The organism is Kitasatospora arboriphila (assembly GCF_039528095.1).
GTDB classification, from domain to species: domain Bacteria; phylum Actinomycetota; class Actinomycetes; order Streptomycetales; family Streptomycetaceae; genus Kitasatospora; species Kitasatospora arboriphila.
This window is the reverse complement of sequence record NZ_BAAALD010000006.1, coordinates 15,233-70,429: the sequence shown is the minus strand read 5'-3', so window position 1 is coordinate 70,429 and position 55,197 is coordinate 15,233. Positions and strand designations below refer to the sequence as shown.

Here is a 55,197-nt window from a genome sequence, read left to right as displayed (position 1 = left end):
TGGCAGGCGGCCCACCAGGCCGACCTGGCCGGGTTGGTGCTGCGGCGGGCCGCAGAGATCCTCGAACGGGTCGACCTCCGGCCGGCGGCCCTCCGTGCGGACCTCGCCGAGGGGCCGGCGGGTCCGCAGCGGCTCTACTCCGCCGCCGAGCTGGTCGCCCGTGCCGCGGACCTGCTCAGTGAGTCGGCCGCGCTCGTACACGCCAACGAGCGCCGCTGGCGCGCCTTCGGTGCCCGGGTGGCGGAGCTGCGGGACGAAGCCTGACGCCTCAGCTGCGGCCGAAGAGCCTGGCCAGGAATCCGCGGCCGCTCCCGGCGGCCCTGTCGCAGGTGCATCGGTCCGCCTTGGGGACGCCGGCCAGGACCTGCTCGACGTGCATCCCGCACCCTGCGTAGGTGGCCTTGCCGCAGGTGCGGCACGTCGTCCGTCGGCACATGGTGGAACTCCCGGTCTCGCGTCACTGGTCCTTGCCGTCCCGATGATACCCCCTGGGGTATGAAAGCCGTGAGCGGTCCGCCCGCCGTGCCGTCGAGGACGACCGCCCGCCCGTGGGCCGCGGCCGGCGGCCCGTGCCCCGGAGCCCGTGCGGACCGTGGCGTTCAGATGCCGGGGACGACGGCCACCGGGCAGGGTGCGCGGTGGACGGCGGCGTGTGCGACGGGCCCGATCCGGGGCGTCGGGCCGCTGCGGTGTCCGCCCCTGCCGACCACGACGAGCCGGGCCCGTTCGGTGCCCGTCGCCAGTGCGCGGGCCGGGCCGTCCGGGACGCACCGCTCCACCACCCGGACCCCGGCGTGCTTCTCGCGCCACGGCAGCAGTGCTGCGGTCAGCGCATCGCGGTCCGGGGGTCTGCCGGCGCCCGCGTGCAGGGCGAGCAACGGCGCGCAGTGGCGTTCCGCCGCGGCGAAGGCGAACTCCAGGACGGTCTCGTGTCCGGGCCGCAGACTCACGCCCGCCACGACCGCGCCCGTCAGTGCGGCCGCTTCCCGCGGGGCGGGCGCGCTCGCGGGCGCGCGGACCAGGACCACCGGCACGTCGGAGCGGGAGACCGCCTGGAGGGCCACCGAGCCGAGCAGCAGACCGCGTACGGCGCCCAGCCCGCGGGATCCGACCACCAGGAGTGCGGCCTCGTGTGCGGCGGGCAGCAGTTCGGCGGGGGACTCGCCGGGCACCAGCCGGGTCAGGACCAGGACATCCGGGTACTGCTCCCGCAACTCGCTCTCCATGTGCTGCAGCAGACGTTCTCCCGCGAGCGCCTGCTCGCCCTCCCGGGCGGTCTGCCGAGCGGTCATCGGCGGCAGGACCCACACGTGGAACAGCCGCAGCGGCACCTCCCGTACCTGGGCCTCCCGGGCCGCCCAGTGCGCGGCGGACCTGCTTCCGGGTGAGCCGTCGAGTCCGACGGCGATCTCCTCGTGCACGGTTCACTCCTGTCCACGGCCGCAGGGCCGCTCACGGCCGGGCGGCGGAGTGCGGGCCGGGCGCGGCTCGAACGGCGGGCGGCGCGGTGGTGGCACCGGTGTCGTCGATGCGGTGGCCCAGTTCCTGTCGGACGGCGACGACCCCGTCGAGGGAGCGGCACATGCCCTCGACGACGGGGACGAGGCTCTTGCGTCCGACGGCGCCCCGCAGGGTGACCACACCGTCGTCGACGGTGACGTGCACGGCGTCCGCGGGGAGTCGGAGGGCGTCCAGCAGCACCTCCCGCTCGATCTCCTCCCGGATGTCGTCGTCCTGCCTGAGGAAGGGGCTGAGCAGGTCGCTGCGGGAGACGATGCCGGTGAGCCGGCCCGAGGTGTCGACCACGGGGAGCCGCTTGAGCTTCCTGCGGTGCATCAGCCGGGCTGCTTCGACCAGGCTCCATCCGGAGCGCGCGGTGACCACCGGGCTCGTCATCAAGGACTCGGCCGTCCCTCCGTCCGTCCGGTGCGGGGCGTGTGACGGGAACCGGCGGGAACGCGACGCGTCCTCGTCCGGCAGGGCCGCCTCCTCGCGGATCAGGTCGGCCTCGGACACGATGCCGACCGGGCGGTAGCCGGCGTCGACCACGGGCACCGCGGTGATGGCGTGGCGGTGGAACAGTCCCACGATCACCTTGAACGCGGTCTCGGGACGGACCGCGACGACGTCGTGGGTCATGACGTCCTCGACGGTGCGGAGTTGCACGGTGTGCTCCTCTCCGGACGGACCGGCACTCCGGCCCGGCACGCTCGGCCACGGTGCGGCACCTCCAGTCTCGGTCCCCGTGGCGGTTTCCGCCGGGGCCGGGTGGCCCTGTCCTCAACGGAGAACGGGCCAGCCGCGACGGTCGGGCATCACCGCAGGTCGCCGACCGGCGGCACCGCCCGGCAGGCGGCCCGTACGGAGCCGGCCACCAGCCCCACCAGGGCGGGAAGAGCAGCCCGGACGGCGTCGGTGAGGCCGAGCCCGGGGGTGAAGTCCGCGCCTTCGACGGCGTGGACGACCAGTGCACGCGGCAGCCGGTCGAGGGCGGCGGCCAGGGCCACCGTCTCCGCGAGGCCCAGCCCGTGGGTGCTGGCCGTCGCGGCCGCCAGCGAGGCTGCCCGTCCGCCCCGGAGGGTGTGCAGGCGGCCGGGGCGGCCGGCGGGGGAGCGCACCGCCTCGGCGAGGACCACCGTGTCGGCCGGACCCCACAGGTCCAGCAGTCGGCCCGGGTCCCCGTCGCTCAGGGCGAGCACGGCGGCCGGTGCACCGCGCGCCCGCAGCGACTCGATCACGGCCGGCCCGGCGCCGTCGTCGCGGCGGAAGGGATTGCCGACCCCGATCACCACCACCCGGCCGGTCATTCCCGCTCCACACTGAGGTCGAGGAAGTGCGTGGCGCAGGAGATGCACGGGTCGTGGTTGCGGACGGCCCGCTCGCACAGCGCCGCCAGCTCCCCGTCCCCGACGGCGGCCGGGGACCGCGCCAGCCGGGCCCCGACCTGGCGGCGGAGGTCCTCCTCGATCGCCGCCTGGTTCTGTGCGGTGGGCGGCACGATCCGGGCCCGGGTGACGGTTCCGTCGGGGCCGAGCGCGTAGCGGTGGTACAGCAGGCCGCGCGGCGCCTCGGTAGCGGCGCAGCCGACGGCCTCCCGTGCAGGCACCTCCACGTACGGCCGCTCCGGCGGCCGGTACCCCTCGATGATCAGCAGGGCCTCCTCCAGGGCGTGCACCACCTCGACGGCCCGCACGACGATGCTGCGGTACGGGTTGCGGCAGGGATCTCCCGCGGTCGGATCACCGAGTCCCGCGCCGCGCGCCGCCTCCGCGGCCGCCGGGTGGAGCCAGCGGCCGTTGAGCGCGTAGCGGGCGAGCGAGCCGGTGAGGTACGGGCGGCCGTCCAGCCGCGACTGCAGCGCCGTCGAGTACGGCACCTGCTCCTCGACCACACGGCGCTCGAACTCCTCGACGGGAAGGCTCCGCGGCCCGCCCGGGCTCCCCGCCGGCGGCAGGACGGCGGGACCGCCGGAATCGATCGCGTAGCCGCCCGGGTCGTGCAGCGCCAGGAACTCGCCGTCGAAGGAGGCCTCCGGGAAGTCGAAGCCGGCGACCCAGCCCACGGCCTCCAGCGCCTCGTCCCGCGCCCGGCGCAACTGCTCGGCCAGTGGGTCGAGTTCCGCCCGTGACGGGGTCCGATGGAAGCCGCCGACCCTGACGTTGACCGGGTGGATCGGGCGCCCGCCGAGCACCTCCACCACCGCGTTGCCCGCCTGCTTGATCCGCAGCCCCCGCTCGACGGCCGTCCGGTGTCCGCGGGCGACCTCGACGCCGTCGGCGCAGCCCAGGAAGTCGGGCGCGTGCAGCAGGTGGACGTGCAGGGACTGGCTCTCGACCCACTCGCCGTAGTACAGCAGCCGGCGCAACTGCGCGAGCGGTCCGTCGACGGTGATTCCACAGGCCGCCTCGACCGCCTGACATGCCGTCATCTGGTAGGCGACCGGGCAGATCCCGCAGATCCGGGCGGTGAGGTCCGGGGGCTCGGTGTGTCCCCGGCCGACGAGGAAGGCCTCGAAGAAGCGGGGCGGCTCGTAGAGCCGCAGCTCGGCGGTGACGACCTCCTCTCCCTTCAGGCGCAGCCGGACGGCGCCCTCGCCCTCCACCCTGGCCAGGGCATCCAACCGCAGGACCCGCGACGACCCGTGGCTCACTGCGGCTCCTCGGTGCCGAGCCCCTCGGCGATCTCCGGCACCGGACCGTACTCGGGCGCCGCGGCGTTGAAGGTGCGGAAGACGCGGACGACGTCCAGCTCGGACATGCCGTCCCGGCCGAGTTGGCGGATCATCGACTCCAGATTGGGGTCGGCCACCGGGCCGAAGCAGCCGTAGCAGCCGCGCCCGTACGTGGGGCAGATCGCCCCGCACCCGGCGTGGGTGACCGGGCCGAGGCAGGGCGTGCCGTGGGCCACGGTGACACAGGTGGTGCCGCGGATCTTGCACTCGTAGCAGACGCTGTGCGCCGGGACGTTGGGTCTGCGGCCGACCAGGTACGCGGTGATCACCTCCAGCAGTTGGAGCCGGTTGATCGGGCAGCCGCGCAGTTCGAAGTCGACCGGGACGTGCGCCGAGATCGGTGTGGAGGTGCCGAGGGTCGCGACGAACTCGGGGCGGGCGTAGACGGCGGAGCGGAACTCGGCGACGTCCGCGAAGTTCCGCAGCGCCTGCACACCGCCGGCCGTCGCGCAGGCGCCGATGGTCACCAGGCGGCGGGAGATGCCGCGGATGTGCCGGATGCGCCGGGCGTCCTCGTCCGTGGTGATCGAGCCCTCGACCAGCGACAGGTCGTACGGCCCTGCACCTTCGAGGCCGGCCGGGCCCCGGGAGCCCGTACCCTCCGCGCTGCTCATCTCCAGGAAGTGGGAGATGCTCACCCGTCCGGCGAGCGGCAGCAGTTCGTCCTCGCAGTCGAGGAGGGTCAGCTGGCAGCCGTCGCAGGAGGCGAACTTCCACACCGCCAGGGTCGGCCGGTCGGCATCGTCCATGTCTACAGCTCCCTTACCGCGAGCAGTTGTCGGGAGACCGCGCAGTCGACCACCGGGCCGTCGCGGCAGAGCAGCAGCGGTCCGAGCTGGCAGTGGCCGCAGTGTCCCGTTCCGCAGCGCATGTTGCGCTCCAGCGAGATCTGGATGCGCTCGGGCGGCATGCCGCGTGCGAGCAGCGCATCCGCGGTGCGTCGCATCATCACCTCCGGCCCGCAGACGAGGGCGGTTGCGGTGCCCGCCCCGACGGCCACCCGGTCGAGCAGGGCGGTCACCACCCCGACGCTGCCCCGCCACTGCGGAGTCGGCCGGTCCACCGTCACCTCCACCCGGCACCGGTCGCTCCAGTGGGCGAGTTCGCCGGGGAAGAGGAGGTCCGCCGGGGTGCGTGTCCCCACCAGGACGGTGAGGCGCCCGGCCCTGCCCAGGAGCCGGTGCACGGCCGGCCGCAGCGGCGCCAGTCCGAGGCCGCCGGCGACCACCAGGACATCGGAGCCGTCCGCCCCGTCGAGGTTCCAGCAGGTGCCGAACGGGCCGCGCAGGCCGAGGGTGCCGCCGGGAGCGGATCGGCAGATCGCCGCCGACACGGCGCCGACCGCGCGGACGGTGAAGGTGACCGTCGCGTCGCCGACGGCGCTGACGGAGATCGGTACCTCGCCGACGCCGAAGGCGTACACCATCGCGAACTGCCCGGGGGAGAAGGCCGGCAGGGACGCGCCGTCCGCGGCGAGGGTGAGCGAGACGCAGTCCGAGGTCTCCGGCCGGGACGAGAGCACCCGGTACGGGACGGGTACGGTGCTCACGGCGGACCGCCTCCGTCCGGTGCGTAGAGGTCCACCAGGCGCAGTCGGGCGGCCTGGAGCCGTTCCGCGATCACGGCGGCGCAGTGCAGGGTGACTCGGAGACCGAACTCCGGGTCGGCCCCGCAGAGCGCCCGCACCCGCTCTGCGGGGAACTCCCAGGCACGGACCGGGCCGAGCGAGCGGGCACCGAGGTGCCAGCGGTACGGCGGGAAGAGCCAGGACCAGCCGAGCAGTTGGCCGGCGCCGACCGTCTCGACCACCGGCGGCCGGCGCCCGGGCACGTACAGATCGAGGGCGACCTCGCCGGAGCGGAGCAGCCAGAACCGGTCGGCCGCCCCGCCCTCGTCGAACAGGCGCCTGTCCGCGGGGAATTCGCGGTCGTCCGCGAGTCCGAGCAGGCGGGCCCGGTGCAGGTCGGACAGGCCGTCCAGCAGTGGCTGCGGTTGAGTCACGACCGCCCGTCCCCGTCTCCGTCCGAGCCGGCCCGCAGCCCGGCCCAGTCGTGCAGGGCCGCCGCCTCCTCGGTGATGTCGATGGCGACCGGGCACCAGACGATGCACCGCCCGCATCCGACGCAGCCGGAGGAGCCGAACTGGTCCCACCACGTTCCGAGCTTGTGGGTGAGCCACTGCCGGTAGCGGCTCGGCGCGGACGCGCGCACCGGGCCGCCGTGCAGGTACGAGTGGTCGAGGTCGAAGCAGGAGTCCCACACCCGCCACCGCTCGGCGTGGTCGCCGGTCAGATCGGTGACGTCCTCGGTCGTGGTGCAGAAGCAGGTCGGGCAGACCATCGTGCAGTTCCCGCACGTCAGACAGCGCTCGGCGACCTCGTCCCAGCGTGGGGCGTCCAGCGTGCCGGCCATCAGCCGGTGCAGGTCCACCTCCGGCATGCTGCGGCCCATCCGTCCTGCCGCGGAGGAGACCCCCTCACGTGCGGCGCCGACGGTCCGTGCGTCGGCGGGCCGCAGCGGCAGCTCGGCGAGGACCTCGGCGCCCTCCGGGCTCCCGCTGCGGATCCAGAACCGGTGGCCCGCGGAGTCCGCCACCTCGGTCAGGACGAGGTCGTGGCCGGGGCCGGCCGCCGGGCCGGTGCCCATGGACACGCAGAAGCAGGTGCCGCCCGGCTCGGTGCATTCGACCGCGATCAGGAACGCCCCCGTCCGCCGCCCCTCGTAGACCGCATCGCGGTGCCGGCCGCCGAGCAGCACGCGGTCCTGGACGGCGATGGCCCGCAGGTCGCAGGGGCGCACCCCGAGGAACGCGAAGCGGTGCGGCACCGGCTCGTCCGACTCCACCGCCAGTCCGCCCGCCGACCGGTCGGCCCGCCACTGGCGGACCCTCGCCGGGTGCAGGTAGGACTTCCAGGACTGCGGGCCCGCCGCGTTGGCGAAGGCCGCCCGGTCGGAGCGCTCGCGCAGCCGGTACGACCCGGCCTCCAACTCGACGCCCCAGCCGTACGGCAGCTGATCGGCGGAGGCCAGCTCGTCGAGGACGATCGCCCCGTCCCGCACGGTCGGGCCCACCACCGTGAAGCCCCGGGCCAGCAGCACGTCCACCAGGGCCGCCAGGCCGTCGATGCCGATGACACCGCCTTCGCCCGCCGGACCAGGGGCACCGCTGCGCGCCGTCATGTCGTGTGCCCTCCTCAGCCGCCGTCCGCTTCCATCTGTCGCACAGATCGGTGCCCCACAAGCGGGAGGCCGCCGCCGGACACCACGGGATACGCCCGGATGGCCGCATCCCGCGTCCCTCCACGGACCCGATTCAGCTGCGAGGGCGTGGCCCGTCCCGTCGACCCACCGAGGCGTGGCGCTGCACCGCAGGAGGTCAGACGAGCCGTGCTTCGGGGATCCGGTCGCGGACCGGCGATCCGGTGACGGCGCGGTTGGTGTGGTGCCGCTTCGCGTGCTGGGTGGACGCGTGCCACCGGCCGGCCGTCGGAGCACCGGCCAGCGCGAGGGCGAGGCCCGCGCCGAGCGCGGTGAGCAGCAGCGACCAGCGGACCGCGGCTCCGCGGACGCGGGGTCGGCCGTGCCGGGCGGCCCGCAGCCGCAGGTCGGCGCCGATCAGCCCGGGCAGGCGCCACACGTGGGCCAGGACGTGGACGGTGGTTGCCGCCGCCCAGCAGACGAAGGCGGCCTTGTGGAGGAAGAGGACGGGCAGCGCTCCGGTGTCGCGGCCCAGGAGGGCGAGGGCACCCCCGGTGGCCAGGACGGCGAGCGTGGTGGCGACCACGACCGGGCCGAGCAGTCGTAGCAGCGGATGGGGCGGCCCCTGCCGACGGTAGGCGGGACTGCCGGTGTAGTAGCGCACGATGCGGTAGCCGGTGCTGCCGAGCTTGAGCACGACCGGGCCGACCAGCACCATGCCTATGAAGAAGTGCCAGGTGAGGAGCCGGTCCAGGAACAGGATGGTCACGCCCTGGGCCGCCAGGAGCAGCAGCAGGAGGGCTCCGGTGGCGGCGATCAGTCGCCGGTTCCCCTCCGGCCCGCCGAGCCGACCCGCCGGGATCGGCGCGGCACTGTCGGCCGGGGCCGCGTCGCTGCCTGTCGAGAGCATGTGATGGTTCCGCCTTCCGCTGGTGCAGGACCGCGCAGGGGTGCGCGGGACGGCGGCCCGCCCGGTGCGAGGCCGCGAGCAGTGTGCCCGAGCGGGCACTAAGAAGTGGTTCAGGTCACGTACGGCCGGGACGGGTGCGTTCGATCCGCAGGGCGAGGACGGGGCAGGCCGCGACCGCGCGCCGGGCTTCGGACAGCAACTCGTCGGGGACGTCGGGCCGGACGAGGATCGGGTAGCCCCACTCGTCGAGGACGACCAGTTCGGGCAGCAGCTCCGCACAGAGGCCACGGCCGTCGCAGGCGATGCGGTCCACGGTGAGTCGGCGGTGCCCGCTCACCGCCATCCCTCGCTCTCCGGGTCCGCCGCAGCGGGCACCGTGAGGACGGAGCGTCGCCCGGCGGCGCCGCACGGCCCGCCCCGCACGTGCCGGCGCACGTCGTCGGCGAACACCTCCAGGGCGGTCGCGGCGAGCCGCGAAGCGCCGTCGGGGTGGCGGCAGGCACCGCGCCCGGCCAGCAGCCCGGTGCGGCGGCTCAGCCGGTCGAGCAGCCCGGGGTCGGTGTGCCCGGCAGCGAGCCGCGCGAAGTCCTCCGCGACCGCGGGCAGCCCGAACCGGCAGGGACCGCACTGCCCCGCGCTCTGGACGGCGAGGTGGTGGAGCACCCCGGCGGTCTCGGCGAGGCCGCACGCGTCGCGGGGGAGCGCGACCAGCACCCCCGCGCCCGGCCCGGCACCGAGCCCTGCGAGGCCGGCCCTGCTGAACGGCACGCCCACGGCGGAGAACGGCAGCCAGCTGCCGAAGTACCCGCCGACGAGGACCGCGCCGAGCGGCTCCGACGCACCGCCGGCGGCTTCGACGACGGACCCGACCGGGGTGCCGAGGGGGATCTCCCGGACGCCGGGGGCGCGGACCGACCCGGAGACCGTGACCAGGGTCGTCCCGGGTGCGTCCGGGCTGCCCGCGCTGCGGAACCACCGGGGTCCGTACCGGGCGACGAGGGCGAGGTGGGCCAGGGTCTCCACGTTGTCGACGAGCGTGGGGCGCCCGCCCACACCCTTCTCGAACGGCCTCGGCGGGGCGGCCGTGGGACGGGCGTCACCGCCGTTCAGCCAGTGCACCAGCGAGGTCTCCTCACCGGAGACGTAATGGTGGGGCAGGGCGTGCACCCGGACGGGCAGCCGGTCGAGACCCGCCCGGCCGCGTTCGTCGACGGCCGCGGTCAGCCGTGCGAGCTGCCACGGCCGCGTGCGGGCCAGACAGAGGTGGACGGCGGATGCTCCCACGGCCGCCGCGGCCAGGACGGCGCCGTCGAGGACGAGGTGCGGGGCGAGGTCGAGCAGAGCGGCGTCCTTGCCGCTGGCCGGCTCGCCCTCCATGCCGTTGGCGACGACCACGGCCCGGCCGCGCCGCGCGGCGACAGAGCGGAGCTTGCGGCCGGTGGGGAAGGCGGCGCCGCCGCGCCCGGTCAGTCCGGCCTCCTCGACGGCCCGGATCAGCCGGTCCGCGGCCCGGCGTCCGGACGCGGTGGGCGGCGGGCCGTACCGCTCCAGGTGCTCGGTCAGTCCGGCCGGGCCGCCCGTGCTGTACCAACCGTGCAGCAGCCGGGCGTCGGCCGGTCCTTCGGGGATGCCCGCGGGCTGCGGCGCTGCCACGGCGCGGGTCTGCGGGATCACTCGTCCTCCCCTCCGTTGTCGCCGTCGTCGCCGGCGGTCTGCCGGTCGGTGGCGACGGTGCCAGGGCGTACGGTGGTGCCGCCGTGGTGCGCCCATCCGGTCCGCGCCGGCCCGGCCACCAGCAGCGCCGCCACGAGGGCGGGGACGGCTGCCGCCGCCAGGGCGGCCCACAGCCGGCCGGCCCGGTGACCGGGGCCGGCCCGGAGCAGGCGCCACCACACCGCCGCCACCACGGCAGCCAGGCAGCCGGCGGCGAGGCCGAGTTGCAGGGTCAGTCGGGTGTCCGTCCCGGTCCCCGCCCCGTGGAGGAGCGCCAGAGGCCAGAGCGCGTAGGCGAGCCAGTGCACCGCCTTCCAGCTCCGGCGGCCGATCCGCAGCCGTAGCGCGCTGGTCACCAGGACGGCGAGCAGCAGGTCGACGGCCAGGGCGCCGAGGCCCAGCCAGAACGGGCGGTAGGAGGAGGCGAACGGTACGACCGCGTCCAGCCACCTCAGGCGGACGAACGGGTCGGCGATCGCGGTGGCGATGTGGAGGCCGAGGAACACCGTGGTGAGGAGCGAGAGGTTGCGGTGCAGCGCCCCGATCTCGAACCGGGCGATCCGCTTCGGCGCGTACCGGCCGCCTGCGGCGATCCCCAGGACGAGGGTGGCCGTGAGCAGGAGCAGGGCGACGGTGCCGCCGGCCCGGGTCGCGTACCAGAGCGGGCTCGGTGCGGTGGTCGCGAGCTGGACGGTGCCGGTCATCGGGGAACTCCCGCCGGGCTGTGGGGTCCCGGCCCGGCACCGGCACTGAGGCCGGGGCCGCTGCCGGGCGCAGGGACGGGGGCCGGGTCCGCCGGCCAGCCGCCGACGACCACGACGGAGCCGTCGGTCCGCACCAGGCGGGCCGGCAGACCGAGGCGGTGCAGCCACCCGAGGGCGTGCGCGCTCCGCACGATCGCCGCGGTGGCGGCGGTGTTGGCGTCCACGCAGGTCGCCGCGGCGACGCTGACCGTCCGCCAGAGCGGGGCCGGGACGTCCCCGGTGGCCGGGTCCACGATGTGGTGAAGAACCCGGCCGCCCCGCCGCCAGCTCCGCACGGTGGTGCCGGAGGTGGCCAGGCCGCCGCCCGTGACGGACACCACCGGACCCGCCCCGTCCGCCGGGGCCGCGTGGTCGTCGGCGACCGCGACCCGCCCCCCCCCCGCCGGGGCGGGGCCGGCCGCTGCCAGATCACCGCCGAGGCAGACCAGGACGCCGCAACCCGCCGTGCGTGCCGCCCGTGCGGCCGCGCGGTCCGCGGCCAGTGCCTTCGCCGTCGCTCCGAGGTCGAGCGCGGTGCCCGGCGGCATGTACAGCCGGCGCGTTCGGGGGTCCCAGCCGACGGTGCGCCAGCCGGACGGCCGGACGGCGGTCACCGGACCCACGTCGTCGGGGCTGACGGAGGCGAAGGTGCGGTCGTAGCCGAGTGCCGCCACGGAGGGGCCGACCGTGGGGTCGACCGCGCCGTCGGTGGCCCTGGCCGCCCGCAGTGCCGCGTCGATCGCCTCGGCGAACAGCGGTCCGGCGGTGACCGCTCCGTCGGCGCCATTGGCCCGGGAGAGCTCGGAGTCGGGCCGGAACCTGCTGCACGCGAGGTCGATCGCCGCGAGCTCCTCCTCCAGCACCCGGAGGGCGACGGCCGTGGCGGAGGGTTCGGCGACCAGCAGCACCGCCGTCGTTCCGAGGGCCGGGAACGTCGTGGTGGTGTGCCGCACGATCGGGGTGGTCATGACGCACCGGTGGTGGCGGACGGCGCCCGGCTGTGCGGGGCGACCGGGGCCGGGGCCCGGGAGGGAGGCTGCAGGGCCGACCGGGGGTTCGTCGTCCCGGTCGTGCCCGGCGTCCCGGAGTCGGGTGACGTCGCGGGCGCGGCGGTGGCACCCGGCAGCAGGGCGCGGTACTCCGCGCCGGCACCCGCCGTGCCCGCGGCGGCCGTGGTCAGCAGGGCTGCGGTGACCGCGCCGACGCGGCGCAGCCCCCGCTCGCGCCGGCGGGCGGCGAGGCTGTCCTGCGGGTCGGAGTCCGGCATGGTGCACCTCCGGTGGTGGCGTCCCGGCATCCCTCGTGATGGGGTGCGGACGGTGGGGTCGCCTCCGGACCGTCCGTCTCCAGCGTCCGACACGGGCGGTCGGGATACCGTTCAGAAATCCTTCGCATCCCGTAAAGGCGGGCGGACACCTGATCTCACGGCGGTCGGGAACGGGCAGGGTGGACCGCCTGCCGACGGCGGGCTCAGCCCGTCCGCTGCGGGGGACGGCCCGGTTCCGGCCCCTGCCCGCGCGGGACGGCGGGGAGTTCCAGCACCACGGTCAGACCGCCGCCCGCGGTCTCCTCCAGGCGGGCCGTGCCACCGTTGGCGGTCGCCAGCCGGTGCACGATGGCCAGGCCGAGGCCGGTGCCGCGCGCCTCCGGATTGCCGAAGCGCCGGAATGCGGTCGCCCGCGCCTCGGGACTCATCCCCGGCCCGTCGTCGACGACCCGCAGTTCCGTGCCGGGCCCGAAGGAGGCCGCCGCGGACGCGGCCTCCACCCGGATGCGGCCGCCTCCGGGCACCGCCTCCAGGGCGTTGGCCAGCAGGTTGTCGAGCAGCTGCTCCAGGTCGCCGGCGCCGAGGTACACGACGGGCCGGCCGGGGCTGTGCGAGGCCAGTTCCACCTGCCGTTCGGCGGCCACCGGCTCCCAGGCGGTGATCCGCTCCGCGACGACCTCGTCCACGCGCACGGGGACGGGCCTGGGTACGGCGTTCTCGGCGCGGGCGGCCGCCAGCAGGCCGTCCACCAGGCGCGACAGGCGGGCGATCTCCTCCTGGGCGCCGGCGAGCTCGACCGCGTCCTCGCCCTCGGCGTCCGCGGCCAGCAGGTCCAGCCGCAGCCGCAGTGCCGTCAGCGGGGTCCGCAGCTGGTGGGACACGTCGGCGGTCACCGCCCGGTGTCCGTGCACCAGGGCCTCGGTGCGTGCCGCCATGGTGTTGAAGGTGGCGGCGAGCCGGCGCACCTCCTCGGGCCCGGAGTCCGCCGGGGCCCGGACGTCCAGCGCGCCCTCGCCCAGGTGCCGGGCTGCGGCGTCGACCGCCTGGAGCGGACGCCCCACCCAGCGGGCCAGCCGCACCGACACCAGGGTCCCGAGGACGAGCCCGACGACGCCGATGAGTGCGAGCCAGGCCCAGACCACGGCGGTCCGGTCGTCCAGCGGATCGGCGGACCGTACGAGGACGGCCGTGCCGACCGCGTCCGCGCTGTCACCGACCGGCGTGGCCACCGTCAGGGCGTCGCCGGACCGGTGGGCGACCGTGCGCTGGTCGGCGAGGGTCGCGGCCACCAGGCCGCGGGCGGTCCGGGAGGTCGCGGCGGCGCACGAGGTGCGGGCGATCACCCTGCCCGCGGCGTCGTAGACGGCCGCGCAGCCGCCCTCGTCCTGCGTCTCGTCGAGCAGCTCGCGCAGGTCGGTGTCCGGCTTGTGGTCGGAGAGGTTCTCCTCGGCGGCGGAGGCGAGCGTCCGTGCCGCGGCTTCGGCCGCGCCGCGGAAGGAGGTCTCCTCACGCTGCGTCAGCAGCACCCCCAGCGGGACGACCGCGAGCACCAGGAGGACGGTCACCAGGGCCAGGACGGTCAGTGCGATCCGGCGGGTCATCGCCGCTCAGCCCGGTTCGCCGAGGCGGAAGCCCCGGCCGTAGACCGTCTCGACCAGGCCGGGCACACCGAGCTTGCGGCGCAGTGCGGCCATGTGGACGTCCAGCACCTTGGTGGGCCCGTACCAGTGCTCGTCCCAGGCGCGTTCCAGGATCTCCTGGCGGGAGACCACCCGGCCCGGGTCGACGGCCAGGCACTCCAGGATGTCGAACTCCTTCGGAGTCAGGGCGACCTCCGTCCCGCCCACGCTCACCTTGCGCGTCCGCCGGTCGACGATGAGCACGCCGTGGCGCAGCAGGTCCGGTTCGGCGGGGCGCGTGCGGCGGAGCACCGCGCGGATCCGGGCCAGCAGCTCGGCCAGGCCGAACGGCTTGACGAGGTAGTCGTCCGCGCCCTCGTCCAGGGCCGAGACCCGGTCGCCCTCCTCACCCCGCGCGGTCACCACGATGATCGCCGCGCCGCCGTGCTGCCGCAGCCGGCGGCACACCTCGACGCCGTCCAGGTCGGGCAGCCCCAGATCGAGCAGGACCACGTCCGGGGGCGGGACGGCGGTGAGGGCCGCGCGGCCCGTCCCGACGCTCTGCGCCACGTACCCGGCCCGCTGCAGACCCCTGACCAGGGACCGGGCGATCCCCGCATCGTCCTCGACCACGAGCACCCGTACCGCCGCAGTGTCCGTACCCGTGTCGTGCATGGCTCCAGCGTAGGGGGCGCGCACGGGGCCGCCGCCTCGCCGTGCGTCCGGCGACGGGCGCGACCGCGCCCTGCTGCCCGCACGGAGCCCGGGACCCGACGACTGCCGCACCGAGGCCCGGGCGGCGGGATTCAGAGGAAGTTCAGAGGTTCCCAGATCTGGCCAGGGACATGACATGTCATCAGTCTTGATGCGTGGGCGTCACATCCGTTCCGAGTGTGCGGCCGGTGCCGGCCGTCGTTGCGCGCCCGACCCATTTCGGCCGCCTGCCCGATCTCCTCGTCCCCACCCAAGGAGTCCCTGTGTCCGCAGACCTCTCGCTGCTCGTCGAGCGCGCCCGACCCACCGTGCTGGGGCTGTTCCGCTCCGTGGTCTCCCTCCTCTTCGCGTGCCACGGCGCCGCGACCCTGTTCGGCGTCCTCGGCGGCGCGCACGGCAGGGCGCCGCAGGTCGGGCAGTGGCCCGGCTGGTGGGCGGCCGTCATCCAGCTGGCTGCGGGCGCCCTCGTCCTGCTGGGGCTGGCCGTCCGCCCGGCCGCGCTGCTCTGTTCCGGTTCGATGGCCTACGCCTACTTCGGCGTCCACCAGGAGCACGCCCTGTGGCCGATCCAGAACGGCGGCGAGCCCGCGGTGATGTTCTGCTGGGCCTTCCTGCTGATCGCGGTCACCGGACCTGGCGGTCTGGCGCTCGGACCGGTGGTCCGGCGCCGAACCGGTGGTGCGGCCGTGGCCTCGGCCTGATCTCCACGGCCGGCCGGGAACGGCTCCGCGCAGCCGTTCCCGGCCCGGCCGGCGAAGCGCCCGACGGGAGTGGATGCGTGGCCACTGCACTCGGCGCTCCGGTTGCCGGCGTCGCGGCCTTTGCCGACTGCCGTCCCCGACGTCGCCCGGTGGTCCGGCTCGCCCGCGCCGAGGCCGGCGCTGTTCCACCGGTCCGGAGGGGTCAGCGGGCGTCGGGTTGCTCCTGCAGCTCCAGGAAGGTGCCGTGCCAGGTGTGGTACCAGACCTGTCCGGTGGCGGTGTTGACGGAGAGCATGCCGGTGATCCGTCCGGAGCCGTCGAGTGTGTGGAGGGTGTAGTAGCCCGGGAAGGTGTCCGGCTCGGCGGCGTGTTCGCCGGCGCGGTGGCCGGCAAGCCACTGATCGGCGATTGCGACGGCCCGGTCCGGGCCGACCGTCACGGTGCGGGCCGGCGAGGGCATCATGCCGTAGGCGGTGTTCCACATCATGGCCGGCCCGTACTCGAGACGGACGGTGCCGCTGCCCGGGTCGACGAGGACCTCGGTGGCACGCTGGCCGCCCTTGTCCAGGAGCTCGGCGTAGTACCCGTTGCTGAAGCGCATCACTTCGCCGACGTGCAGCTGCCGTGGTGCGGCGAACCGTTCGGCGGCCCGGTCGGCGTCGGCGAACGAGCGTACGGGGCCGCCCGTGGACGCGGGACCGGTCATCATGCCCGGGCCGGCCCGCCACGGGGAGGCGCCGGTGCCACCGGTGACCCACATCAGGGAGGCGATGAGCGCGGCCACGGCGACGACGAACACTGAGAGTGGCAACCACCGTCCGCGCAGTACGGTCATCACCGCTCCGGTGGTCCGCCGGCGAGGTGTTCGCGCGCCTCGCGGTAGGCGGTGGTGTCGATCTCACCCGAGGCGTACCGCCGGTCGAGAACCTCGCGCGGCGTCGCGTGCCCCGGCACGGGGCCGGGCGGGGCGCTCTCGCCCTGCCTTTCGGCCGGCCGGTGGGCGAGATGGACGGCCGCCCAGCCGATCAGCCCGGCCAGGCCGATCCACAGCAGCGGCAGGAACATCATCCACGCCCAGCCTCCACCGTCCCCGTGCATCACCGTGACCACCTCCTCGGCATCCCCTCTTCTCCAGCCTGTCCGAACAGGGCAGTGGACGGCCTGGGCCGTCCGGCCCCGGATCGTGAGCCGAACGGCACGCTCACCGCGCCGTCGCGGCCGGCCGCCCCCGCGGTCGGGGCGCCGGGCGCGGCATGGCCGAGTGGCTTTGGGCCCGGTCGCCGGTCGGGTGGTGAGGGGCGGCGGCACGTCGACAGGCACCGCCCTGGCCAGGAGGTGGTCGGCGCTCTGGGCCGTCCCCGGCTGGTCGGCTGCTCTCGCCGTGTGGGGCCCGGGGGCTCACACGCCGGACACCTGGGCGAGCTGGCCGACGGCCGCGGTGACGGCCATCGCGAGTCCGCCGCCGATGACGACGCGCAGGGTCGGGCGGAGGACGGCCGTGCCGGCGGCGAGGGCGGCGAGCACGCCCGCCAGGGCGAGGCCGCAAAGGGTGACGGCGACGATCAGCCACAGGCGTGCGCCGGCCGATCCTGCGAGCAGGCCGAGGAAGGGGACGAGTCCGCCGGCGAGGAAGCTGGCGGCGGAGGCGAGCGCGGCCTGGACCGGACGGGCGGCGGTGTGTTCGCTCTGGCCGAGCTCGTCGCGCAGATGGGCCTGGAGCGGGTCGGCCTCGTGCAGGGCCTCGGCGACCTGCCGGGCGAGGTCGCGCGGGACGCCGCGGCCTTCGTAGATGGCGGTGAGTTCGTCGAGTTCCGCCTCCGGTGCTTCGGCGAGTTCGCGGGCCTCCTTGGCCCGGTCGGCGGTCTCGACGTCGACCTGGGAGCTGACGGAGACGTACTCGCCGACGGCCATCGACATCGCACCGGCGGAGAGGCCCGCCAGGCCGCCGGTGACGACGGTGGAGGTGCTCGCCCCACTGGCGGCGAGGCCGACCATCAGACTGGCGACGGAGACCAGACCGTCGTTGGCGCCGAGCACGGCGGCCCGCAGCCACCCGGCCCGGCCGGCGGCGTGGCTCTCCCGGTGCGGACCGAGCCTGTCGAAGAAGGTCATCCGTGCGGTGTCCCTGGGCGAGGGGGTACCTGGGCGTTCGAGTCGTCCTGGTCAGTATCGGCAGGCGGTGGGCGGTTGTCGCGCCCGGAGGACCGCTTGGTGACCGCCGGGGCCCGTGTCACCCGGCCGTGCGCCCTCGCGGGGCCGCGGCGCCGGGTCGTGCCTCGCCGAGACCCCGGACGACCTGCGCGCCAACCGGCGACCCGTGAGGGACGTGTCCCCGATGCCTCGTCAGCTCCTCCCGTTCCAGCGGAATCCGGCCGCTTGCGGTCGGAGGCCGGTCGTGATGCCTTCTACGCCGCCGTGCCCCACCGCGACGTCGAGGAGATGGGATCGATCAACGCTGTGACAGGTCGGGCGTTCCCCCGCATGGCTCTTCGACCTGGGTGACATGCCCGGACGCCGCAGGCGCCGCACGCACCCGCGCCGCTTCGCCGCCGAGTGCGGCTTCGCCGTGGTCGCGGGCGACGTGCCCGGCCGCGGCGACCGGCCCGTGGACGAGGAGCCCGACCGGATCGAGGACTGCGGGCCGCCGCGTCGGCGAAGGCCCCCGATCCGAGCGCTCGCAGCAGCCGGTACGACCCGGCCTCCGACTCGACGCCCCGGCCGTACGGCAGCTGGTCGGCCGAGGCCGGCCGACCGGCGCAGGATGCAGGCGCAGCGCCGCGGCCGCCGCCGTCTCATGGCCTCCCGCAACGGCCGCAGGGCCGGCCCCGCGAGGACGGTCCGCGGGCCGACTCCTCCGGTTCCTCCGGTCGAATCGCTCACCCGGGCGATCCACCCGGCCTGCGCCGCGCGCCGTCCTCTGTTTCCGCAGGGGCACCGGCCGGTCCCTCACCGGCGGGCGAGGCGGCGTTCGCCGCCGGCCCCGGGCCGGTAGTCGAGCCGGTAGTGGGCGAAGACGGCCGGTTCCTGGTCGGCGGTCAGGACGCCGTCGGTGTCGATCGACGGCGCGTCCTTCACCAGGGCCTTCGGATGGGCGACCTTCAGGTAGCCGGGTCCGGCGGTGGCGCCGTCGAGCGGTACGAAGACGAGCCGGTGGCGGGTCGGCAGACCGACGGTGACCGTGGCGAAGGACGGTTCGTCGGTCGCCGTGTCGACGTAGACCGACTCCAGGACACCGATCTTCTTGGCGTCCTGGTCGACGACGTCGTGCTGGCGCCACTCGCGGACGTCTGCGAGCTGGATCATCGGTGGCCTCCGGTCCGTCGAGTCCCGCGCTCCGCCGCGGGGCGGCCCCGCGACGGGTAGCGTCTGCCCGCCCCGACGCTCGGCAACCACTGCCCGTCGGGGGCCTCAGGACGCCGTCGCGGCCCGGTCGGACTCGCTGCGCAGCACGCAGAACTCGTTGCCCTCGGGATCGGCGAGGACCGCCCAGCCGGAGCCGTCGGGATCGCGGCGGTCGGCGACGAGGGTGGCGCCGAGGCCCAGCAGCCGTTCGACCTCCTGGTCGCGCGAGGTCTCCGGGCGCAGGCAGAGGTGGAGCCGGTTCTTGACCGTCTTGGCCTCGGGCACCTGGTTGAAGTACAGGACCGGGCCCTCGGCGAGCATGACCTGGACCTCCGGATCGCCCGGCCGGTCGTCGGGATGCAGCGGACGGCCGGTCACCCTGCTCCAGAACCGGGCCAGCCCGTAGGCATCCGCACAGTCGACCGCCACGTTCTGCACCACCGAGACCATGCCGGCGAGCCTCGCCGATTTCCGTGCCGCGCGCCAGCGGGTTTCCTACCGGGTGGGCCGTCCCTCCTACCGGGTGGGCCGCCGGCCGCTCCGGCGGAAGCGCGCGCCCCCGAGGGCCACCGCGACGAGGAGGACGACGATGCCGATGAACAGGAGGTACAGCAGACCGTGCGCGGCCACGCCGATGAGGCCGAGCACGATCGCGAGGAGCACCAGGAACAGGATCCAGGCCATGGGAGTCCGCCTCCGCCCGAGGAGATGGCCGTGCCCGGAGCCGCCGACGGCGGGCACGTCACCCGGTGGGCGGCCCCGGCTGCGGACCCCGCTGCCGCGGGCCCGCGCGGAGCGCATGCCCAGTCGGCGGCGGTCGATGCACCGCCGTACGGCGACCGTACGGACCACGGGCCGCAGCGGGCGGGTTCAGGCCCCCGGGTCCGAAGCCCCCTCGACGGGGGAACCCGGCCCGTACTGCGCGGCCAGGGCCCGGACCGTCCCGGCGATGCGGTCGCGCAGTTCCACCGGTGCGAGGACCACCACGTCGGCGCCCAGCCGCAGGAGCTCTCCGTGGGCGTGGTCGACCGACTCGATGGGGATGCGGGCCTCCGTCCAGCCGTCGCCCGCCCGCGGCACCCCGAGCCGGCGGGCACCCTCCGGGGTGAGCCGGACCAGCGCCTCGCCGGTGTGCAGCCGGTCCCGGAAGTCCGCCAGGTAGGCCGCCCAGTACCCGCCCAGGTCGAACCCGTCCGGCACCGCGAACTCCTCCTCCACCCCGCCGAGTCCGACGATCCGGTCGACGCGGTAGGTGCGGATCCCGGTCGGCCCGCCCGCGACCAGGTACCAACGGCCCGCCTTGAGCACGAGCCCGTACGGTTCGACCCGCCGCTCGATCTCCTCCGGTGCCCGCCAGCGCCGGTACCGCAGGACCACCGCCCGCCGCGCCCACACCGCGGCGGCGACGACCGCGAGGTGCGGGGTGTCGTCCGGATCGCCGTACCAGCCCGGGGCGTCGAGCAGGAAGCGCTCCTGGATCCGCCCGGCGTGCTCGCGCACCTCCGCCGGAAGGGCGGCGTGCAGCTTCAGCCGGGCGCCGGCGAGCGCCTCGCCCAGGCCGAGGTCGGCGGCGGCGCCGGGGAGCGCGGCGAGGAAGGCGGCCTGCGCCTCGTCAGCCGTCAACCCGGTGAGCCGGGTCCGGTACCCGTCGACCAGCCGGTAGCCGCCCTCGTGCCCGGCCTCGCCGTACAGCGGGATCCCGGCGGCGGCGAGCGCCTGGACGTCCCGGTAGACGGTGCGGACGGACACCTCCAGCTCCTCGGCGAGTTGCTCGGCCGTCAGCCGTCCCCGGTTCTGGAGCAGCAGGAGCAGGGAGACCAGCCGACTCGCACGCATGCCGGTCAGTATCCCCTGACAGCAGATGTCAGGGGAGTGCCCCTAGCCTGCGGCGCATGAGCATCGTCGAGCTGCGCCAGTACACCCTGCATCCGGGCGCCCGGGAGACCCTGATCGAGCTGTTCGAGCGCGAGTTCGTGACCGGCCAGCTGGCGGCCGGCATCACCGTCGGCGGCCGGTTCCGCGACCTCGACGACCCGGACCGCTTCGTCTGGCTGCGGGCCTTCCCCGACATGGACCGTCGGCGCCGCGCGCTGGAGGCCTTCTACGGCGGCCCGGTCTGGCGGGAGCACCGCGACGCGGCCAACGCCACCATGGTCGACAGCGACGACGTCCTCCTCCTGAACGGCCGCGGCTACACCCCCGAACCGGCCGCCCGCACGGTGCTCGCCACCGTCTGCCACCCCGCCGACCCGGCCGCCTTCGACGCCTACGCCGCCCGGCACCTCGGCCCGGCCCATGCGCTGCACCGCACCGAACACGCCGAGAACGACTTCCCCCGCCTGCCCGTCCGGACCGGCGAGGACGTCCGGGTCTGGTTCGGCCCGGCCGACCCGCCGCCCCGGCCGGCCCGGCGGGGGGGGGGGGGCGGGGGCCGCCGGGTCGGCTGAACCGGAAGAACGCGGTGTGGTCGGTGCCGTCGGCGAGCCCGGGGGTGAACACCCGGCACGAGCCGGCGAAGGACCGCTCGGTCTGCCACGGACGTCCTCGCCCCCGGCCGGCCGACGGCGCAGCACGTCGACCGCACCACCGGCGCGCCGCTCGCCCCGGCCGCCGCGGCCGCCCCGACCGGCACCGGACGGCGCCGCCCCGGGTGCGGGCGGCGGCCCGTCACCGCCTTCTCGGAGCGCGGCCCCGCCGGTGCGTCCCTGCGGCGAGGGGCCGGCTCACCACCCGTGGAGGGCGTCGCGCAGGGTGTCGCCGGCGAGTCTCAGGGCGACGTTGTTGGCGGCGGTGTCGCGCAGGCTGTCGAGCATCATGAAGTCGTGCACCATGCCCAGCACGCGGACCGCGGTGACCTGGACCCCGGCGGCACGCAGCTTCGCGGCGTAGGCCTCCCCCTCGTCGCGGAGCACGTCGGCCTCGTCGGTGATGATCAGGGTCGGCGGCATCGCCCGGAGCTGTTCCGCGGAGGCGCGCAGCGGTGAGGCGTGCGGGTCGGCGCGCTCGGCGGGGTCGGTGGTGTACTGGTCCCAGAACCACTGCATGCCTTCGCGGGTGAGGAAGTAGCCCTCGGCGAACTGCAGGTAGGAGGGGGTGTCGAAGGCGGCGTCGGTGACCGGGTAGAGCAGCACCTGGCAGGCGAGGCGCAGCCCGCCGCGTTCGGCGTTCATCATCGCGAAGACGGTCGACATGTTGCCGCCGACCGAGTCGCCGCAGACCGCCACGGTGCCGGGGTCGAGGCTCCTGGCCGGGCCGTGGTCCTTGAGCCACTGGCCGACGGCGTAGTTCTGCTCGATCTGGGTCGGGTACTTGGCCTCGGGCGCGCGGGTGTAGACGGGGAAGACGACGGCGGCGTTCGCGCGGACGGCGAGTTCGCGCACGAGGCGGTCGTGGGTGTTCTCGTCCCCGAAGACCCAGCCCGCGCCGTGGATGTAGAAGATCACCGGCAGGACGCCGGTGACGCCGGCCGGCCGGACGATGCGGGTGCGGACCGTGCCGTGCGCACCGGCGTCGACGTCGAGCCACTCCTCGTCGACCGAGGGCTTGTCGACGCCGGCGCCGGTCTGCAGGCCGGCCAGGGCGTCGCGGCCTTCGGCCGGGGCGAGTTCGTAGATGCGCGGGTGCGGGTCGGTGGCCTTCGCCAGATCGGTGGCGGCCGGTTCCAGGACCGGGGCGGCCGGGCGGGAGGTCGTGGCCATGGGGGCCTCCGTGAGGTCGTCGGGCGGCCCGGGAGGGGCCGCCGCGCGACCATCCTTTCCGCGGGCGGTGCGGGGCGCGTGCCGGGCCTTCGGGCGAGGGGGCCGAACGGGTGATCCGTGCGGCGCCCAGTGACCACGCGGGCCCCAGCGCCTTGGCGATCTGGACGGCCGTGGTGCCGATGCCGCTGGCGCCGTCGTGCACCAGCACGGTCCCGCCCTCGCGCAGTCCCGCGGTCATGACGAGGTCGGACCACACGGTGGCGGTGGCCTCGGGCAGGGGCCACCTCGAGACTGCGCCAAGACGCGCCTGCCGCTGCTCCCGTTCATGGTGGTCGACCGCAACGTGTACACCGGGCAGAACCCCGCGTCGTCCGGGCGGCTCGCCGAACGGCTGGTGGCCGACCTGGACCCGGCGGCGCAGCGGTAGGGGCCGCGAGCGGCAGCGGCACCGGCGGCTGAACCGGTCGAGGCTGCCACCCCCTGGGGGAGTGGCAGCCTCTCGGTGTCGTCACGGAGCCGCGGCGGACCGCCGGCCCCGCCCGCTCAGCGGGTTCAGACGCGGTCGGCCGCGATCAGCACGTACTGGAACGAGCCGTCCTTGTACGAGTTGATGAACGCCTCCTCGATACCGGTGACCAGCGAGGACGTGGCCCGCAGCTCCCAGTACGGCAGGGTCGCCGGGGTCAGGTCGACGACGGCCTGCGGGACGAGCCGGTTGTCGGCCATGGCCTGCATGTACTCCCGGCGGGAGTGGATGTTGCACTCGAAGTGCGCGTTGATCTGGGAGACCCACTTCGAGGGCTGGCCGTACCGGGGGTTCCAGCAGCCGGTGATGGTGACGTACCGACCGCCGACGCCGAGGATCCGCGAGTGCTCGGCGAAGAGGTCGTGGAGGTCGACGTACATGCTCGACTCGTTGTTCCACGAGGCCGAGACCTGCCCGGCCTCGAACGGCATGTCGAGCATGTTGCACACGCGGGCGCGGACGTGGTCGCCGATGCCCAGGTCACGGGCGCGTCCGTTCGCGAACTCGGCCTGCTTGGCCGACAGGGTGACGCCCTCGACCTTGCATCCGAAGCGCTGGTGGGCCATCACCATCGAGCCGCCGCGGCCGCAGCCGGCGTCCACGAGGGTCCCGTCCGTCCCGACGGCGCCGAGGTGGTCCAGGAGGACGTCGGTCTGCGCCGACTCCAGGCGGTGCAGCTCGGCGATCAGCTTCTTCTCGTACGTGCTGTCCTCGGGGTCGCCGAGGGCGGCGTGGTCGACGTCACCGATGCCGTAGTGGTGGTGGTAGAGACCGTCGACGTCGCCCAGGCGCAGGTTCACGGGCCGGGCCTCGTGGTCCCAGTAGCGCGCGATGTCGCCCTGGTAGGGAGTCGCCGGGCCGGGGATCACGGCCGAGGCGGGGGCGGCGGCGAACTGAGTGTTGGTCACAGATGATTCCGTTCTTACCGGTTCTTACCAGAAATCGGGCAGGCTGTAGCGGTAGGTGTTGGTCTGGTGCCAGTAGTGGTTGCCGTCGACCCAGGCGGCGACGCCGCGCAGGAAGCGCAGCACCACGGGATGGGGGACCTCGGCGGCGAGGTCGGCGGCCGCGGCCTCGAAGGCGTGCATCAGGTCGTTGTGGACCTCGACGGCCTTCAGGTAGGCGTCGCGGACGGAGCAGTCCTCGCGCTCGGCGATCACCACGGGCAGGTTCAGGTGCCGGCCGGGGCTGGCCAGTTCCTTGGTGTACGAGTACAGGTCGTTGACGATCGTGGTCGCGTTCCCCGCGAGCGCGATGACCCGCTGCATGGCGGGCAGGGCGTGCAGGTCCGCCGGGAGTTCGTAGCCGCCCACGGTGTCGGTGATGGTCGGGCAGGGGCGGAAGTTGTTGAACTGGCGCATCGCCAGGTACTCCCACACCTCCGGCACGTAGTCCGTCTCGGCCCAGGCCGCCTCCGCGAGGTACCCCAGGTGCAGCCGGGCCATGTCGTGCCGGTACCGGTCGGCCTGGGAGTGGCCGGCCTGCTGGACGAAGTACTGCATGGCCGAGCGGTAGGCGCGCCGCGGCGCGTCCGCGTGCAGCGACTCCGCCCAGTCCGGCTGGTACTCGGCCGTCGTGTGGAGCGGGTCGAGCGCGGTGTGCGCCAGCAGCAGCCGGCCGCCGAGGCCGACGGGCGAGCCGCCGTGGTCCTCGCAGTAGCAGTCGTCGAGGGCGTTCTCGGCCGCCATCAGCCGGGTGGCGATCATCAGGTGCTCGACGGTCGGGGCGTCGGGATGGCACGCGACCATGTAGCGGCCCAGCGAGAACCCGTCGAACTGGTCCTCCCAGTCCGGAGGGAAGAGTTCGACCTCCTCCACCGCCCACGCCTTGATCCTGCGGCTGACCTCCTCCACCCGGTGGGCGTCCGGCTCCGGGATCGGGTGGTGGTAGAGACCCGGGACGGGCCTGCCCGCCGCCTGTTCGGCCGGTTCGGCAGACGCGGACGGGTCGGACGGTCCGGTCGGCGCCTGGAGAAGGGGCAGGTAGAGCCCCGCCGTTCCCAGGCCGCTCGGACCGCGCAGGATCTGCTGCAGCACCGGGCTCGTGCCCGGCGCAGGGCCGGGCGTCGGCGCCGGGCCGGACGCCTGCACCGGGCCGGACGCCTGCACCGGGCCGGATGCCGGCACCGCGGCGGCGCCCTGCGGCACGGTCTCGCCCGCCGGGTCGGCGACCGGAACGGGCAGGGGCCCGCTCCCCGGGACCGGCGGGAAGGCCGCAGGCGGTCCGGGCAGTCGGCCGGCCCCGCCGCCGGACGTGGCGGACGGCGGGCTCGCCCTGCCGGGCAGAGGCACAGGGACAGGCATCCGTAGCTCCTTGGTGAAGGGTGGGAACGTCCCGGATCCGGGCACGTCGGGCGGGGCCGAGAGGGGGTGCGTGCGGGGCGGTGCCGGCGGGCAGGGCGGCCGGGGCCGTTCCGTCCGGGCGTGCCGGGGCAGTGCCGGGTCATGCCGGACCGGCGCAGCGGTTGTTCAGGTCCTGCGTCCGGCTTCCGCCGCGGGGCGGTGTGCGGGAGCAGGGCGTTCGTTGGGCCGCCGGGTCGACGTGATTCGGCGAGGCCGGTCGGCCGGGTCGGCGGCGCTAGCCGTCCCGGCGGCCGATCTGCACGTTCTCCAGTACGCCGAGCGCGTCGGGCACCAGGATCGCCGCGGAGTAGTAGGTGCTGACGAGGTAGGAGATGACCGCCCGTTCGTCGATGCCCGTGAACCGCACCGACAGGCCCGGCTCGTACTCGTCCACCAGCCCCGTCCGGCGCAGACCGACGACGCCCTGCTTGTCCTCCCCGGTCCGCATCACGAGGATCGAGGTGGTGTTCTCCCTGCTGATCGGGATCTTGCTGCACGGCAGGATCGGAACGCCGCGCCACGCCGGGACCTGCTGCCCGCCGAGGTCGACGTGGTCCGGGTACAGCCCGCGGGCGTTGAACTCGCGGCCGATGGCGGCGATCGCCCGGGGGTGGGCGAGGAAGAACCGGGAACCGCGCCGGCGGCAGAGCAGTTCGTCCAGGTCGTCGGGCGTCGGCGAACCGGAGCGGCTCTGGATCCGCTGCTTGAACGCGGCGTTGTGGAGCAGGCCGAACTCGCGGTTGTTGACCAGCTCGAACTCCTGCCGCTCGCGCAGCGCCTCGACGGTGAGCCTGAGTTGCTCCTCGGTCTGGTTCATCGGCTCGTTGTAGAGGTCGGCGACCCTGGAGTGGACCCGCAGCACGGTCTGGGCGACCGACAGCTCGTACTCGCGCGGCTTGAGCTCGTAGTCGACGAACGAACCGGGCAGCTCGACCTCGCCGGTGTGGCCGGCCGACATCGCGATCTCGGCCTCGCCGTGCCGGTTCTGGCGTTGGAGCGGGATCGCCGTGAACCGGTCGACGTGCGCCCGGAGGCCCGGAGCCGCCTCCAGCACGGCGTGGAAGTCCGCCCGCGCGAGCGTCAGCAGGGTGCCGGCGGTCTCGGCCGTGGCGGTGCAGTCCCAGGTCGCCCCGGCGTCCAGCAGGGCGTGCTCGCCGAAGTGGTCGCCGTCGGCCAGGACGGCCACGGACACCGCCTCGCCGTACCGGCCCTCGGAGCTCTGGGCGACCCGGCCGTGGGCGATCAGGTGGATCCGCTCGGCGGGCGTGCCGCGCTCCACCAGCACCTCACCCGCGCGGAAGTCGCGCTGGACGCAGCGGCCGGCGAGCGCGGTCAGCACGGCCACGTCGTCGAAGCCGCGCAGCACCGCGAGTTCGCCCAACTCGCGGGGGATCACGCGGACCCGGGCGCCGTCCTGGACGAACTCGATGCGCCCGTCCCCGACGGTGTAGGTCAGCCGCCGGTTGACCCGGTAGGTCCCGCCCTCGACCTCCACCCACGGGAGCATCCGCAGCAGCCAGCGGGAGGTGATCTCCTGCATCTGCGGTGCGGACTTGGTCGTGGTGGCGAGGTTCCGGGCAGCAGCCGTGCCCAGGCTGCTCCGCCCAGTCGGCTCCGACTGCGCCGGCTGGCTGGTGTCCACCGTCATCGAGCAGGCTCTCCTTCAGTAACAGCGGCGACCGGCACGGCCCACGTCGTACGTGGCCGGGCGAACAGAGCGAACGTCCGCGCAGGCCGCTGACCTCCAGGAGCAAACTAGCCGCCGGCGCGGCCAGTTGGCCCGGCACGCCCGCGGCATTGCCCCGAAGTGATGATCTTTTTCGCCAGCATGTTTGTGTTCGCACAGGGTGCATACGATGAAGGATTGGTCTGCGCCGGAGTGCGCGCCGGAGTGCGTGCCGAGACCGAATGCCAGACCGAACGTCCTGAGGTTGCTGCCGGGTCCGGTCCCGGTGGTGGCGAGACCGGACCCCGGCAGGCAACGGTGTCAGGCTGTCAGCCGTCGGCGGCCGCCGGAGTGCCGCCGTGCTCCCGCTGCCAGGCCGCGGCGAACATCTCGTGCAGCGGGGCGACCGGCAGCACCCGTCCGAAGGGGGAGCGGATGGTGTTGCCCCAGAGCGGGGTCACGGTGTGGGCGGCGAGCTTGACGGTCTCCAGCGGGAGGTGCGGGGCCTTCAGTTCGGTCCAGTCGCCGGGCAGGAAGAGCGTCCGGCCCGCCCTGGCGCGCTTGGCCTCGACCACCGCTGCGGTGGCGAGGAGTTCGGTGCGTGCCGCAGCGTGCTGCTTGGCCGTCCAGCCGTTCCAGCGGCGGACGTTGCGGTCGGTGGGCGCGGCGAGCGTCGCGAGCTGGAGGTACAGCGCTGCGGCGTCGGCGCCGACCGCGAGCCGGTCGCACACCCGGGCGACCAGCTCCGGGCAGGACTGCCGCGGGTCGGCCTCGTACGCGCCGGCGGGGACGGCGCCGGAGCGGGCCCGGTCGAGCATGCGTTCCAGGCCGCCGCCGGGCAGCACGGGTGCCACCCGGTCGAGTTCGCGGGTCAGCCCGGTGATCCCGCGGAGGGTGCGCCACACCTGCGGGTCGGCCGCCGCCGCGGGACGCAGGAACGCGTCGCCGCCGGGCGCGCAGACGACCAGCGGCCCCGAGTCGTAGGCGGTCTGCGGCAGCGGGCCCTCCTCCTTGCGGCGGTCGCGTGCGACAGGTATCCGCGCCGGTCCGAAGCGTTGTTCGATGCCCTCGGGGGTGTCCTTGACGGACGCGCCGGCCAGGTCCAGCAGCAGCTCCGGGCGGGCGAGTTCGGCGCGCAGCCGGTCGTGGAGCGCGGCCGCGCCGGCCACGGCCGGGTCGCCGACGGGCCGGTCCGTGCACGCCCACACCAGGGCGCTCGCGATCACCTGCAGGGGCAGCCCGACCGGGGTGCCGTACCGCAGTTCGACACCGGCCGCCGGCACGGCCCGGACGTCGACCCCCGTGCTGTACGGGGTGGCCGTCAGCTCCCAGCCCGCCGCCTCCACGGTCGCGTCGGTGGCGGCCTCGTAGCCGCCGGCGAGCCGGCGGGCCCAGACCTCGGGCAGGCCCAGTTCGGCCTCCAGCGCGTCGGCCGCCTCGTCATGGACGGCGGGCTGCGCGCCGAGGCGCGCGCACCAGGCGGCGGCCATCAGCTCGACGGCGGCCTCGACCCCGCCGGGCTGCCAGAGCGCGGGCGGGGCGGGGGGGGGGGGGGGCCCCAGGACGGCCCGCCGGCCGTCGCCGCCGAGCCGTGCGCACAGCCGGTCGTAGGCGTCGACGGTCATCGGCGTCGCCCGGTAGGGAGCCTTGCGCAGCAGGCTGCGGTGGTCCTCGCGGTCGGACCCGGCGACCAGGCCGGCCACCACGAGCCGGGCCACCGCCCGCCGGACGCCGGTCAGTTCGGCGAACCGGGCGGCCGCGGCCTCCGGGAGGGGGAGCGGTCCGTGGGCGTCGATCGCGGCGAGCAGGGCCCGCAGCCGCGCGGCGTCGTCCCGTGCGACGACGACGAGTTGGGCCTCCGGAACGGCCCTCGCCACCGGGTCGCCCTCGGTGATCACGGTTGTCCGGGCGTTCTCGGCGTTCTCGGTGCCGGACGCGGGCGCGGCGAACCAGTGCTCCGACGATCCGGCCTGCACTGCGGCGGAGGCCACCGCCGTCCCGTCCTCGCGCAGTGCGTCCAGGGTCGCGGCGGGAGCCCGGCCCACCCACCACCGGCTGCCGGCGGCGGCGAACGGCTGGTGCGCCCAGGTGTCCAGGAGCGCCAGCAGGGCGGCTCGCGACGGGTCCGCGGTCGCCGCCACGGCCGCCCGCCAGGCGGCGGCGTCGATCGCGCCGAGCAACTGCGTCCAGTCGTGCGGCGGCGCCGGCGGCGAGAGCCGCAGCACCTCCTCGGCGAGGGTGCCGCCCAGGCAGGCGCCGTCGGCCGCGAGCGCGGACAGGGTGGCCGGCAGCGGTACGTCCGGAGTGTGCCGCCACGGGTCCCGGTCCCCGGTCCCGACCAGCCCGAACAGGGCGGGCATCAGCTCGGTGTCCGGTGCGGACCGGCCCGGCAGGGCCGGCGGCGCCTGGGTGAGCAGGGTGACCCGGTGGTGCAGGGCGAGCCTGCGGTCCTCGACCCGGACGGCCCGGACGGCCACCGCAGCGACGGCCTCGACCAGCACCGGGTCGGTGACCTCGGGCAGTTCACGGGCGATCGCCGTGCGCAGCTCCCCGGCGCCGCTGCGGGCGGCTGCGAGCAGCGCCTCCGCGGCGGTGCGTCCGATGCCGCGCAGCGCCCGCGATCCGGCCTCGTCCCGGGTGCGCAGCAGGTACCAGAAGGCGGGCGGCAGGGCGACGCCGTTGGAGACGGTGACGCGCCGGGCGCGCTTCGCCCACCGGCTGGCGGGCGAGCGGTGGCCGTCCAGCTCCCACAGCAGGCTGCCGTCCGCGGTGTAGGCGCGGACGCCGGTGCGGGTCTCGGCCTCGGCGAGGACGACGTCCTCCACCGCGCCCTGGGGCGGTGCCCACAGCCCCCACGGCTGCTGACCCTGGCGGTCGATGTCGAAACGGGCGGTGCGCCCGTCGATGCTCTCCAGCAGGAAGTGGTCGGGTGCGGGGTTGCGGTGGGGGGTGCGGTACAGCACCCGGGTGCCGACCAGCCCGTCCCGGCTGCCCAGCGGCGAGTCGGTCGTCCCGGCGGGCAGCGGCGCCAGTTGCAGCGCCTCCACGTCCAGGGCCATGCCGATCTCGGACGGCTCGGCGGCCGGGTCGGCGCTCGCGGGGCGGCCCGGGAAGTCCGGCAGTTCCACGGCCCCGCGGGACTCGCCGGTGACCGGCTCCAGCAGCTCCCACGGCCGGCGCCGGAAGACGCCGTTGGCCCAGGTCCGTGAGCCGTCGGAGAGCTGCAGTTCGTAGCGGTCGATGCCCTCGGTGCCGCCGGGGCGCAGCACCCGTTCGCCGCCGTGCCGTCCGCCGCCGTCCGCGGTCTCGAACTGGAAGCCGAACGCCCCGTCCAGGCTGCCGTCGTACGGCACCAGACCGCCCAGGTCGTCCGGGGTGAACGGCTCGTCGGGGCGGTCGGCCCAGACGGCGGTGTCGCAGTGGTAGGGGCGGTCCTTGACGGTCCAGCTGACCAGGAAGGAGCCGCCGACGTAGTGGACCGCGAACATGGTGGCGCCGTCGGGCACGGTGAACCGGCAGGAGGCCCGGACGCCGACCGGGGCGACGGCGACGGCGCGGGTGCGTCCGAACACGGTCAGCACCGGCCAGGTGGAGGTCACCCCGGACACACCGGGGAGCGGTCCGTCCTCGGCCTCGTCCTCGGCCGCCCCGGTGTCCGGACCGGCGTCCGCCCCAGAGTCGGCGTCGGCTGCGGCGTCGGCCGCGAGCTCGGCGTACGCCGACTCCAGGGCGGGCCAGCCGAGTTCCTCGGGCAGGCCGGCGCGCAGCGAGCGGTGCAGCGAACCGGCGGCGCCGGCCTCGGCGAGGGGGTCGGGGGTGCCGGCGGGGGGCGTCACGGGGGGCTGGTCCAGCAGGGTCGCCAGTTCGGCGACGGCCTCCTCGCCGCCGGCCATGCCGCCGCCGGCGACGGTGTCGACGAGCCTGCCGACCCGCCCGGCGACCGCCTGGGCGATGCCGTCGTTGCCGGGCAGCAGCGTCACCGCGGTGCCGGCGCGGCGCGCACGGGAGGGCCCCCACTGCGGCAGCAGGCCGGCGTGGACGGTGCCCTCCAGCCGGGGGCCGAACACCGGGTCGGCGGCGAGGGCGGCGAGGTCCCGCCGGGACCGCTCGCCCCAGAAGCGCATCCGGATCTGCGCGCCGGGGTCGAGGACGGCGACGTCGGCGGCGAGGCACGCGTCCAGCAGGTCGGCGTCCAGCCCCTGCCAGTGGTAGCGGGTGGTGTGCAGTTCGACCGGGGTGCCCGCCGCCCGCAGGCGCGGCGCCAAACGTCCGACCAGGTCGAGGAGTTCGGCCGGGAGCTGCTGCCGTCCCACGCCGCCGCCGGGCTGCGCCGCGTACTGGTACATGTGGACGAAGCGCCCCAGCCAGCGGGGCAGGCCGCCCTCGGGTTCCACCCGGCCGTCCGCCATGGCGTCGGCGGCGCCGCAGCCGATCAGCAGCCGCAGCCAGGCGCCGCCGTCCGTGGTGCCGTCGGGGAAGATCCCGACCAGAGCGGCCATGAGCGGGTGCGCGGGCGGATGGGCCGTCAGGAGCGGAGCGGCGGCGTTCAGCAGCGCGTCCGGCACCGCCTTGTCGCGGGTGACCGCCAGGACCGCGCCGACCAGCCGCGCCACCTCGTCGTCCCCGAGCCCGGCGGCCTTCGCCGAGGCCCGCGCCCGGCGGACCAGATCGGCCGGCAGGTCGGCGGAGGAGCCCGCCCACGCGGTCAGCAGCCGGTCGAGGGCCGCGTGCGCGGCGGCCGGCTCCAGCGTCTCGGTGAGGAACCGCTGGTGCGCCGCCAGCTCCTTGGCCGGCATGGCCCCGGCCGCCGCGAACAGCAGCGCGTTGGCCCGCCGGTAGCCGGCGTCCACCGGCAGGCCGTGCTCGGCCTCCGCCGCGCGGGCGGCCGCGTAGGCCCGCCCGGCGGCCCGGCCGCGGGTGCCGATCAGCCGGTGCCCGACGGTGTCCCAGAACCACGGCAGATGGGCCGGCGGGAGCTGCCGCGCCTGGCGGGCCATCGTGTCCACGAACGCGCCGGGCTTGTGCCAGGACCGGTTCAGCCGGTCGGCCATCAGGTCGGCCAGGCCACGTGCGGCGTCCGCCGCGTCCGGGTCGTGCGCGGCGACCCAGTCGGGGTACGTGGTCGAGCGGTGCGGCCCGGCGGTGGGCAGCAGGGATGCGAGCGAGGCGATCATGACCCGGATCGTCGCACGCCCCACTGACCACCCCGGCCCGGACCCCTCCGGGCCGTTCCACCCGACCGGACTTGACGGATCGTCCCCTCCGACCCCGCGCCCCGAACCGTCCGGGGCCGCACGGCTCCGGCCGAGCGTCGTCGGCGGGCGCTGCCCGGCGGCCCTAGCCGATCCGGCCGAGGCGGTCCGCCGCCCGTCGGCCCCGCCGGGAGCGGTGGGCGGCCGCGGCGGTGGAGACCGCGTCCGGCAGCCAGGACGCCACGTCGTCGACCTCCGGGATGCGCGGGCCTTCCCGGTTCGCGTCCCCGATGGCCTCGAACAACCTGTCCTTGTCCCGGGCGAACTCCGCGAGCAGCCGGGCCGGGGAGTCGATGCCGCACTCCACCAGCAGGCCCAGGGTGGCGGCGCAGTCGAGGCGGTCGTGGAGCTGGGTCAGCTGGGCGATCTGGACGAACCGTTCGACGAGCACCGGCGAGACGTCGAGGTACTCGGCCAGGACGGCGCGCTGACGGGCGGTCGCGGTGCGGAGCAGGAAGTCCGTCGGGGCGCTGAGCCCGGCCTCGACGAGCGCCGGCCGGCAGGAGTCGAAGACCGGGAGGTCGAGGAAGGTCGAGGCGGCGGCCGTGAGCTCCTGGTACTCCTTGCTGTCGTGCAGCCTGGCGAGGCAGGGGTCCTTGCGGGCCTCGGCCCTGAGCGCCTCGGTCGGCAGGGCGATGCGCAGGTAGTGGATGGCGGTGCGGTCGGACACCCGGGGGCGCCGCGGGTCGAGGCCGGCGAGGCGGGCGTACTCGTAGGCCAGCCGCGGCGGGGGCGCGGACCTCATGAAGGGGTGGCGGGCCGACCACACACCGGAGAGCGCCGCGATCTCGTGCTCCATGGCCTCGGCGACGGGGCGGATCTGCCGGGCGAGGGTCATGTGCTCCACGTCGTCCGTGTCGGTCTCCACGCACTTGCGCGCCAGTTCCTCGACCGCCATCTTGGCCTTGCTCGAGGCGTCCATGTCCCGGCCGCCGGTGGCCGCGCAGCGGTTGATCCACTGGGAGGCGCTGCGGTACAGCGCACGGATCACCAGGACGTCGGGGCAGAGCGCCTTGACGACGGCCAGCTGCTCGTCCGCCGCGTCGGCCAGCTGCCGGTAGGCGTAGCTGTCGTGCCGCGTCGCGTCCTGGAGGGCCCAGAGATGGTCGACGCGGGCGAGGATGTTGCCCGGGTCCTCGTCGACGGCTCTGGCCAGCAGTGCCGTCCGCAGGCCGGGATCGTCGATGAGCGAGCGACTGGTCGCGATCACCTGCAGGGTGACGCTCCGCCAGTTGGTGGCGCCGCAGAGCTGGTTCCTGAGCCTGGGGTGCGCCCGGCTCAGCCGCAGCAGCGTCACCGCGGCGGCGCCGGTGAGCAGCTGGGCCTTCGCGCGCTCCCGGGCGTCCTCGCTCCTGCTCAGCGGGAGGAACAGCTCGGCGCGGCTGAAGATGTCGCTCTCGGCGTGGCGGCCGTTGCGGGAGAGGGTCACGGTGATCCGGTTGTCGTCCATGATGGCGGCCCGCACCCGCCAGGTGAGGTCCGGCCGGACGGCGAAGAAGAGGCCGGAGAGGGCCGCGGCGATCTTCCCGTTCGGCAGGGCGCTGAGGTCCTCGGTCTTGATCGTGCTCAGGTGCATGGAGCTGGTGATCGCCCGCAGCCGCATCGGCGGGGTGTCGATGCCGAGGTCCTGGACCCGGGCCAGCAGGTAGTCGGTGGCCACCGCGTCGTTCTCGCCGTCCGGGGACTGCACCGACACCTGGACGCGGAGGTTCTGGCCGAAGGTCGCCGCGGTGAGCAGGATCCCGTCGAGCGCGAGCACCGCGTAGGTGGTGAGGAGCCGTCGGCCCGGGTCGTCCAGGACGACCGTGCGCAGCAGCAGACCCAGGCCGCCGACGCCCAGGAGCGGGACCAGCAGCCGCCCCCAGTAGGTGAACGCCCCCGCCAGGGTGGGCCGCCAGGCGCGGAACAGCCGCCCGAGCGTCTGCCGGCGCGACTCCCGCTCGGAGGCGAACCGGTAGCGGCCGTGGGTCCATGCGGCCGCGAGGGTGACCGCCGTGGGGAGGACGACCAACACCGTCAGGTCGGCCGGCCAGTCGCTGAGTTCGCCCGGGTCGAAGGGGTGGAACATCTGGTAGACCGTGAACATCAGGGCCGACCCGATCAGCAGGAAGTAGCCGGCGATGCCCAGCGAGATCCGCCACGGCCTGGGCCAGGCGATCGAGTCGACCTTCACCACGACGCCCGTGAGCAGCCCGCTCAGCGCCACCAGGGCGAGGAGCAGGATGGCGGCGGCCGTGAACAGCTGGGTCATCGGCAGGACCCAGCGGTCGTAGAACAGGTCCCAGCGGGAGAGGGCCAGATCCTGCTGACGGGCCGTGATCGCGTCGAGGCCGGCCGCCGCCTCGGCGTTCTCGGCGTCGTTGCCCAGCGCCTCCCGGAACTTCCGTTCGGCCGCCGCGAGGTCACCCGCCTGGAGGAACTCCTGCCCGGCGGCGGTCGCCTGGGCCGCGACCTGGCGGTGCGCGGCGACCAGCGTGAGACCGAGCGACGCGCAGGGCAGCGGGTCGCCGTCCTCCGTCTGGGTGTAGAGCGCGGTGGCCTGCGCCAGGTGGCCGGCCTCCAGCGACTGCTGCGCCAAGGCACAGAGCGCGGTCGGGTCGGCGGCCGCGTACCCGGGGGCGGCCGACGCGGTGAGGGCCGCGACCACGGCCAGCAGCACGGCGGCGGTCGTCCGGCGTGGGTGTCTCGGCATCATGCACACCTTGAGTCCGCTCGGTCCCCCGTTCACGAACGATAGGGTGGCCCGCCGCACACCGCCGGTCGGGCACCACCGGTCGGACGACGCCCCGCTGCTCCTCCCGTGGGCGTCGGCGGGTGGGCGGGCGTGGAGCCGCGGGGCTTCGTCCGTGTGTGCGATGCGAGGGCGTGCGCGATTGCCTGAGCGCCCCCGGCGCATTCCGAGGGTGCCCCGGTGCGGGGTGAGGTCGGCGCTGTGCCGTTCGCCCGGGAACGGGTCGGGAGTCGCGGTCACCGTCCCGGCGGCCGGTGTGGCGCGGCCGCCGAGGGGTAGCCTCCCGCCTCGATCCGCCGGCCGTCCCGGCGCGGCGGCCTGCACGGGGGGAGACGGACCATGACGAATGCCTGGCGGCGGGTGCGCCGGAGTGCGGCGGTGCTGGGGGCCGCACTCGCGATGGCCTGCGCGGTGCCGTCAACGGCGTCCGCGAGCGTGTGGGACGACAACACCGATCCGATGATCCGGTGCTCCGGCGACGCCAGGACCATCGCGAGCCTGCCGATGACCCCGGAGTACGGCGGACCGGTCGTCACCCACCTGGAGGTCCGCTACTCGCCCTCCTGCGGAACGAACTGGGTACGGGTCTGGAACCCCTACGCCACCGGCACCCACGAGTCGTACCTCACCATCCGCCGCGACCAGCCCGGCGGCGGGGGCAAGGTGACGGCCCGTCTGCGCGAGTACGGATACCAGTGGACCTACCAGATCTGGGCGCCCGGCTGCATCTACGTCTCGGCGGCCCTCGTCAACCTCACCACCCACCGCGTGGACGCGGGCGGCTTCAACCAGGAGGTCAGGGTCTGCTGACGCCCCTTCCGGGCGCGCTCGTCGCCGAGATCGCGGGGCGCCGTCACAGGCTCAGCAGCAGGTCGCGGACGGCGGCGGGTCGGGACAGGAACGGGTGGTGGCCGGCGTCGAGTTCGACGACGTCGTCGGCGCGGCGGGCGAATTCGCGCTGCAGGGGCGGCGGGGTGCCGCGGTCGCGGGTGCAGACGAGGTAGGTGGAGGGCAGCTGCTGCCAGGCGGCCGCGGCGACCGGTTGCCCGAGCACCTGGACGCTCTGCCGGGCGAGGTGGTCCGCGGCCTGCGCCCGGACGTCCGGGTCACAGTCCTGGAGGAACGTGTCCACGAGCAGGTCGGGGCGGACGCCGAAGGTGCCGGCGTCGGGGTCGACGTCGAGGAACGGGGCGGGCGTGCCGTCGCCGAAGTCCGACAGGCTCTGCCCCACTTCGGGGAGGTAGCCGGAGACCAGCACCAGGTGGCGCACCGCCCCGACACCGGCGGCGGCCTCCGCGGTGACGATGCCGCCGTAGCTGTGGGCGACCACCACGGTGGGTTCGTCGCCGTCCAGCAGGGCCCGCCGTACCGCCGCGACGTCCTCGGCGAGCCCCGGACCGCCGGTGCCTCCGGGCGTGCCCGCCTCGCCGCAGCTCGGCAGCGCCGGAGCCACGCTCCGCACCCCTCGTTCCTGCAGCAGCTCAGCCGTGCGGTGCCACCACCACGATCCGTCCCGCACGCACGCCCCGTGCACGAACACGACCCTCATCCGCGCCGCCTCCACGTCCGCCTCGGCCGCCCCGACCCGACCAACGGTAGACGCCGGCCACCGTCACCACCGGGAACCGGGTCGACGGGGCCGCGGCCCACGGGCGCCGGCAGCCGGTCGGTACTGTGATCCGGTCGATCGTCGAGAGGTGCCCACCATGGTTCAGAACGCGGCCGAGCCGCACGCCACCACGCGGCCGGCGCTGCTGCAACTGACCGGGGTGAGCCGCTCGTACGGCGACCGGGAGGTCCTGCAACCGGTCTACCTGTCGGTGGCCGCGGGTGAGTGCGTGGCGCTGGTCGGCCACAACGGGTCGGGCAAGTCGACGCTGCTGCGGCTCGCGGCCGGCCGTGACCTGCCGAGCCGGGGCACCGTCCGGTTCGACGGCCTGGCGATGGACGAGAACGACCCGCGGATCAGGGCCCGGGTGGCGGTCGTCGGCGACACCGTCGCCTGCTACCCCGACCTCACGGTGCGCGAGCACCTGCTGCTGGTCGCGGTCGCGCACGGGATCGCCGACGCCGCCGCGTGGGTCCAGCAGGTGCTGGAGGACCGGATGCTCGACGAGCGGGCGGACGCGCTGACCTCCGCCCTGTCCTCCGGGCAGATGCAGTCCCTGCTGCTGGCCTGCGCGCTCGTCCGGCCGCGGGACCTGCTGCTCCTGGACGAGCCCGAGCAGCGCCTCGACCCCGGCGCGCGCCGACGCCTCGCCGACCTGCTCAAGGCGGAACTCGCGGACGGCGTGGCGGTGCTGCTGGTCACCCACCACGCCGACCTCGCCCTCGCGGTGGCCGACCGGGTCGTGGTGCTGGAGGAGGGCCGCGTCGTCCGGCAGGGCGTCCCCGAGGCGATGCTGGCCGCGGAACTGCTGCTCGCGGAGCTCCCGGCCGCCGGGTCCGCGGGGTCCGCCGGGTCCGCAGGCGACGTGCACGACGGGGAGGACCGGTGAGCGGCCCGGACGGCCCCGCGGTCGCCGCGGAGAACGGGCCCGAGGAACCGGCCCTCGCGACCGACGCCCTGCCCGCCGAGTGGAGCGACGCCGACGACTGGACCGACGAGGCGCTGGCCCTGCTGCGATCCCTGCGGACCCCGCACCGTCTCAACCGGGTGCGCCAGGTCGCGTACGCGCTCTACTGCACCGTGCTGATCCTGGTCGTCTGGGGAGGCGTACCGAGCCTGGGCCTGTTCCTGCAGGCCGCGATGGGCGCCGACTACACCGGCGGCGGCCCCGCGCTGCTGGCCGCCGTGCCGGGCGGCGTCGCGGCCGTCGGGCTGGCCGTCCTGCTGCTCGCCGTGCGCGACGGGCTCTGGCGCGGCCCGGTCGTGCCGCCGCGGGCCACCATCGACTGGCTGCTCGTCCACCCGGTCCGCCCCGGGCCGGTGCTGCGGCCCTGGTTCCGGCTGTCCTGCGGGCTCGCGGTGTTCCCCGGGATCGTGGCGTCCGCGGGCGCCATGGTCGTGCTCGGGCTGACCGTCCGGGCCGGACTGCCCGCCGCCCTCGCCTGGTGCCTGATCGGCGGGACGTGCCTGCCGCTGCTCGGTGTCTGCGCCGCGCTGTCGGTGGAGCGCAGCGAGCGGGCCGCCCGCCTGGCGCGCCGGCTCACCCCGTACGCCACCGTGCTGGTCCTCGGGTTCGCCGCGCAGAGCGCCCTGGCCGCCGCGGGGCACTCCGTCCACTGGCTGGACCGGGTCGTGCTGTGGTCGGGCCCGTGGGGCTGGGCGGGGATCGCCGCCCTCGCGCCGACGCCCGCCGCCGTCCCGGGGAGCGGGGCGGCCGCCGCCCTGCTGATCGTGTCGACCGTCGTCGGCCTGGTGCGGGCCGACCGTGCCGCCGGCACCGTGTCGCTGACCCTGCTGCGGGAACGGGCCAGGAACGCCGCAAGCGTCCTCGCCGCCCTGCGGACGGTCGAACCGCGCGCCGCACGGCTGGCCGTGAACGCCGCCACCGGCGGTGACCGCCGGCTGAAGGTCCGGCTGCCCGCGCCCCGCCGGGCCTGGCTCGTCGTGTACTGGCGGGACACGCTCGCCCTCCTCCGCTCGCCTGCGCGGCTCGGCCGGGCGGTGCTGCTGACCGTGCCGGCACTGCTGTGCGCGGTGCCCGCCCACGCCGCCCGGTGGAACGTCTCGCTGGCCGCCACCGGCCTCGCCCTGGTCTTCGGCCACCTCGCCGTCGCCCAACTGCTGGAGCCCGCCCGGATCGACACGGACGACGTGCGCCGCGCCTCCTGGACGCCGTTCCCGTTCGCCGGCCTGATGCTGCGCCGGTCCGTAGTCCCCACCGTGCTCGGCGCGCTGCTCGGCGCGGCGGGGAGCACGGTGGCCGTGCTCTGCGGTGCCGGTCCGGCGGCCTGGCTGGCACCGGCCGCCGTCCCCGCACTGGTCGGCGCGGGCCTGGTGAACGCCTGCCGGGGCGCGGCCCGCCGCGACCTGCTGTACCGCCCGGCGCAGGCGACCGGCGGTGGCGCCGGCAACATCGTGGCGTTCGCGGCCTGGTACGCGGCGGGCCCCGCCGTGGCCGTGCCGCTGCTGGCGCTGCCGTTCTCCGCGGCACTGCGCGGCGGGACGGTGGACTCGCTGGGCCGGGCGGCCGTGGTCGGCGCGGTCGTGGCGGTGGGGCTGTTCCACTGGGCCCGGGTCAGGGCGGAGAAGCTGCCCGCCCAGGCCCGGCCGGGCCGGGCGGGCTGAGGCCGAACCCGCGCCCGGGCCCGTGCCCGGACCCGTGCCCCGGGTACGGACCCGGGGTACGGGGGCGGGGCCGGTGACGACGTCGAGCGGACGGGGGAGGAGAACGAATGTCGGAGGCCGACGAACCGATCCACGACCACCTGGTGGACTCGGCGGCGTTGCGGCCCGACGGCCGCGTCGCCGACCTGGGCTGCGGCAGGGGCCCCACGCTGGCGGCCTTCGCCCGCCGGTTCCCGGGTGCCCGGCTGATCGGCCTCGACCGGTCGGCGGCGGGCGTCGGGGCCGCCCGGGAACTGTTGGCGGACCATCCGGGCGGCGCCGCGGTCGCCGTGGCGGACCTGTCAGGCCGGCTCCCGCTGCCGGACGGCAGCGTCGACGCCGTGGTTTCGTACAACGTCCTCGAGTGCCTGCCGGACCCGGCCGCATTCCTCGTGGAGGCCGCCCGTGTGCTCCGGGCCGGCGGCCGGGCGGTGGTGGCGCACGTCGACTTCGACTCCCTGGTGGTCGCGGGCGCGGGCCGGGAGCTGGACCGGCGGATCTGCCACGCCTTCACCGACGACCGGCAGCCCTGGATGGACCACGCGGACGGGAGGATCGGACGGAAGCTGCCCGGCCTGGTGAAATCCTCACCGCTGTCGCTGGAACGGGCCCACCCCTGGGTGACGAGCTCGACCGAACCGAGCGGCCACGCCGCCCGCCGGATCGACGGCATGCGGCGGGCACTGAGCAGTGCCGCATCGCAGGGGCGCGGTGTCGTGTCCCTCGCGGAGGTCGAAGCCTGGCACGACGCGGTCCGGCTCGCCGCGGACCGGGGACGCTTCTTCCGTCGCCGAGACGGCGGTCGTGGTGACCGCGCGGAAGTGAGCCCCGTCCCGGCCGTGAACCGACGACGGGTCCGGGCAGCACCGGATGCCCGGACCCCCACCCGCCTGCGGGGCACCCACGACCGGGATGGCACGATCGGCCCATGACGATTCCCCCTGTGCGCGCCCTCCGCGGGCCGGTCCTGCCCCACCTGCCGGGCGGTCGCTGATGCTCGGCTGGTTCCGCCGTCGTCGCGGCACCGAGGACGGCCGGGGCGAGGAGATCGTCTCGCGCCGGATCCCGATGGCCTCGGTGGGACGGCCCGTCCCCGCCGAACTGGCCGAGCTGGAGACGGAGGCCGAGTCGGGCGACGTCCTGGCGATGGCGAACCTCGGCGCGGCCCTGATCGCGGTCGACCGCGCCCGGGCACTCACCTGGCTGACCAGGGCCTGGGACGCCGGCAACGTCGGCGCCGGCTTCAACCTCGGCACCCTGCACTCGCTGGCCGGAGACACCAACCGCGCCCAGGTGATCTGGGAACGCAGCGCCGCCCTCGGCGACCCCGACGCGATGCTCGGCCTGGTCCGCCAGGCACTCGACCGCGGCGACCGGGCGACCGTCGACCGCTGGGCCCCGCCGATCCTCGACCAGGACGAGGCCTACCCCATCACCGCCCTGGGCGTGGCCTTCCGGGACCACGGCGACCCCGACCGGGCCGTGCAGGCCTTCCTGCGCGCCGAGTCACTGGGCGATGCCTACGCCATGGAGTACCGGGCCCGCCTCCTCGACGCCCGTGGCGCGCACGCGGAAGCGGCGGCGCTGCGGGCACGGGCGGAGACGGCCGAGCGGATGATGTGAGTCGTCCCCGGACGGAGACGGACGGCCGGCGGCGCCCCTTCGGCGTCCGGCGGTCATGCCCGGAGGGCCAGGCCGAGGAGGGTGATCGCGCCCAGGACGGCGAACAGGGCGCTCATGCCCCGTGCCGGACCCGGCAGGGTGCCCGGCCGCAGCGGCACCCGGCCGCTGAGACCCACCAGGCCCAGGACGATCGCCAACAGGCTCCACCCGAGCAGGACCCGTCCGGCTGTCCGGCGGTCGCAAGTGACGTCATGTGCAGGATGATCCGCCCGGGGCCGATCACCGGTCAACGGCGGTCCGCCGACCGTCAGGGGCCGTGGCGGTGCGTCAGGAAACGGCCCGCGGAGCAGGTGATCGCGAACCGGCGGCCCGCGGCGGCGTGTTGGACGACCATGGCCTGGTTGCATTCCTCCTCGACGAACGGAGAGCCGGTCATGACGACCGTCGCGTACGGAGCGCACCCGGACCAGGTGGCGGACCTCCACCTGCCACCGACCGGCCGGGGCGGGGCGCCGGCACCGCTGGTCCTGCTGCTGCACGGCGGCTTCTGGCGCGAGCCGTACGGCCGCGCCGAACTGTCGCCGCTGGCCGCGGACCTGGCCTCGCACGGCTGGGCGGCGGCCAACGTGGAGTACCGGCGGGTGGGCGGGGACGGCGGCTGGCCGACGACGTTCCTCGACGTCGCCCGAGCCGTGGACGTGCTGCCCGAGGAGGTCGGCCGCATCGCCGGCGGGACGGTGGACACCGGCCGCGTGCTGCTGCTCGGGCACTCGGCGGGCGGACACCTGGCCCTGTGGGCGGGCCTGCGCCACCGCCTGCCCGAGGGATCACCGGGCCGCACCGCCGACGTGCCCCGGCTCACCGGCGTGGTGGCCCTGGCTCCGGCCGCAGACCTGCGGTGGGCCCATGACCTCGGTTCCGGTCGCGGAGCCGTGGCCGACCTGCTCGGCGGCGGTCCTGCGCAGTTCGCCGAACGCTACGCCGCGGCCGACCCGGCCGCCCTGGGCGGGGTCGAGGTGCCGACGGTGGTGGTGCACGGCGAACAGGACGAGAACCTGCCCGTGGGGATGGCCCGGCGTTACGCCGAGGCCGCCGGTGCCCGTCTCCTCACCCCCGGGAACTGCGGCCACTTCGACCTCGTCGACCCCCGCTCCGCGGCGTGGCCGCTGGTGGCCGCGACCCTGGAGGACCTGCTGGCTGCGCCGGGGGAGTGACGCGCAGCTTCTGACCCGCCGTCAAGGGGCCGGGGTGCGAGGGGACCGCGCCCCGGGCCCCCGGGGTGGACCGGCGGATCTCTGCGCGCTATGTTTTGAACGCGTTCAATAAGTCTCGGTCGGGCGAGGGGGATCGTCATGGAGCGGGTGGCCGTCAACGACGCGCCGGTGCCGACGGGCGCGCGGGTACTGGCCGCACTGGCCACGGCCTGCGCACTGCCCTTCGCCATCTGGTGGACGGCGGTCGGCGCGGGCCTCGACGGCGGCTGGTGACGGGCACGCTCCTCACCCTGCTGCCCCAGCCCGCCGCCCGGGCGCGTGACTTCCGCCGGGCCTGCTGGCTGTTCGCCGGACTGCTGCTCGCGGCCTCGGTGGTGGGCGTCCTGCTCGGCTGGTTCCTGCGGGCGCCGGCGGCCCTGGTCCTGCTGGCTGCGGGCGCCAGGTCCGACCTCCGCCCGGAGTGCCTGTCGACCGTCCTCGGGGGCGCGGTCGCGTTCTTCACCCTCGCCGGCTTCGGCACCATGGTCTTCGAGCAGGTGGCGGCTCCGCACTTCCGCGAGCCCACCGCCTTCACGGCCACCGTGGACGGCGCGCCCCCGCCGGTCGTCGCCCGGGAGCGCGACGGCGCCCTGACCGGGATCCCCACGCTGGGCCACGGCGCGACCGCCGTCTTCTTCCACGACGAGGGCGGCAGGCGGGAGGGGCGGATGACCGTCCAGTTCTCCCCGGACACCCCGCGCGCCGAACTGGACATCCTGCGCGAGCGGATCGGCGCCCTTCCCGGCATCCACGACGTGAAGCCGTGCGACCCCTCGGCCGGCGACTGCAACTGACGGACACGGGACGGAAGCGGGCGAGCCGGCCTGCAACCGTCCACCGCCGCCGTCCACGGCGCGGGCGCCGAAATCACGTCAGATCACGGAGCCGGCCTTCGGGCCTCCGGGGCAGGTGCCCCGCTCACGACAGCCGGCCCGACCCGTCGAGGAGCGTGACCGCCGGACGTCGAGCCGCGCCGCGCTGCCGGTCGTCACCCGGCCGACCGGCGCCGGGAGCGGCATCGCCCCGGGTGGCCGGTTCTCGACCCCGCACCCTGCGTGATGGGCGATGATCACGGCGTGAGCGTATGGTGGGTGGGGCGCAGGGACGATCTGCTGGCCCAACTGACAGTCCTGCTGGTGTACTTCGGTGCGGACCCGCTGGAGGATCCCGGCACCGGCGAACTCGCCCGCACCGCGGCCGCCCTGGCGGGCGAGTACCGGACGAGCGACCGGGGCGAAGGGATCCGCCACGCGGCGACCCTCCTGCAGGAAGTCGCCGCCGAACTGTGCGCGGCCGACCGCTTCCGCGGCACCCTCCTGCCCGTCGTCAACCGCCACCTGCGCTGCGCCGTGGCCCTGTTGGTGCGGGCCCGCGCCGGCCTGGGGACGGCGGCCGGCCCGGGCGGCGGGGGGGGGCCGCGCACCGGGGCTGCGGGCTAGCCCCCGCGGTCTGCCGACTCCGTCCCGGCCCGGACCCGGCAGGCCGGGCCCCGGGAGGACCGCCTGCGACACGCGGCGGCGCGCGGGACGGCCCGATCGGTGCACCGGCGGCCGACGGCGTCCCGGCGCACCCGGTCACCGCAGGGCCGCGGCCGCTGTCCGCGGAACGGCGGAACCCGTGCCGGACCGCGGCCCGGCCGCGGGCCCAGAGGTCGAAGATCGGGCTGGGACGTGCCTTCAAAGGTGTACGGATGCCGCACAGGGGTGCCCCCCGCGCACCCCTGAATCGACCACCCGAGCGCCCTTTGAAGACAGCTCCTACAGCGGGTCACCGAGGTTGGTGACGTCGGCGCCGAAGCCGCCCGACCAGGAGCTGGTGACCCGGTAGTCGACGCGGCACCCGGCCGTGGCGGCGCCGGCGCCGTGCACCGCGAGGCCGGCCCCGCCGGCGGCCAGCAGTGCGGCACCCGCCAGGGCGCCGTACCTGCGACGGGTTCGTCGGTGGCCGTGCTGGGGCATGGGGCGCCTTCCTTTCGGACGGGAACGGCGGGCAGGAGCCGCGCAGTCACATGTCGCAGTCGGGCCGTGGGAGGTTGCCGTCCCCCTGAGCGCTGTTCCTGCGCGGGGTGGTTCGGCGGTGTCCGTTCGGGCGGCTGCGGCGGCCGCGACCGGGTGGCCGCCTGCGGCACCGGTGGGGACCGCGCCACCCGCGATGCGCAGGGTGCGGTGAACTCCTCCGGGGGAGCGGCCCGTCGGGCCGGGGGAGACGCTCTCACCGGCCGACGGCGGCGGTCCGTCCTCGAGCTGCGGCACCGGCGTGGACCGCAGCGTCCGCGATACGCGGTGTGCGGTGAACTCCCTTGAGGAAAAGGGTTGTTGCGCGCAGCGAAACTCCGTCGCCATGACGGTGCCGTGTCAAGCAGCACGACGCGCCCGCACCGGCCGGGGTGCCGGCGTGCCGCCGGCCGGTGCGGGGGTCCGCGTACGGGGTCAGTCGGAGAAGTCCTGGGTCATCCACAGGGTGCCGGAGGAGTCGCGGAGGAGCTTGATCCCGACGTGGTGGAAGGCCGGGTTGAGGATGTTCCGACGGTGGCCGTCGTTGGGCGGCTGTTCGGCGAGCATGTCGTTGGTGAGGCCGAGTGCCATGCCGGCCATGCCGTCGGTGGTGTCGGCCACCGGGCCGCCGTCGCCGATGTTCTCGCCCGCGGTGCTCCACTGCACGCCACCGGCGTGTTCGCGGTCTCCGAAGGCGGCCTCGCCCGGGCACTGGTGCTGGAGGCCGCAGCCGGCCGCCATGGTGTGGTTGTGGGCGTTCGCGCTGGTCTGCAGACCGGCGAGCATCTGCAGCGGGGCGACGCCCTGGGCGGCACGCGCCTGGTTGATCAGGTTGAGCACCTGGTTCGCCGCTGCGTCCGCGGCCGAGCCGGAACCCGAACCGGAGCCGGAACCCGAGCCGGAGCCGGTGGTGGTGGGCTGGGCCGTCCTTGTCGGGGGAGCGGCCGCCCGGGTCCTGGTCGGGGCCGCCGTGGCCGTGACGCGCTTCTGGACGGGGACGGTGGTGGTGGCGGACGCGCCGGGCAGGCGGGTCGGGCCGGTGGTCTGCGGGGACGCGGCCGCCGACGGCACGGCCGACCGGCTCGGCGTCCCCGCCGGGTCGACGGTCGGCAGCTGCGGTTCCGGTGCGGCCGCCGTCGTGGTGTCCTGCGGGCCGGAGGAGAGCGCCATCCTGCCGCCGACCACCGCGGTGGTGGCCGTCGCTGCCACGGCGACCACCGCGAGCAGGGGCTTGGCGGCGGACCCGGACCCGGCCCGGTGCCTGCCGGGCACCGCCCGCCGGTGCGACCCGCCGCCCGCCCGGCGCGTGGACGGGCCGGGCCCGTACCGGTCCACCGGCTCCCCGCTCGGGTACTCCGTCATCTGCTCTCCTCCGTCGACCGGTCGACTGCCCTTCCGGACAGGAGACCCTCATCCGGGCCGGGGATAACGGAAATCGCGCGAATGTTCACGGAAAAACTGCCGCCGCCGACCGTGGCGCGGCGCGGCACGGTCCGGCCGGCCGTTGCAGGCCGCTCAGGGCACCAGCAGCACCAGGACGGGACCGGTGGCGAACGTCATCGCGCTGCCGCCGGGCAGGGTGAACGACGTGCCCGCGGCGGGGTCCGGACGGCTCCAGCTGACGTCCCACACCCGGCCGTCGCGCAGCACCTCCGCCCGGCCCGCGCCGGTGGTCCGGGTGAACACCTCGTTGTCGGGATGGCCGGCGTTGAAGTCGGTGAAGAGACCGGGCACCGTGCTGACGTGCTGGACGACGACGGTCGCCGTCCCGGACCAGGCCGGGTGGCCGTCCACCGCGACGCCGTACGTGCTGCCGTCGAAGCGCACGCCGATGGACGCGGAGGGCAGGTGCCAGGTCATGGCGTCGAGCGTTCTGCCGCCGTCCGGTGCGGTGCCGAACACGAAACCGGGGGAGCGGGCGGGAACGGACGGGAACCGGGCGAGGACCTGGTGCGGGTCGAGGAAGGTGGGGTCCACGGCGTCGTGGGTGAACGCGCCGGGGTCGTTCGGCGGGGTGACGTTCTGCACGTCGGCCCGCTCCAGGAGCGGAAGGAGGCCGCTGATGGCGCCGCTGTAGGCGAAGTCCAGGCGCCCGTACTGCTGCAGGAGCGGGATGTCGGTCTGCCGGGCGGAGCGCACCGGGCCGATCAGGGCGGGCAGGTGGTTCGCGTCGTACACGGCGAGGAACCGGGAGAGGCCGCCCTCGACCTGGATCCAGTACACGATGTCGGCGCGGGCGAGTCCCTGCTGGATCGACTGGACCCGGGCACCGACGTTGTCGATCTTCACGGCGAGGGTGTTGCCCGCCGTGCCGACGTTGTCGAGCGGGTTCGGGAGACCGGGCACTCCTGGTACTCCTGGCAGTGCGGACTCCGGGGCGTCGGACGGCGCGGGCACGCTCGGTGCCGGGACGGTGGACGCGGCCGGTGCCCTCGGTTCCGGGGCGCTGCCGGCACAGCCCTGGAGGGACGCGAGCCCGATGCCGGCCCCGGCCGCCGCGAGCGGCAGCCCGATCCGGGCGCGGACGCGTCGCCGCGGGCCCCGGGCCGTGGTCGCGCGGGCGGTGCTGCGGATGTCCACCGGAGCTCCCTTCCCGACCGGTGGATGCGGTCGTGATCGGCAGCCGGCGTGAACCGACGTCTGCAGCAGGATGTGCCCGCACGGCCGCGGAATACTCCCGCCCGGAGCGTCGTCTTCCGCCCCGGGGAGCACGGCCGGGGACCGCCGGCCCGGTGGTCCGCGGCCGGCTCGGCCGGTCCCTTGACCAACGGCGTTTCCCGGTACCGAGAATGAGTGACCATCACTCGTTCGGGGGGACCGATGAGGGCAACGGTGCGAACGGCCGCCGTGGCGCTGGCCGTGCTGTTCGGGCCGGTGGCGGCCGGCTGTTCCGCGGGCGCGGACCGACACGCCGGTGTCGAGGCCGAGGCGGTGACTCTCGCCGACGCGCCGGTGCATCTGCGGATCACCGGACTCGCCGGGGGCGAGCAGGTCACCGTCACCTCGTCCGCCGACGACCACCGCGGGCAGCAGTGGCAGGCCCGCGCCGTGTTCCGCGCCGACCGGCACGGCACCGTGGCGCTCGACACGGCGGCCCCGCTCGCCGGCGGATCGTACGCCGCCGCCGACGGGATGGGGCTGTTCTGGTCGATGGACCCGGTCGGCCGGCCCGCCGACCGCTCGGGATTTCTGCCGGTCTTCCCCGAAGCGAGGCCCTCCTTCGATGTGCGGATCACCGTGACGGCGCACGGCCGGGAACTGGCCGGCCGGACGCTCACCCGGCAGTGGACGGGCGCCGGGGTGTCCACCGAACGGCTGACCGTGGCCCGCGACCACGTCGACGGCCAGCTGTTCCTCCCGCCGCCGGGCACCCCGGCGAAGTCGGCGGTGCTGGTCTTCGGCGGCTCGGAGGGCGGCGACAGCCAGCGGTACACGGCGGCGCTGCTCGCCTCGCACGGCCATCCGGCCCTCGCCGTCGCCTACTTCGCCGAGCCGGGGCTGCCGGCCACCCTGCACGACGTGCCGCTCGAGTACTTCCGGACGGCCGCGCGCCTGCTCGCCGCGCAGCCCGCGGCGGCGTCGGCGCCCGTGGTCGTGATGGGGTACTCGCGCGGCAGCGAGGCCGCCCTGCTGCTCGCCCAGGACTACCCCGACCTCGTCCGGGGCGCCGTGGTCTACTCGCCCTCCGCGCAGGTCAATCCCGGCCTGCCGAACGGCGGCGACGCCTGGACGGTCGAGGGCCGGGCCGTGCCGCGGCAGCCGATCCCGCTGGACCGGGTCAGCGGCCCGATCCTCGCCGTCGCGGGCGAGTCCGACCTGCTCTGGCCGGCGCCGGGATGGGCGCGGGCGATCGGCGCGGCGGTGCCCGGCGCGAAGCCCCGGCAGGCGCTGGTGTACCCGGACGCCGGCCACGGAGTCGGCACCTTCCCGTACCTGTCCGCCCCCACGCAGTTCGTCAACCCGACCAGCGGCCGGGTGGACCTGCTCGGCGGCACCCGGGCGGGCAACGCCGCCGCCCAGGCCGCCGGCTGGCCCCGGGTGCTCGCCTTCCTGGACGCGGTGCCGGCGTGACACCCGGCCCCGGCACCGGTGCGGCCGGCGGACCCCGGTGGTGCCGGCGCCGTCGGCGGCGGGCCGGTCAGGTCAGCTCGTCGGCCAGGGCGGCGACGAACGCGGCGAGCTCGGCCGGCGCGACCGGGTCCGGTACGGCCTGCGGCAGGGCCGCGTGGGCCAGCCGGACGTGCTCCCGGATCCGCTCCTCCAGCCAGGCACGGCCCCCGCACTCCTCGACGAGGTCGGCGACGTGCCGGAGCCGGTCGAGGGTGGGCTCGGCGGTGTCGTCGTAGAAGGCGGCCAGTTGGTCGCGGGCCGGCCCGCCGGACCGGAGGGCGACGGCGGCGAAGGCCCGGGACTTGCGTCGCCGCAGGTCGGCCAGCGGGTCCTCGAGGGCGTCGCGGGAGGTCCCCCAGACGCCCTCCCAGTCGTCGAAGAAGGCCATCGCCATCCCGGCGTGGTAGCCGAACCGCTCGGCGGCGGCCAGCTCGTCCTCACCGGCGCCGCGCACCAGGGCGCCGGCGAGGCAGACCCCGGCGGTGGGCAGGGCGATCGTCTTCTCCAGCAGTTCGACGGCGAGGTCGGGGCTCATCCGCGAGGTGCCCTCGGACTCCAGGTCGCGGACCTGTCCCGAGCAGCACTCCCGGATCGCGCGGGCGGCCCGGCGGATCAGCTCGGTGGAGACCGGGTCGCCCACCTCGGCGAGCAGCTCGAACGCGAGGCAGTGCAGGGCGACCCCGACCTGGATCGCGGCCGGTGCGCCGAAGGCCGCCCAGAGGGTGGGCCGGCCCTTGCGGAGCATCTCCCGGTCGACGATGTCGTCGTGGACGGTCCCGGCGGCCGACATCAGGGTGCCGGCGAGGGCGGCCGTCCGGGCGGCGTCCCACGCCTGCGGGGTGCTGCCCGCGCACAGCAGGGCGACCAGCGCGGGCCGCCGCCGGAATCCGACCGGTGACGTCGGCCGGCCCTCGGCGTCGACCCACCCGAAGTGGTACTCCGTCATCCGCCGCACCGGCTCGTCGAGCCGGTCCACCGCCGCCCGCAGCGCGGGCTCCATGTAGGCGATGACGTCCTGGGTGATCTGCTGCGAGGTGCGTACGGTCTGCACGAAGGTCTCCGACATTCTCGAGTCGCCACGGAACGGCGCCGCACCTCCTGCGACGGTCGGCGTGGCCCTCCTGACATGACGCCCCGGCCCCGCATCCGCCGCAACCCGGCGCGGGCGCACCTGCTGCCGGTGGGCCGGCGCCGGGGCGAGCGGCCGTCCCGAGCGACCGCCGTCCTGTCCCACGGGCACCTCCACGTCCGAACCGCCACGAGAATGCCGCCTATTGACGCCGCATCGCCCCGGTGCTTCACTCTCCACCGCGAGTGAGAGAGCGCTCTCACGGCATCGGGGGCCGGTTCCGGACCCCTCCCCACCCATCCACGCCAGGGAGAGTCATGTCTGTCACCCCGACCCGCCGGACCGTGCTCCGCGGTGCAGCGGTCGCCGCCGCACTGCCCGTGGCCGGCACTCTCGCGACCGGCCCGGCCTCCGCGGCGCCGGATGCCCGCGACGCCACCGGCCTGGGCACCAACGTCCTGGTCTTCGACCCCTCCATGGGCGACGCGGCGATCCAGGCCCGGGTCGACGCCGTGTTCAAGATCCAGGAGTCCAACCAGTTCGGCACGGAGCGGTACGCCCTCGCCTTCAAGCCGGGCACCTACAACGTCGACATCAACGTCGGCTTCTACACGCACGTGCTGGGCCTCGGCCAGAGCCCCGACGACGTCGTCATCAACGGGCACGTCACCGCCGACGCGCAGTGGTTCCAGGGCAACGGCACCCAGAACTTCTGGCGGGCCGCCGAGAACCTGTGCATCGTCCCGCCGGACGGCCTGGAGCGGTGGGCGGTCTCGCAGGCGGCCCCGATGCGCCGCACCCACGTCAAGGGCAACATGACCCTGTGGCCCAGCCCGCCCGGCAACCGCTGGTCCAGCGGCGGCTTCCTCGCCGACAGCGTGGTGGACGGCCAGGTCGAGTCGGGTTCGCAGCAGCAGTGGCTGTCCCGCAACGACACCTTCGGCAGCTGGACGGGCGCCAACTGGAACATGGTCTTCGTCGGCACCCAGGGCGCTCCCGCCCAGAGCTTCCCCAGCCCGCCGATGACCACGGTCGACCGGACCCCCGTCGTCCGGGAGAAGCCCTTCCTCACCGTGGACGCCCACGGCTCGTACCACGTCTTCGTCCCCGCCCTGCGCCGCAACTCCACCGGGACGACCTGGGCCTCCGGCAAGGCCGCCGGACACGGCATCCCGCTGTCCGCGTTCCACGTGGCCCGGCCCGGCGACTCCGCCAGAACCCTCAACCGCGCCCTCTCCCAGGGCCGGCACCTGCTGTTCACCCCGGGCATCTACCGGCTCTCCGCCCCGCTGCAGGTGACCCGGCCCGGGACGGTCGTGCTCGGCCTGGGCCTGGCCACCCTGCAGGCCGTCAACGGGAACTCGCTGGTCGAGGTCGCCGACGTGGACGACGTCACCGTCGCGGGCCTGCTCCTGGAGGCCGCCTCCGCCGGCTCCCCGGTGCTGCTCCGGGTCGGGGAGGGCCGCAGCCGCCGGAACCACTCCGGCCGCCCCACCGCGCTCTTCGACGTCTTCGCCCGCATCGGCGGGGTCGTGGCCGGCGGCACCGAGGTCGCCATCCGGATCGACAGCAACGACGTGATCGTCGACCACATCTGGGTCTGGCGCGCTGACCACGGCCTCGACGGCAGCGTCGGCTGGTCGGTCAACCCCGCAGGCACCGGCTTCCTCGTCAACGGCGACCGGGTCACCACCTACGGCCTGTTCGCCGAGCACTTCCAGAAGTACGAGGTGCTCTGGAACGGCAACCACGGCCGCACCTACTTCTTCCAGAACGAGCACCCCTACGACGTCCCCACCCAGTCCGCCTGGGTCCACCACGGCACCCGCGGCTACGCCGCGTACAAGGTCGCCGACTCCGTGACCGACCACCGGGCCTGGGGCCTGGGCAGCTACTGCTTCTTCAACCTGCAGGCCGACATCTACGCCGACCGGGCCTACGAGGTCCCCGACACCCCCGGCGTCGTCCTCACCGACCTGATGACCGTGTGCCTCAACGGCCCCGGCGGCGGAGGCATCCTGCACTGCGTCAACAACAGCGGCGATCCCGTGCAGAACGGATTCGGCACCTACTTCATGAAGGGCTACTCGAACGGCGTGGCGACCGTCTGACCGCCACCGGGGCGGTGACCGGGTCTCCCGGCACCGCCCCGGCGCGGCGGCCCCGGGCCCCGGCCGGGAACGACGCCCCCGACGTCCCTCGAGAAGCCGTCCCTGGAACGACTCCCGCAACTCGTCCGGCACCGGGCGCTCCACGACCGTCACGCGAGCAGCCTGCGAGCCCCGACGAGATGGCCTCTCAGGAGGCCAGGACCTGGCGGGCGGCCCGGACCTGGGTCTCCAGGCCGGCCTTGGCCTCGGCCATCGCCTTCCCCTCGGCGGCGATCGCCTCCTGCTGGTAGGCGTAGTCCACCGCGTACCAGATGCCCACCACGTTGTGCTCGTGCCGGCAGCCCGCGTCCGCCTCGGCCACCCGGATCTCGTGCGGGGTGGGCATGGGCGTCCTGTTCCACTCCGGGTCGCCCATCGCCGCCACCGGGTCCGGGTAGTCGAAGCCGCTCCCCTTCATGCACTGCGACCACCGGGCGAACGCGGCCCGCGTGCGCGTGTCCTGCTGGGACTCGCTCAGCGTGCGGAACTTGAGGGTGACGGCCGTCTGCGGGTCGCCGATCTGCCCGTCCACAGCACCGGTGAGCCGCTGGTTGGCCTCGCCGAAGCAGCCGTGGTCGGGCACCTTCCGGCCGTTGACGAGCTGGCCTCCCGGGCCGAACCGCTGCTTCGGGTCCGAGGAGCCGGTCTGCGCGATCGTCTCCTCCCGTGACTTCGGTGCCGGGGCCGACCGGGGCTGCATCTTCTCGGCGGGGACGCCGCCCTCCGGGTGGTAGCCCCAGGTCGCCATCGTCGCGGCGTTCTGCGGGCCGTAGCGGCCGTCGATCCGGGTGGTGGGAGCGTCGCTGCCGCGCAGTTCCCTGGGCGACGCGGGGAAGGCGAAGGTGAATCCGAGCCGGGTCATGCAGGCGGTGACCAGCTTGGCCTGCGCCTGTTCGACCTGGGTCTGCTGCTCGTAATTGAGCAGGTAGCCGTCGAGGGGCAGCGGCCTGTCGTTGGCCGAGTCGAGCGCAGGTACGGCGGAGACCGAGGGAACGGGGTCCGTGCGCGACGGGGAGGCGGTGCCGGGCTTCGGCTCCGCACCCGCGCTCGCGCAACCGGCCAGCAGGAGCGGCAGGGCGATCAGCAGGGCGGTGCGGCGCGGGCGTCGTGACACGGGTGGGATCTCTCTCTCGCGAGGAGGACTCGGTGGATCGGCGGCCGCGGTGGTCCTCGGCCGGTGGGGACGGCCGGGGACCACCGCGGGAGTCACCCGGGCCCGGACACGGACCCGGGCGGGCTCGGACGGACCCGGACAGGCCCGGACGGGCTCAGTGGAAGGCGCCCGAGGCGTTGTTGTTCTTCAGCGCGCTGTTGAGGTCCACGGTCTTCCAGGCCGGGATGGTCTGGCAGGCGTACCTGCAGTCGTACCAGCTGTTGTAGTAGACGACGAAGTTGCCGCCGTACCAGCTGTCCACGGCCGCGGCGTGGTTCTTCACCGTGTTGCCGACACCGTTGCTGCCGTTGAGGCCGGGCTGGAACCAGTAGGCCCCGTAGTCGTGGATGTCACCGCCCTGCTGGAAGTAGGCGCCGTAACCGTAGGCGCTGGAGTTGTAGTAGAGGCAGACGGCGTGGGTCTCGCCACTGCAGTCGTAGTTGATCGCCGAGGCGGTGTCCGCCGTGGCCAGGCCGGTCGTGGCAACGGCGGCGGCCACGCCGGCCGCGGCGAGGAGCTTCCTGAAGCGCATCTCGTTCCTCCTTACGACGCCGGCACCTCCGGCGTTCGCTCCGAGCGGTCCCGTCGGTGGTCTCCGGGCGGTTGCGGCCCCATCTTGGGGACGGCCCGTATCGCCCCGGTAGCGCCGTCGTAGCGCGGACGCACCGTGGGTGCCGGGACGACACCGCCGGGGACGGGGACCGGGGACTCCGTCGACCGGCGGCTCCGCCGCGTGGGCGCGGGCGGCCCCGGACCGCGAAGGAACCGGCGGACCGAGGACGTTCGGCGGCCTCCGCCGCCACGGCGTCGACGTCCCGTCACCGGTGCGGCCACCGTTCGCCCGCGCCGGACCACGACCGGATCGCCGCCGGACGGGGTCCACGAGGGGGTCTGACGCCCCGACGGGGTCTCCTGACCTCGGCCCGTCAGGGTTGAGGCCGGGGTGTCGGGACGGTCGGCGCGTGAAGCCGGCCTCGTCGCCGAGTGGGCCCGGGGAGCAGCGCCGGGATTGCTCCCGGTCCGTTTCCCCGGACCTCTCGACGCCGACAGATCACCGCCCGCATCGCCCGCCGCGGCACCGAGTCCTCGACCCGCCCCGGCCGGCACCGCCGGGTCGTCGAGCGCACCGTCGCCCGGCTCGGCGGCTTCCTCAGGCTCCACCGCCGCCACGAGCGTAAGGGCGCCACTTCGCGGCCTTCGCCACCATCGCCGCCGACCTCATCCGCCGCCGCAGACCCGCCACATGAGATGACTTCTTTACACGCCACCGCCCGCCCGGGACGATCAACCGGACGAGTCAGGGGGGACCGTGCACACAGCCAAGGATCCGAAGCTCCACATCGTGCTCGGCCCGGTCTTCCTCCTGGCCGCCGTCCTCATGGGCGGCTCGGGCATCGCGGCCCACGTCGAGTACGCCGGAGCCCCGCACGTCCGGGCGACCGTCCTGGTGGCCGCCTACGACCGCACGGCCCGCGGCACCACGGCCCGCGTCATCACCGTCGCCGTCCCGGACCCCGTCCCCCTCGACGACCTCGGCTCCGCCCCCGACGACCTCGTCCCGGGCGACACCGTCACCGTCCTCAGCCGCCCCGGCCACGCACTGCTCCCGAGCCAGCTCGGCTGGTCCCGGCTGCTCGTCCCCGCCGTCATCGCACTGATGGGCCTCGTCAGCACCGCCCTCGGCATCGACGCCTTCCGCAACGGACCCCCGCCCGCCCCCGGCGACCCCGAGGCCTGGGACTGACCACGCGCCGCAGAACGCTGCACCGTCGAGGACGACGGCCGAGGACCACCGGCGCGGACGGCCGACGCGGACCGGGCTGTCGGCAGTGGGGGCGCCGACAGTCGCGGGTCCGGGACGTCAGCCGGCCAGCGCCCGGGCGGCCGCCCGGACCTGGGTCTCCAGGGCCGCCCTGGCGGCAGCCATGGCCGGGGCGTTGGCCTTGATCGCCTGCTCCTGGTAGGCGTAGTCGACCGCGTACCAGACGCCGACCACGTTGTACTCCGCCCGGCAGGCCGCGTCCGCGGTCGCCACCCGCACCTCGCGCTCGGTGGGCAGCGCGGTCTTCCGCCACTCCGGGTCGCCGACCGCCGCCAGCGGGTCCGGGTAGTCGTACCCGCTGCCCTTCATGCACTGCGACCACCGGGCGAACACCGCCCGTGTCCGGGCGTCCTCCTGAGAGTTCTTCAGGGTCGAGAACTTGATGTCGTCGGCGGTCTGCGCGTCGCCCACCCGGCCGTTGACGGCCCCGGTCAACTGCTTCACCGACTCCCCGACGCAGCCGTGCTCCGGCACCGTCTGCCCGTTCACCACCTGCCCGCCGGGACCGAGCCGCTGCTTGGGGTCGGACACGCCGCGCTCGGCGGCGGCCATCTCCGGCGTGGTCGTCCAGCCGCCGCCCGGTACGTCGGGGGTGGCGCGGATCCCGCCCTCCGGGTGGTACCCCCACTTCGCCATCAACGCGGCGCTCTGGTGCCCGTAGCGCCCGTCCACCCGGCTGGCGGGGGCGTCGCTGTCGCGCTGCTGGTCGGCCGAGCCGGGAGGCTTGTACGTGAACCCGAACCGCTTCATGCAGCGGGACACCAGCTCCTGCTGCGCCTTGGCGACCTCGGACGCCTGCTGCGGGTTCAGCAGGTAGGCGTCCAGCGGCAGGGGCTTGTCGTTCGCCGACGCGAGGGTCGGTGTCGCGGAGACCGGCGGCGGCGTCACCGGCGCGGTCGGCGGTCCGTCCACGCCGGGGTTCGAGGCTGCGGCGCTCGCGCAGCCGGCCAGGAACAGCGGCAGGGCGATCAGGAGAGCGGCGGGGCGGCGACGCCGGCGACTGGACACGGGAGCGAAGGCCTTCCTGGTCGGCGGGGCTGGCTGGGCGGGCGGTGAGCCGCGCCGGTCCCCGGGCGGGGGGGCCGCGGCCGGGGGCGG

The 55,197-nt window shown here is 75.3% G+C and carries 54 protein-coding genes and 1 pseudogene (1 of these 55 running past the window's edge); 16 read left to right on the top strand and 39 right to left on the bottom strand.

The annotated features are described in order from the left end of the window. Positions 1-264: the 3' end of a hypothetical protein gene (locus tag ABD353_RS05195; protein WP_344622267.1), read on the top strand. It extends 471 nt beyond the left edge of the window; only the last 264 of its 735 coding nucleotides appear in the window; the start codon falls outside the window, past its left edge; the stop codon is at positions 262-264. Between the two features lie 335 nt (positions 265-599). On the opposite strand, the gene ABD353_RS05190 is transcribed toward ABD353_RS05195, so the two are convergent. From ABD353_RS05190 to ABD353_RS05115, 16 genes are all read right to left on the bottom strand, one after another. Further along, a complete protein-coding gene (locus ABD353_RS05190; protein ID WP_344622266.1) occupies positions 600-1,421 on the bottom strand; it encodes a universal stress protein in 822 nt (273 codons plus the stop codon). Between the two features lie 31 nt (positions 1,422-1,452). Then, positions 1,453-2,166, bottom strand: a complete 714-nt coding sequence (locus tag ABD353_RS05185; RefSeq protein WP_344622265.1) for a CBS domain-containing protein — start codon at positions 2,164-2,166, stop codon at positions 1,453-1,455. A gap of 149 nt (positions 2,167-2,315) precedes the next feature. After that, complete coding sequence (locus ABD353_RS05180; RefSeq protein WP_344622264.1) at positions 2,316-2,807, bottom strand: hydrogenase maturation protease; 492 nt, start codon at positions 2,805-2,807, stop codon at positions 2,316-2,318. Further along, positions 2,804-4,150, bottom strand: a complete 1,347-nt coding sequence (locus ABD353_RS05175) for a Ni/Fe hydrogenase subunit alpha (protein ID WP_344622263.1) — start codon at positions 4,148-4,150, stop codon at positions 2,804-2,806. Before ABD353_RS05175 ends, ABD353_RS05180 begins: the two co-directional genes overlap by 4 nt. Then, on the bottom strand, positions 4,147-4,980 hold the full coding sequence (locus ABD353_RS05170) for an NADH-quinone oxidoreductase subunit B family protein (protein WP_344622262.1): 834 nt from the start codon (positions 4,978-4,980) through the stop codon (positions 4,147-4,149). Before ABD353_RS05170 ends, ABD353_RS05175 begins: the two co-directional genes overlap by 4 nt. Positions 4,981-4,982: 2 nt before the next feature. After that, entirely contained in the window at positions 4,983-5,780 is a 798-nt protein-coding gene (locus ABD353_RS05165) for an FAD/NAD(P)-binding protein (protein ID WP_344622261.1), read from the bottom strand. Then, positions 5,777-6,232, bottom strand: a complete 456-nt coding sequence (locus tag ABD353_RS05160; RefSeq protein ID WP_344622260.1) for a cyclic nucleotide-binding domain-containing protein — start codon at positions 6,230-6,232, stop codon at positions 5,777-5,779. The genes ABD353_RS05165 and ABD353_RS05160 overlap by 4 nt, the downstream gene beginning before the upstream one ends. Further along, positions 6,229-7,410, bottom strand: a complete 1,182-nt coding sequence (locus ABD353_RS05155; RefSeq protein ID WP_344622259.1) for a 4Fe-4S dicluster domain-containing protein — start codon at positions 7,408-7,410, stop codon at positions 6,229-6,231. The genes ABD353_RS05160 and ABD353_RS05155 overlap by 4 nt, the downstream gene beginning before the upstream one ends. Before the next feature lie 196 nt (positions 7,411-7,606). Next, entirely contained in the window at positions 7,607-8,338 is a 732-nt protein-coding gene (locus ABD353_RS05150) for a hypothetical protein (protein WP_344622258.1), read from the bottom strand. Between the two features lie 115 nt (positions 8,339-8,453). Then, on the bottom strand, positions 8,454-8,675 hold the full coding sequence (locus tag ABD353_RS05145) for a ferredoxin (RefSeq protein WP_344622257.1): 222 nt from the start codon (positions 8,673-8,675) through the stop codon (positions 8,454-8,456). Further along, a complete protein-coding gene (locus tag ABD353_RS05140; protein WP_344622256.1) occupies positions 8,672-10,012 on the bottom strand; it encodes an NADH-ubiquinone oxidoreductase-F iron-sulfur binding region domain-containing protein in 1,341 nt (446 codons plus the stop codon). The genes ABD353_RS05145 and ABD353_RS05140 overlap by 4 nt, the downstream gene beginning before the upstream one ends. Continuing rightward, positions 10,009-10,755, bottom strand: a complete 747-nt coding sequence (locus tag ABD353_RS05135) for a ferric reductase-like transmembrane domain-containing protein (RefSeq protein WP_344622255.1) — start codon at positions 10,753-10,755, stop codon at positions 10,009-10,011. Before ABD353_RS05135 ends, ABD353_RS05140 begins: the two co-directional genes overlap by 4 nt. After that, entirely contained in the window at positions 10,752-11,762 is a 1,011-nt protein-coding gene (locus ABD353_RS05130; RefSeq protein ID WP_344622254.1) for an FAD:protein FMN transferase, read from the bottom strand. Before ABD353_RS05130 ends, ABD353_RS05135 begins: the two co-directional genes overlap by 4 nt. After that, a complete protein-coding gene (locus tag ABD353_RS05125) occupies positions 11,759-12,061 on the bottom strand; it encodes a hypothetical protein (RefSeq protein ID WP_344622253.1) in 303 nt (100 codons plus the stop codon). The genes ABD353_RS05130 and ABD353_RS05125 overlap by 4 nt, the downstream gene beginning before the upstream one ends. A 203-nt stretch (positions 12,062-12,264) precedes the next feature. Continuing rightward, positions 12,265-13,662, bottom strand: coding sequence for a HAMP domain-containing sensor histidine kinase (locus ABD353_RS05120; protein WP_344622252.1), 1,398 nt, complete (start codon positions 13,660-13,662; stop codon positions 12,265-12,267). 6 nt (positions 13,663-13,668) lie between these two features. After that, positions 13,669-14,355, bottom strand: coding sequence for a response regulator transcription factor (locus tag ABD353_RS05115; RefSeq protein ID WP_344622251.1), 687 nt, complete (start codon positions 14,353-14,355; stop codon positions 13,669-13,671). A 302-nt stretch (positions 14,356-14,657) separates the two neighbouring features. Between ABD353_RS05115 and ABD353_RS05110 the strand changes: the two genes are divergently transcribed. Further along, on the top strand, positions 14,658-15,095 hold the full coding sequence (locus ABD353_RS05110) for a DoxX family protein (RefSeq protein ID WP_344622250.1): 438 nt from the start codon (positions 14,658-14,660) through the stop codon (positions 15,093-15,095). 202 nt (positions 15,096-15,297) lie between these two features. On the opposite strand, the gene ABD353_RS05105 is transcribed toward ABD353_RS05110, so the two are convergent. The 7 genes from ABD353_RS05105 to ABD353_RS05075 form a co-directional block, all read right to left on the bottom strand. Next, on the bottom strand, positions 15,298-15,906 hold the full coding sequence (locus ABD353_RS05105; protein ID WP_344622249.1) for a hypothetical protein: 609 nt from the start codon (positions 15,904-15,906) through the stop codon (positions 15,298-15,300). A gap of 23 nt (positions 15,907-15,929) precedes the next feature. Next, positions 15,930-16,196, bottom strand: coding sequence for an SHOCT domain-containing protein (locus ABD353_RS05100; protein ID WP_344622248.1), 267 nt, complete (start codon positions 16,194-16,196; stop codon positions 15,930-15,932). A gap of 297 nt (positions 16,197-16,493) precedes the next feature. Continuing rightward, complete coding sequence (locus ABD353_RS05095) at positions 16,494-17,207, bottom strand: VIT1/CCC1 transporter family protein (protein WP_344622247.1); 714 nt, start codon at positions 17,205-17,207, stop codon at positions 16,494-16,496. Between the two features lie 834 nt (positions 17,208-18,041). Next, positions 18,042-18,398, bottom strand: a complete 357-nt coding sequence (locus tag ABD353_RS05090; protein WP_344622246.1) for a PRC-barrel domain-containing protein — start codon at positions 18,396-18,398, stop codon at positions 18,042-18,044. Between the two features lie 105 nt (positions 18,399-18,503). Next, positions 18,504-18,887 (bottom strand): VOC family protein, encoded by a 384-nt coding sequence (locus ABD353_RS05085; RefSeq protein WP_344622245.1) that lies wholly within the window; start codon positions 18,885-18,887, stop codon positions 18,504-18,506. A 66-nt stretch (positions 18,888-18,953) separates the two neighbouring features. After that, complete coding sequence (locus ABD353_RS05080) at positions 18,954-19,121, bottom strand: hypothetical protein (RefSeq protein WP_344622244.1); 168 nt, start codon at positions 19,119-19,121, stop codon at positions 18,954-18,956. A gap of 186 nt (positions 19,122-19,307) precedes the next feature. Further along, positions 19,308-20,273 carry a helix-turn-helix transcriptional regulator gene (locus tag ABD353_RS05075; protein WP_344622243.1) on the bottom strand — a complete coding sequence of 322 codons (966 nt, stop codon included), beginning with the start codon at positions 20,271-20,273 and terminating at the stop codon, positions 19,308-19,310. Between the two features lie 56 nt (positions 20,274-20,329). On the opposite strand from ABD353_RS05075, the gene ABD353_RS05070 reads away from it, so the two are divergent. Further along, complete coding sequence (locus tag ABD353_RS05070) at positions 20,330-20,884, top strand: NIPSNAP family protein (RefSeq protein ID WP_344622242.1); 555 nt, start codon at positions 20,330-20,332, stop codon at positions 20,882-20,884. 276 nt (positions 20,885-21,160) lie between these two features. On the opposite strand, the gene ABD353_RS05065 is transcribed toward ABD353_RS05070, so the two are convergent. Beyond that, positions 21,161-22,135 carry an alpha/beta hydrolase gene (locus ABD353_RS05065; RefSeq protein ID WP_344622241.1) on the bottom strand — a complete coding sequence of 325 codons (975 nt, stop codon included), beginning with the start codon at positions 22,133-22,135 and terminating at the stop codon, positions 21,161-21,163. Between the two features lie 289 nt (positions 22,136-22,424). On the opposite strand from ABD353_RS05065, the pseudogene ABD353_RS05055 reads away from it, so the two are divergent. Further along, a pseudogene (locus tag ABD353_RS05055) lies at positions 22,425-22,562 on the top strand (type 1 glutamine amidotransferase domain-containing protein); the annotation flags it as partial. 125 nt (positions 22,563-22,687) lie between these two features. Here the strand turns inward: ABD353_RS05055 and ABD353_RS05050 are convergent. The 5 genes from ABD353_RS05050 to ABD353_RS05030 form a co-directional block, all read right to left on the bottom strand. Then, the gene (locus ABD353_RS05050) at positions 22,688-23,569 is read right to left on the bottom strand and encodes a geranyl diphosphate 2-C-methyltransferase (protein WP_344622240.1); all 882 of its coding nucleotides are present in this window, start codon (positions 23,567-23,569) and stop codon (positions 22,688-22,690) included. Between the two features lie 24 nt (positions 23,570-23,593). Continuing rightward, positions 23,594-24,964, bottom strand: coding sequence for a family 2 encapsulin nanocompartment cargo protein terpene cyclase (locus tag ABD353_RS05045; protein WP_344622239.1), 1,371 nt, complete (start codon positions 24,962-24,964; stop codon positions 23,594-23,596). Between the two features lie 274 nt (positions 24,965-25,238). Next, entirely contained in the window at positions 25,239-26,651 is a 1,413-nt protein-coding gene (locus tag ABD353_RS05040; RefSeq protein ID WP_344622238.1) for a family 2B encapsulin nanocompartment shell protein, read from the bottom strand. 347 nt (positions 26,652-26,998) lie between these two features. Then, a complete protein-coding gene (locus ABD353_RS05035) occupies positions 26,999-31,843 on the bottom strand; it encodes a hypothetical protein (protein ID WP_344622237.1) in 4,845 nt (1,614 codons plus the stop codon). A gap of 163 nt (positions 31,844-32,006) precedes the next feature. After that, positions 32,007-34,613, bottom strand: a complete 2,607-nt coding sequence (locus tag ABD353_RS05030; protein ID WP_344622236.1) for a hypothetical protein — start codon at positions 34,611-34,613, stop codon at positions 32,007-32,009. A 378-nt stretch (positions 34,614-34,991) separates the two neighbouring features. Here ABD353_RS05030 and ABD353_RS05025 point away from each other — a divergent pair, with 378 nt between their 5' ends. Then, complete coding sequence (locus ABD353_RS05025) at positions 34,992-35,462, top strand: DUF2690 domain-containing protein (RefSeq protein WP_344622235.1); 471 nt, start codon at positions 34,992-34,994, stop codon at positions 35,460-35,462. Positions 35,463-35,505: 43 nt separating this feature from the next. Here the strand turns inward: ABD353_RS05025 and ABD353_RS05020 are convergent, their stop codons facing one another. Further along, positions 35,506-36,201: an alpha/beta fold hydrolase gene (locus ABD353_RS05020; RefSeq protein ID WP_344622234.1), complete on the bottom strand. Its 696-nt coding sequence runs from the start codon at positions 36,199-36,201 to the stop codon at positions 35,506-35,508. Positions 36,202-36,358: 157 nt separating this feature from the next. Here ABD353_RS05020 and ABD353_RS05015 point away from each other — a divergent pair, with 157 nt between their 5' ends. The 4 genes from ABD353_RS05015 to ABD353_RS05000 all read left to right on the top strand — a co-directional run bounded on the left by ABD353_RS05015 (position 36,359) and on the right by ABD353_RS05000 (position 40,548). Next, entirely contained in the window at positions 36,359-37,150 is a 792-nt protein-coding gene (locus ABD353_RS05015; protein WP_344622233.1) for an ABC transporter ATP-binding protein, read from the top strand. Next, on the top strand, positions 37,147-38,886 hold the full coding sequence (locus tag ABD353_RS05010; protein ID WP_344622232.1) for a hypothetical protein: 1,740 nt from the start codon (positions 37,147-37,149) through the stop codon (positions 38,884-38,886). The genes ABD353_RS05015 and ABD353_RS05010 overlap by 4 nt, the downstream gene beginning before the upstream one ends. A 107-nt stretch (positions 38,887-38,993) precedes the next feature. After that, positions 38,994-39,857 (top strand): methyltransferase domain-containing protein, encoded by an 864-nt coding sequence (locus ABD353_RS05005; protein ID WP_344622231.1) that lies wholly within the window; start codon positions 38,994-38,996, stop codon positions 39,855-39,857. A 61-nt stretch (positions 39,858-39,918) separates the two neighbouring features. After that, positions 39,919-40,548, top strand: coding sequence for an SEL1-like repeat protein (locus tag ABD353_RS05000; RefSeq protein ID WP_344622230.1), 630 nt, complete (start codon positions 39,919-39,921; stop codon positions 40,546-40,548). A 53-nt stretch (positions 40,549-40,601) separates the two neighbouring features. Here the strand turns inward: ABD353_RS05000 and ABD353_RS04995 are convergent, their stop codons facing one another. Next, positions 40,602-40,745 (bottom strand): hypothetical protein, encoded by a 144-nt coding sequence (locus ABD353_RS04995; RefSeq protein ID WP_344622229.1) that lies wholly within the window; start codon positions 40,743-40,745, stop codon positions 40,602-40,604. Positions 40,746-40,855: 110 nt separating this feature from the next. Beyond that, positions 40,856-40,984 carry a hypothetical protein gene (locus ABD353_RS04990; protein WP_344622228.1) on the bottom strand — a complete coding sequence of 43 codons (129 nt, stop codon included), beginning with the start codon at positions 40,982-40,984 and terminating at the stop codon, positions 40,856-40,858. On the opposite strand from ABD353_RS04990, the gene ABD353_RS04985 reads away from it, so the two are divergent. From ABD353_RS04985 to ABD353_RS04970, 4 genes are all read left to right on the top strand, one after another. Next, a complete protein-coding gene (locus ABD353_RS04985) occupies positions 40,983-41,762 on the top strand; it encodes an alpha/beta hydrolase family protein (RefSeq protein ID WP_344622227.1) in 780 nt (259 codons plus the stop codon). The genes ABD353_RS04990 and ABD353_RS04985 overlap by 2 nt on opposite strands. Before the next feature lie 138 nt (positions 41,763-41,900). Further along, positions 41,901-42,035 carry a hypothetical protein gene (locus tag ABD353_RS04980; protein ID WP_344622226.1) on the top strand — a complete coding sequence of 45 codons (135 nt, stop codon included), beginning with the start codon at positions 41,901-41,903 and terminating at the stop codon, positions 42,033-42,035. Next, positions 42,032-42,595, top strand: a complete 564-nt coding sequence (locus ABD353_RS04975) for a hypothetical protein (RefSeq protein WP_344622225.1) — start codon at positions 42,032-42,034, stop codon at positions 42,593-42,595. Before ABD353_RS04980 ends, ABD353_RS04975 begins: the two co-directional genes overlap by 4 nt. A gap of 282 nt (positions 42,596-42,877) precedes the next feature. Then, positions 42,878-43,240 carry a hypothetical protein gene (locus ABD353_RS04970; protein ID WP_344622224.1) on the top strand — a complete coding sequence of 121 codons (363 nt, stop codon included), beginning with the start codon at positions 42,878-42,880 and terminating at the stop codon, positions 43,238-43,240. A 318-nt stretch (positions 43,241-43,558) separates the two neighbouring features. Here ABD353_RS04970 and ABD353_RS04965 read toward each other — a convergent pair whose 3' ends face one another. The 3 genes from ABD353_RS04965 to ABD353_RS04955 all read right to left on the bottom strand — a co-directional run bounded on the left by ABD353_RS04965 (position 43,559) and on the right by ABD353_RS04955 (position 46,141). Then, positions 43,559-43,759 carry a hypothetical protein gene (locus tag ABD353_RS04965; protein WP_344622223.1) on the bottom strand — a complete coding sequence of 67 codons (201 nt, stop codon included), beginning with the start codon at positions 43,757-43,759 and terminating at the stop codon, positions 43,559-43,561. Positions 43,760-44,230: 471 nt separating this feature from the next. After that, positions 44,231-45,157 carry a CAP domain-containing protein gene (locus tag ABD353_RS04960; protein ID WP_344622222.1) on the bottom strand — a complete coding sequence of 309 codons (927 nt, stop codon included), beginning with the start codon at positions 45,155-45,157 and terminating at the stop codon, positions 44,231-44,233. A gap of 153 nt (positions 45,158-45,310) precedes the next feature. Beyond that, positions 45,311-46,141 carry a DUF3048 domain-containing protein gene (locus ABD353_RS04955; RefSeq protein WP_344622221.1) on the bottom strand — a complete coding sequence of 277 codons (831 nt, stop codon included), beginning with the start codon at positions 46,139-46,141 and terminating at the stop codon, positions 45,311-45,313. 486 nt (positions 46,142-46,627) lie between these two features. Here ABD353_RS04955 and ABD353_RS04950 point away from each other — a divergent pair, with 486 nt between their 5' ends. Then, positions 46,628-47,866, top strand: coding sequence for an acyl-CoA thioesterase/BAAT N-terminal domain-containing protein (locus tag ABD353_RS04950; RefSeq protein WP_344622220.1), 1,239 nt, complete (start codon positions 46,628-46,630; stop codon positions 47,864-47,866). A gap of 67 nt (positions 47,867-47,933) precedes the next feature. Here the strand turns inward: ABD353_RS04950 and ABD353_RS04945 are convergent, their stop codons facing one another. Then, a complete protein-coding gene (locus ABD353_RS04945; RefSeq protein ID WP_344622219.1) occupies positions 47,934-48,956 on the bottom strand; it encodes a polyprenyl synthetase family protein in 1,023 nt (340 codons plus the stop codon). 335 nt (positions 48,957-49,291) lie between these two features. Here ABD353_RS04945 and ABD353_RS04940 point away from each other — a divergent pair, with 335 nt between their 5' ends. Beyond that, positions 49,292-51,085: an adenylyl cyclase gene (locus tag ABD353_RS04940; protein WP_344622218.1), complete on the top strand. Its 1,794-nt coding sequence runs from the start codon at positions 49,292-49,294 to the stop codon at positions 51,083-51,085. Positions 51,086-51,272: 187 nt separating this feature from the next. Here ABD353_RS04940 and ABD353_RS04935 read toward each other — a convergent pair whose 3' ends face one another. Together ABD353_RS04935 and ABD353_RS04930 are read right to left on the bottom strand one after the other, a co-directional pair. Continuing rightward, positions 51,273-52,238 carry a hypothetical protein gene (locus tag ABD353_RS04935; RefSeq protein ID WP_344622217.1) on the bottom strand — a complete coding sequence of 322 codons (966 nt, stop codon included), beginning with the start codon at positions 52,236-52,238 and terminating at the stop codon, positions 51,273-51,275. A gap of 154 nt (positions 52,239-52,392) precedes the next feature. Next, positions 52,393-52,809 carry a hypothetical protein gene (locus ABD353_RS04930; protein ID WP_344622216.1) on the bottom strand — a complete coding sequence of 139 codons (417 nt, stop codon included), beginning with the start codon at positions 52,807-52,809 and terminating at the stop codon, positions 52,393-52,395. A gap of 777 nt (positions 52,810-53,586) precedes the next feature. Here ABD353_RS04930 and ABD353_RS04920 point away from each other — a divergent pair. Next, on the top strand, positions 53,587-54,021 hold the full coding sequence (locus tag ABD353_RS04920; protein WP_344622215.1) for a hypothetical protein: 435 nt from the start codon (positions 53,587-53,589) through the stop codon (positions 54,019-54,021). Positions 54,022-54,138: 117 nt separating this feature from the next. Here ABD353_RS04920 and ABD353_RS04915 read toward each other — a convergent pair whose 3' ends face one another. Next, positions 54,139-55,107 carry a hypothetical protein gene (locus tag ABD353_RS04915; RefSeq protein ID WP_344622214.1) on the bottom strand — a complete coding sequence of 323 codons (969 nt, stop codon included), beginning with the start codon at positions 55,105-55,107 and terminating at the stop codon, positions 54,139-54,141. Positions 55,108-55,197: the final 90 nt, after the last annotated feature.

Excerpts from the sequence above, each read along its gene's own strand:
- ABD353_RS05180 (WP_344622264.1), bottom strand. The coding sequence starts at position 2,807 with ATGACCGGCCGGGTGGTGGTGATCGGGGTCGGCAATCCCTTCCGCCGC.
- ABD353_RS05170 (WP_344622262.1), bottom strand. The coding sequence starts at position 4,980 with ATGGACGATGCCGACCGGCCGACCCTGGCGGTGTGGAAGTTCGCCTCC.
- ABD353_RS05155 (WP_344622259.1), bottom strand. The coding sequence starts at position 7,410 with ATGACGGCGCGCAGCGGTGCCCCTGGTCCGGCGGGCGAAGGCGGTGTC.
- ABD353_RS05150 (WP_344622258.1), bottom strand. The coding sequence starts at position 8,338 with ATGCTCTCGACAGGCAGCGACGCGGCCCCGGCCGACAGTGCCGCGCCG.
- ABD353_RS05135 (WP_344622255.1), bottom strand. The coding sequence starts at position 10,755 with ATGACCGGCACCGTCCAGCTCGCGACCACCGCACCGAGCCCGCTCTGG.
- ABD353_RS05130 (WP_344622254.1), bottom strand. The coding sequence starts at position 11,762 with ATGACCACCCCGATCGTGCGGCACACCACCACGACGTTCCCGGCCCTC.
- ABD353_RS05125 (WP_344622253.1), bottom strand. The coding sequence starts at position 12,061 with ATGCCGGACTCCGACCCGCAGGACAGCCTCGCCGCCCGCCGGCGCGAG.
- ABD353_RS05120 (WP_344622252.1), bottom strand. The coding sequence starts at position 13,662 with ATGACCCGCCGGATCGCACTGACCGTCCTGGCCCTGGTGACCGTCCTC.
- ABD353_RS05115 (WP_344622251.1), bottom strand. The coding sequence starts at position 14,355 with ATGCACGACACGGGTACGGACACTGCGGCGGTACGGGTGCTCGTGGTC.
- ABD353_RS05095 (WP_344622247.1), bottom strand. The coding sequence starts at position 17,207 with ATGACCTTCTTCGACAGGCTCGGTCCGCACCGGGAGAGCCACGCCGCC.
- ABD353_RS05090 (WP_344622246.1), bottom strand. The coding sequence starts at position 18,398 with ATGATCCAGCTCGCAGACGTCCGCGAGTGGCGCCAGCACGACGTCGTC.
- ABD353_RS05085 (WP_344622245.1), bottom strand. The coding sequence starts at position 18,887 with ATGGTCTCGGTGGTGCAGAACGTGGCGGTCGACTGTGCGGATGCCTAC.
- ABD353_RS05080 (WP_344622244.1), bottom strand. The coding sequence starts at position 19,121 with ATGGCCTGGATCCTGTTCCTGGTGCTCCTCGCGATCGTGCTCGGCCTC.
- ABD353_RS05075 (WP_344622243.1), bottom strand. The coding sequence starts at position 20,273 with ATGCGTGCGAGTCGGCTGGTCTCCCTGCTCCTGCTGCTCCAGAACCGG.
- ABD353_RS05070 (WP_344622242.1), top strand. The coding sequence starts at position 20,330 with ATGAGCATCGTCGAGCTGCGCCAGTACACCCTGCATCCGGGCGCCCGG.
- ABD353_RS05065 (WP_344622241.1), bottom strand. The coding sequence starts at position 22,135 with ATGGCCACGACCTCCCGCCCGGCCGCCCCGGTCCTGGAACCGGCCGCC.
- ABD353_RS05045 (WP_344622239.1), bottom strand. The coding sequence starts at position 24,964 with ATGCCTGTCCCTGTGCCTCTGCCCGGCAGGGCGAGCCCGCCGTCCGCC.
- ABD353_RS05040 (WP_344622238.1), bottom strand. The coding sequence starts at position 26,651 with ATGACGGTGGACACCAGCCAGCCGGCGCAGTCGGAGCCGACTGGGCGG.
- ABD353_RS05035 (WP_344622237.1), bottom strand. The coding sequence starts at position 31,843 with ATGATCGCCTCGCTCGCATCCCTGCTGCCCACCGCCGGGCCGCACCGC.
- ABD353_RS05030 (WP_344622236.1), bottom strand. The coding sequence starts at position 34,613 with ATGCCGAGACACCCACGCCGGACGACCGCCGCCGTGCTGCTGGCCGTG.
- ABD353_RS05025 (WP_344622235.1), top strand. The coding sequence starts at position 34,992 with ATGACGAATGCCTGGCGGCGGGTGCGCCGGAGTGCGGCGGTGCTGGGG.
- ABD353_RS05020 (WP_344622234.1), bottom strand. The coding sequence starts at position 36,201 with ATGAGGGTCGTGTTCGTGCACGGGGCGTGCGTGCGGGACGGATCGTGG.
- ABD353_RS05015 (WP_344622233.1), top strand. The coding sequence starts at position 36,359 with ATGGTTCAGAACGCGGCCGAGCCGCACGCCACCACGCGGCCGGCGCTG.
- ABD353_RS05005 (WP_344622231.1), top strand. The coding sequence starts at position 38,994 with ATGTCGGAGGCCGACGAACCGATCCACGACCACCTGGTGGACTCGGCG.
- ABD353_RS05000 (WP_344622230.1), top strand. The coding sequence starts at position 39,919 with ATGCTCGGCTGGTTCCGCCGTCGTCGCGGCACCGAGGACGGCCGGGGC.
- ABD353_RS04985 (WP_344622227.1), top strand. The coding sequence starts at position 40,983 with ATGACGACCGTCGCGTACGGAGCGCACCCGGACCAGGTGGCGGACCTC.
- ABD353_RS04990 (WP_344622228.1), bottom strand. The coding sequence starts at position 40,984 with ATGACCGGCTCTCCGTTCGTCGAGGAGGAATGCAACCAGGCCATGGTC.
- ABD353_RS04980 (WP_344622226.1), top strand. The coding sequence starts at position 41,901 with ATGGAGCGGGTGGCCGTCAACGACGCGCCGGTGCCGACGGGCGCGCGG.
- ABD353_RS04965 (WP_344622223.1), bottom strand. The coding sequence starts at position 43,759 with ATGCCCCAGCACGGCCACCGACGAACCCGTCGCAGGTACGGCGCCCTG.
- ABD353_RS04960 (WP_344622222.1), bottom strand. The coding sequence starts at position 45,157 with ATGACGGAGTACCCGAGCGGGGAGCCGGTGGACCGGTACGGGCCCGGC.
- ABD353_RS04940 (WP_344622218.1), top strand. The coding sequence starts at position 49,292 with ATGTCTGTCACCCCGACCCGCCGGACCGTGCTCCGCGGTGCAGCGGTC.
- ABD353_RS04930 (WP_344622216.1), bottom strand. The coding sequence starts at position 52,809 with ATGCGCTTCAGGAAGCTCCTCGCCGCGGCCGGCGTGGCCGCCGCCGTT.